Origin of the sequence: Paenibacillus uliginis N3/975, from assembly GCF_900177425.1 — a bacterium.
GTDB classification, from domain to species: Bacteria; Bacillota; Bacilli; order Paenibacillales; family Paenibacillaceae; genus Paenibacillus_AQ; species Paenibacillus_AQ uliginis.
On the sequence record NZ_LT840184.1, the window covers coordinates 3,654,976 to 3,712,646 of the forward strand.

Below are 57,671 nucleotides of genomic sequence, written 5' to 3' on the forward strand. Positions count from 1 at the left end.
TCGTCTGATCCAAGGCCCTCATGGAGCATCTGGTTACCGGAAACTGACGATTTTGCTGCGCCGAAAGTATAAGCTAGTGATTAACAAAAAGAAGGTATACCGTCTCTGCAAGTCCTTGGGGATTCTCCTTCCACAACGAGAAAGAACGAACCCTGTTCCCAAAAGAGTAGCGAATAACCGGGTGGTAAATGGCGCCAACCAGTTGTGGCAGATGGATATTAAGTATGGCTACGTGGCGGGAAAACGTCGGCATTTCTACCTGGCCAGCATTATTGACGTGTTTGACCGCCGAATTGTAGCGTACCATCGCGGGAAAACCTGCCACACCCAAGATATCTTACGTACACTCCAGAAAGCGCTCCTTACGCGTAAAGTGTACGGAGATGAGCAGAAGTTGGTTATTCGTACTGACAATGGCCCCCAGTTCGTCAGCAAGGCGTTCCATGCTTTCTGTGAACAGGCAGGCCTTGAACATGAACGTACTCCGAACCGGACACCGAACAAGAATGCCTTCATTGAGTCCTACCACAGTATTGTGGAACGCGAGTGCTACCAACGACACTGTTTTGAGGATTATGAGGAAGCCTTTTCGGAAGTAGATCGGTTCATTCGCTATTACAACAACGAGCGCATTCATGGAAGCCTTCATGACTGGCCACCTAAGGAGTATTTGCGTTTGGTGAACGAAGGAACGATTACTCCTGCAAAAATTGCGTTATGATGCGATATCCCGAGAATGAGGTGGCTAGTGTCCAAGATTAGGGGGTTAAACCGCTCTGGCCGCCAGAAACACACTGCGGATGCTTGCGGACAGACGTTCGTTTGTATGTACATTTTCGCTGCCTCTGCCTAATACCAATTTTTGTTCGCGTAGTAATTTGCTCGCACCATGCGCAGCTTCCAGCGCAACGGTGGGGCGCTCTCATGCCAGCACAACGCTGTGACGTTCCATGCCGGCGGTCGACCACATGCGGAGGTTACAATCGAAGTTTATAGGTGCGAGCTCGCTGTTGACCGCTTGCGATGTCCAGTATTTGTAGATTAACCAGTTCATGCAATATGCGCCTAGTCTGCCGATCGCTCACCCTAAGATGATTAGCGAGTTCCAAAGGTGTTATTGGACGCAACAGTCGGCGTGCAAACCGAACGGTTTCGGCTTCTAACCAAGATAAGGAGGAAGGTACGTCGGAGGCGATAAACTTCCCAATAAAAGAGAGGACCAACTGTTGACACTGTTTTGGTTCATCGACAAGTCACGAACCTCCCACTCGGGAAGCAGATGATTCAAATTACCGACTGCTGGAAACCAAACGGACCGAAGGAACTCGACAGTTCCATGACCCAGTCCTTTCGTAAGTAGTTCTCGTCTTCTGGGATTTTTCTCTTTATCAAGGTTCTCCTGTAACCACTCCTCGTAGTGCTGCTTAAATCGTGTCATTGTGCTTGTTCTCCCCTTCCTATTAAATTCAATTGGGTATTGTCTTAGCCCCAACAACAAAATAAAAACCGCTTCCATACAATTCACCCTGATTACCGGATCAGGATGTGTTTGTATAGAAGCGGCGTGTTCTTCACGACCTTTAGTTGTTATTATATCGCTTGTTCTTTAGATCAACAATAACTTCTGCTTTACACTATCGGAACGTATATATGCTCATGGTTAAGGAAATTCAATTACCATATTTCCCCTCTAACAAGGTACCCTAAAATAAGACCAATAACCCAGAACAACAGTACTCTTCTGTTTTTCTCTGTCTTTTCACTGACTACAACATCAATGAAGTAAACTATCAACAGCATAACAATTCGCAGAATCACTTGAACAAATGGAAAGGCAAGTCCACGTAACAAAGCTAAAATCTGAATAAGCCAAACTAATTGTTTACTCATAACAATGCACCTCAGGTTTGATTTTACCTGCTTACATAGATCTATTATGATTGTAATATACCAAAAAATAGTCGGCCGTGCTACTAATTATTAACATATTTACCCATCGGTTAATCCGCACCCATTCCTTGCTTTCCTCCCAGACGTGCCAGGTCATCATTTATTTTCACAACCTTCACTTTTGAGCCGAGTGATCCCGTATTTACGAAAATAATCCCTATAATCGTAGCCACAGCTCCGGCTGCCATGAACCAAGATACGGCTTCGTTATACAGAATGTTTCCTATTATCATCGCAATCATTGGAGAGATATAGAGCCAAGTAGAGGGGAACAGTGGATTCGTTTTGGCTACGAGCCAATAAAAAATAGTATGACCCACCATCGAACCTATCACGATTAAGTACAGGAGGGAAAAGGCAACTTCAGGCGCGAGCATCGACTCTATGTGAACACGCTCCGTAAATAAAGACAGTATAAGCAGCATGACGCCTCCGCATAACATCTGAGCCGCATTTAAAGCAATGGGTGAAGTGTTGGCAAAGCGGCGTATGACTTGTTTGGAATACAAAGCTCCGCCCGAATAAAATAATTGTCCGATCAGAATTGCCATACACCCTAGTAACCAAAACAAACCAGACTTTATGGAGAGCTGCGGCAACACTAATACAATCACACCCGCCAAGCCGATCAAGCAGCCAAGTATCTTTTTGCCCGCTACCCGCTCGTGATAGACGACCGCCTGCAACATAATAATGATGATCGGTGCGGTCGCCGAAAGAATCGCGGCTGTCCCTGAGCTTACGTATTGCTCCGCCCAGTACAACATCGAAAACGTACCGAATGTGAGGCCAAGACCTGTGAGCCACATCTCTTTATGCAGTAGCAAAGAAAAGCTCGCTCTTTTCTTCCAGGTCATCCACATCAAAATCAGCAGACCTGCAAGAACAAATCGAACTCCTGCCGAGAAAAAAGGAGGTGCCCCCGCATCAACCCCTACCTTAATCGCCAAGAAAGTCGTTCCAAACACGATGCACATTATTACATAATTAACTAGAACCATTGTAACGCCTCCTTGTCACCATTATAATGAGACGAGAATAGAACAGTTTATTCGGAACAGAACAGATATGAAAGGTTAAAAAGGAGGCATCCGGCTATGGATCCAACTGGCTTATCCCGATCACATGGCAAGCCGCTGTTCAAGCAAGTGTACGACTACATCTGGAATCGAATTCAGCGCGCAGAGTGGACAGAACATGATAAGCTCCCCTCTGTACGCGTGCTTGCAGAAGAGCTGAATGTCAACCGCTTGACTGTATTCAAAGCCTATCAACAACTTAAGGATGAGAAGAAAATCTACGTAAAAGATAAATCCGGCTACTATGTTCATCCAGGCATATCTATGCCCTTCGATGATTTGGATTATCCAATCGTGTCCTCTTACGTGCAGAAAAGTCATCTGTCGGAAATACATCGAGTGCCTGCTGCCTATCAATTTTCCTATGCGTTGATTGACCCCTATCTCATGCCAAATCGCTACTTCTCCGAATACGTGAAAGAGATCTTTGATCTATATCCTACGGTACTCAGCACGTACTCGACGATTCAGGGAGATGAAGAGCTTCGAGAGTCTCTTGCCCTTTTTTTCACCAATAAGCATAGACTTCACCTATCTCAAGATGACATCTTGATCACTTCAGGTTCCCAACAAGCTATCGATTTATTGGCACGGATGCTAGTGCAACCTATGGATACCGTTCTGCTGGAGCGGCCAACCTATAGCGCCGCGATCGATATTTTCCGTCAACAAGGCGCACAGATTATTCCTGTCGATATCCATCCATATGGCTATGACTTGGAACAGGTCGAATTGTATATGAAGCAGTACAAGCCACGTTTGTTCTATCTCAATCCAACCTTCCACAATCCGACCGGCTACGTCGTACCGACGGAGCAACGGAAGCAGCTAGTGGAGCTTGCCGAGCGGTACCACTGTTTTCTCGTAGAGGATGACCCGTTTCGAGAAATTTATTTTGATCAGAAGCCTCCGCCTCCTCTATTTGCGTATAGTACAGAAGGCTATGTCGTCTATATTCGCAGCTTTAGCAAATACGTTGCGCCCGGACTCCGGATTGCCGCTGTCTGTTGTCGACCTTCATTGATGAAACATCTCTTTACAGTCAAGTCACTGGCGGACAATGGTACCCCTCTGCTCAATCAGAAAATGTTCCTGCACTACTTCAAGTCGAAGCGACTGCAGCAGCATATTATGAAGCTTCAAACCGCATTAAACATTCGCAAATCGATTATGGAGAAAGAACTCTCCCGTACTAACTGGACATGGGACAGCCCAACGGGGGGACTTAACTTGTGGGTTCAATTGCCCGATTCTATTGCTATGGATATGCTCCTTGCCAAGAGCCTCGAACAGTCCATATCATTTGTTCCCGGCACAATCTGTGATCCATCCAAAGAAGCAACATCATGGATTCGCTTAAGCTATTCGTATATCAATGAACAAAAGCTAAGCACCGGGATGAAGATGTTAATTGATTTGGCAGAGCAGTTACTTTGATGAATATAATAGGAAATTTTGTTCAAATAATATCAAAATAAGTCTTGTCACATGCTTTGTGCTATACTGAATATTTTAAATTATCATCATTTAAAGCAAAGGTGGGCAATGATGGACATTACAAAACCCGAGTATGGAGACCTAACCATTACTTGCGTAGAAGATTGCGGAAACGCACCTAAAAAGTTGTTTCTTAAGGAATTCATCATAGCTTTAGCTACTAACAATATAGGCTTTATTATTGAAAATATTGCGGATCATGTGATCTGGAACGTTGTCGGTGATCAAGTTATTCAAGGGAAAGCTCATCTTACTGAGACGCTCCGTCACATGAACAATCGTAAAATAAAAGAACTACACATGAAGAAACTCATTACGCATGGTAGAGACGGCGCTGTTAGCGGAACTTTTATCACGGATATGAACAAAAGATATGCCTTTTGTCAGGTTTATACTTTCAGCAGTGCTGCCAAAAATGCAAAAATTAAAGAAGTAACATCGTATATCATTGAATACTCTTAAAGCTAAACCACAAAAAAACCTTGCAGCGTTAAGCGTTAAGCAGCAAGGTTTTTGAATCTTCCATCATTCCAAAAGTTATTGTATTATTTATCCACAATCCTCAAGCGCTAAATTGAATTGCCAATGGATCCCAAATTTATCTTTCAGACTGCCATAGTATTTACTCCAAAATGTTTCTTGGAGCTCCATCTCTATCGTGCCGCCTTCTTTCAGTATATGAAATGCAGAATCAATCTCTTCCTTGTTATTGGTTACCACGGCAAGTGTTACGTTGTTCCCTTCAACAAATGGCATTCCGGGAAAAACATCTGAAAACATGACGTTGCTTCCACTAATGTTAAGCCGTGTGTGCATAATTAAATCTTTAGCTTCCTCTGGCAGGGGATACTCCGGGTTAGGTGGCGCCTCTCCAAAGGTCATCATGTTAGGTTTCTCCGTATTAAACGCTTGTGCATAAAACTCGACAGCTTCGCGACAGTTACCATTAAAGTTCAAATAAACATCAACCGACATGTCTTCACTCCTCTTAATTCAATATAAACAAATTTGAAGTATACGCCTGAATCATAGTGTAACATTATAATGAACACACAATCAAAAAAACAAACTTTAACTTTATTATCATCCGCTAAATAGTAAGTGATTATTCATTTTAAAATGGCTTCATGCCTAACGTATCTATTTTCTCACTCGTTATATCTACACCCATTCGGCTTGTAATGTCGCGATAGTGCCCCGCACGTCGTTTGACAGGGCTGCCTTCCGTCTCCCCCATATTTGCTTCCAAGCCATTCAGAACCATAATGGTAATGCCGAAACCTGGTTGTCCAAGACCTTTGGCAAAATCTAATTTTGAGGGCTTCCATTTATTTATAATTACGTCGTGGGCCGATGGCTTTGGTGCTTGTGGCGTCATCCAGAATAAAATAGCGGTCATAAAGCCGACCTTCCCGTCTGCTGCCACAATTTCCGGCTTGCTCAGAAGTACGTTTTTGTCCCCATAAATGATAGAACTAAATAATCCATAGTTGAAGTTCCAGCTAAGCATAATGGGTCCGCGCCCATAATAACGCTTATCTTTCACACCTGGATATAGGTCACTGCTTGCCGGATCAACGAAGGGGTCCATATTAACACCTGTCCGGCCTGCAATATTTTCATTCCAGAACAACCCCCACTTCAATTCTCCGCCAGGTGCAGTTGCCCAACCACCACCGGTCTCATGTGCAAGATTCGCCAGAAATGCGGCAAGTTCACTCTTACGATCTTTCTTGAAACCTTCCTTTAAGAAAGTACCAAAATCGATGATAACGGTTTCAATTTCCTTCTTCCTATTTTCTACCGAGTTAAAATCGGACGAACGAGATATTAACGTCTCTATTCTTGCATCCTTGTCAAATCTATGAATTTCCTGAACACTGGTGGTACCTTTTCGAGTACTGATCTTCAATTTAATATTCGAGACTTCAGTTACGGCATCGATCAGATTGTCATATGAAAAGTAATCCAACTGATCTTCTTTAAAATACTCCTTACCTTTGGCTACTTTATGCCACTCTGGAGAGCCTAGCCTATTCGGAAATAAATCCTCGTACTCTTTCTGAGGTAACAACGCTTTGACCGCATCTACGGCTTGGTCTGGCTCATAGTCAGGATCAATACTGTCCCATTCACTCTCAATTTCCTTGAGAGTAAGATAACGGTTTTCACCAACAACGAGTGTACTCCCCTCATAACTCCTTTCGATGGGTGGAATATCCACACTAATTGAAGCTTTCTGATCACTTGCGGCTATACTTTTGCTTTCTGCTGCAGCGACTGTTACTGGCATGGCCAGTAAAACAGCCCCAAGCGATAAACAGACGGTTCGATGTAGCAGCTTGCTAGGTAACGGATAATTCCATTTAGACACAAGCATTCTCCTTTTTCACTTTAAATTGGATGTGATTTATATATTATAAAAAATGTGAATTAATTGTATATAGTTCCAATTCCCTGAATACAAAATCAATTCAAGCCTAGATATGACAAATAGTGAAGCTAAAGAACAACTCTATATATCTGATATCAAATTTTTTGTCTTCATATGGAGAAGGATTTCGTGAAATTATTCACTTTTGTAACATTTCGTTCATATTGCGTTCTTATTAGCATGATACACTTTCATTAAATACGATAATTGTTGAAGGAGCATGATCATGAAGAAGCTATATTACACTTCCTTTTTCTACGCTGTACTTGGTTTGATTGCTGGTGTTTTTTATCGTGAGATTACGAAACATAGTGATTTCTCCGGCTCTACGGTATTAGTCGCACTTCATACCCATATTCTAATATTAGGATTCTTTTTCTTTTTAATCGTATTGATCCTTGGCAAGCTGTTTCAAATTCATGAAGCGAAATCCTTCGGTGCCTGGTACATCGTATATAACATCGGGTTGCTTATAACGATCGGGGCCATGACTTCCCGGGGAATGCTACAAATGAAAGAACAAGACATCAGCTTTTTGCCACACATCGCTGGACTGGGTCATGCCATTCTGGGTGCCGGATTCATCTGGCTGCTTATACTACTTGGTAAACGAATTAAATAGAGTGTTAGGGGACCGCTGGGGAATCGCTTCCGGTGGTCCGTTTTTTTATTAACATCAATCTTCAGTATGAAAAGTCGTTATACGATACCCGTTTCCATATAATGTATCTATGTTCTGGATTGGCACTATCTCTCAGTTAGATGTATAATCTTGCAAGTAGATTATGTTCGGATCTCCATTGCTGGATTTTGGAACTCCACAATGATTTTACATATATTCCTTTTTTTCATTTCATGATATTATTAATTGGTTTGCAGAAATTATAGAGTACTAGGTTCGGATGGTGGAAGCAATATTATGATGTACACTGATTGGTTTTATTGGCTATTTGTTTTTGTGGCTGTTGCCACATATCACGTAATCCCACACCGTTTCAGGCCCTTAGTGCTTGTTACGGCGGGTATCACGTTCTACTATTATTATGCTGGTTCTTATGTTGTATTGCTGCTCTTGGAAGCTATTATTGCCTTCGTGCTTATCCAGGCAGCTATTAAACGAACCAACCGCTGGATTTATCCGGCAGCTATTATCGGAGTCATTCTCGTTCTCGGATACTTTAAGTACAGCAATATGCTTGTGATGACCCTCAATGATCTATTAGGATTTTTACACAAACCCTTCTTACCAAAAGCAGAACAAATTGTTCTGCCGCTTGGTATATCCTATTTTACCTTTGAGTTAATTCACTATCTAGTTGAAAGAAAACGTGGAAACCTTCCTGAGCACAAGCCAGTAAGTTTTTTCTCGTTTCTCTTTTTCTTTCCGACGATGGTAGCAGGTCCGATCAAACAATTTCAAGGCTTTTATCCCCAATTGACAGCACGTTTTCAACTCGATCATCTTCTAATTGGGGTTACACGCATCGGGATCGGCCTCTTTAAGAAGCTGGTACTTGCTGGGACCATTGATCTGTTAGCACAGCCTGTCTACTCTCAGGCAGGTATTGCTGGCGCAGATATAGAGACTCTTTGGATTTCGCTCGTAGCTTACACTTTTGTCATCTATTTTGATTTCTCCGGATATTCGGACATCGCAATAGGTACTGCACGTTTATTCGGCATTGTCGTGCCCGAGAACTTTCGCTTTCCTTATCTGGCACGCAGTATCGCAGAGTTCTGGAACCGTTGGCATATCTCGCTCGGTTCCTGGTTGACCCGGTATATATATTTCCCTTTGGGTGGCAGTCGTGTTCCTGCGCCGCGTGTATATGTAAACCTGATGTGTACGATGGCTGTGTCAGGCTTGTGGCATGGTGCCGCATGGAACTTTGTCGTATGGGGCATGTTTCATGGCCTAATGCTGTGTATTCATCGGTTTTATTTGAAGCAAGTAAAGACCAAGTTGAAACCTGTACCCAATTGGCTGAAGCCCGGTACAACGCTGCTGGCAATAGGAATTACTTTTTTAGGAGTAACTTTGAGTCGGGTATTCTTTGTTCTGCCAGTTGCTGATGGTTGGAATCTAATGTTAAGACTGTTTGGTCTGAGATGAGGCTCAGAGAGTGAGGAATGAAAGATGATGCGCAAGCTTCCAATAAAAAAACTGATTGTATTCATGGTGTTATTAGCTGTAATGGGGTTGATCGGAGTTACGATGTGGGCAGATACGGTCGTCGAAAAAGTACAGCAAGACGTTGCTGCACATGCAGAGAAAAACCTTCGGGTACCTGCTTTTGACTCCATCGTGTATACACCGATATGGATTGAATATTTGAAGAAACAGCCGGACAACGGCAAACCGGACATTGGCATGTTCGGTTCTTCCACCGTCTTTGGAACGACAGTAAAAGATGGCTGGAATACACCCTCCGGTATTTTACAAGTTCACCTCAATGACAAGCGCGTTCTTAATCTTGGATTGTCTGGTGGACGTCTTGTAGAAACGTACGCTATTATCGCATCCATGGTGGACGAAATAGATTATGTAATATATGAAATTAATTACGGTATATTATCCGTCACAGATAACGATCCGGGAGTTACGGTATATCCTGCACTCTTGAGCAAGCTGGATCAAAATATCCCACGGGGTTGGCTGGATGGATTTTCGAGGAAAGACAAACAATCTGTACCAAGCTCTATTCATGACTCGATGACAACTGGCGTATTAAATAATTGGACGCTATATCACGATCGGGATGTTCTCAGCTATCATTTTTTCAAGACGCGTACGTCCACGGAGAAAATACGCCGAGAGATTCAAGAGATACGTGACCAGAAAAAGGGGATTAAACCTACATATACCCCTTTGTTTAGCCCTTATGATAAGCTGAAAGCACATCAACAGGAAGGTATCGTTAAACACTTTACAGCCCTATATAAATGGGATAAGCCTTTCGACAAAAACAATAGCTTCGGACTTTTCATGATGGGAAAAACACTCGATCTGCTTGATAAACATAATAAAAAAGCACTCTTCTTCACGGCTCCGTTAGATACGCAGCTCATAGCGGAACATGAAATGCTGAACTGGTCTGACTACGACACCGTTATGGGAGCTTATCAGGAATTAATTGAATCCCGTGGCTATCCGTTCATAGAATTCAATAAAGAAAAGACCAATCTTATTCCGCACAAATACTATCATGACCCATCGCATCTTATTGATAAAGGTAGCAATATGTTCGGCGAAATCCTATATGAAAGGCTGAAGACCTTTGGAATTACAAACACGCAGTAAGGAACAGGAGCAACCCGAGATTATTTCGCTTGGTAAGCGTATTGCCCACGTAATGCTTCTTGGTGTAATTACTGTTGCGGGTGCATTGGCGATTATGGCGGTTGTATTGGGCATTTTATTTTTCTCAGGTGAAACAAGCCAATTTATTTATATGAATTTTTAACAAAAAGAAGGCATCCCTCCGGTCTATGAATCTAAGGGATGCCTTTTCTATTCGTTTTGTAAGAGCGTATGTAACTAGCGGGTGTATTTTCCGTCAAGACATTTCATCAAGGCGAACGAATTGCAGGTTTCTTGTCTGCAGTTGGTTTAGCACTTCTTCTAAAGCTTTCAGCATAAAATAAGGTGCATGCTGGTCCGCGCCCACAGTATCACCGCTGTCGTGAAGTAATACAACGGAGCCATCGGTGATTCCACCTAACAGTGTGGACTGCAGCCGGGTTTGACAAAACCGGTTTCTCCAGTCCCCCCCCATAACCGACCAAAGAGCAATTCGATACTGCTTGCGCCGAAAAAAATCAAATATATTGATTAATCCCCATGGTGGACGGTAATAGTTGGGTCTTGTTCCGACAATAGACTCTATAATGTCGGCTGAGCGGTCCAGATGTTCACGCCGAATCGTACTGGGCAGCATCAGCCAATTGGATGTATGACAATAATTGTGGATTCCAATCTGATGGCCTTCCCGATCTATTCTTCTAATTAACTCGGGATACTGCTCCGCTTTCGATCCAAGCACGAAAAAGGTAGCCTTCACTTGATGAAGCTTTAATAAATCCAGCAATTTCGGCGTATATTGTGGATGTGGTCCGTCATCAAAAGTGAAGGCCACCTGTTTTTTTACCGTTCCTTTGCGAAAGACACCAATGCCAGTTATTCGCGTAATCAAACTCGGAATAAACATGTAAAACGTGGTGATGCATAGTATCCCTCCTACCAGGTATATAAGCATGATTCCTCCCCAAATAACAAGAATAATGATAGTGAAGTAAATATATGAGTATTGCTTCTATGGAGAATGCCATACATCTTACTTCCATAAACGTGTACCTTATGCAGAGAATCTCTGTCCAGGTGAGAATCGATTCTTCAATGAGGCCCGCGAATGAATTAGTAGCATCGGCACCAGTTGTTCGGTTCGCCGATCGATCCTTTGTCTCCCTTCCGGATGCATGGCCGATAGCAACAATCGAAGATAGATCGTGGTGATACGTTCAAAGACGCCGGGCTTTAAATTCTGTTGTTCAAAACCAAGACCGTGTGTTAATCCCCGGTGGAGCAGTGTAATACCCAGTAAAGCCTTGACCTCTCTGAACTCGGACTGCGATTCGAAGGCTTCATTGATTTGCTGCATTGATTTACGCAGCATGCGAGCCGTTTGGAGTGCAGCACGATCCGATCCTTCGGACTGGATCAACTTCAGGATACTTCCATTGTCGAGGTGGAGTTCCCCCACCCACTCTCCCTTGTTAATGACAGTGGAGTCCTGGCATACAATGGCCTGCCCCCGGTGCTTTTTAAGCATCACGGTGCATATACCAAAACGCGACTTATGCGATACACGAAAATAGGAAAGAAACGCAAAAGTTTTTTCCCACATCATCCAAACGGATTGCACTGTGGTTTTGCGTAATTTGAAACTCAAATCACTCACTCCTCTAAAAACGAATATTGTCTTCTCTGTTCATAATTGTATATATCAGAACTTTCTTTTTTCTTATCCGATTCTTACGAAAATCTTAAGTATTATTCGACTGCAATTCCTGTGCAAAAATAAAATCTGCTTCTGTAACAAGATTCATGTTGTTGTACTCTTCTGTTGACTTCAAAAAAAAACCCCTACCTAGGTAGGGATTAAAGAAGTATTATTTTATTGATTTGTCGTATCTAAAAATTCTCCATACAGATGATTAATCCCGTTGTTGCGATCAACTTTCTTTTGGTATCGCTTTGGTTACCCCAGTCTGCTTGCGGCGTGCTGGGTCCAAAAAATTAACCCCCAGCACCCCTGCTAAAATCATGACCGCTCCGATAATGTGATAGTAACCGAGTTCCTCCTGTAAAAATAGGATACCGGCCAACATCGAGATCAAGGTGGACAGATTGCTGAAAACACTCATTTTGGACGCCTCGATCCGTGATAAGGCGAAATTGGACATCAGTGAGGTAACAAGGGAAGACAGTACCCCAAGATATAAGGTGGACAGTACAAATGCTGAAGATGTAAACGGCTGAAAATACTCATGCATACTACCGTTCCAAACATGCTTGGATACAGACACACCATTAAAAACGATGAAACCGATCATCAGCATAACAAACGTCAATTCCATCGGTTTGAATTTTTTCGTCAGCGGACGTGCCAATACACTGTAAATGGCCATGGATAAGGCGGACAAAACCAGAAGCGCCAAACCTTTAAAATTAGAAAGATCAAGCGAAGTACCTTTCATCACAAAAATGTAAATCACTCCGGTGACGGAAAGTAAAACAGAGTATTTTTGCCAAACGCTAGTATGTTCCTTTAGAAAAAACCCTGCTAACAGTACTGTGAAAATCGGCGACAATGCTAGAATAATACCGGCCTCAGAAGAAGAACTGCTCACAAGACCGAACACTTGAAGGCCGAAAAACAGCGTCGGATAAAATATCGCAAGAGGTAAAATGCTGACGATGTCTTTGAGGCGTATATTAAGCTTCAACAAGCCGAACAGTACAGGAATCAAGATGACTACAAACGATATTGTAAATCGATGTGCCAGAGCATCGATAGGATTTGCCGATTCGAGAGCGATTTTAACAAACAGAAAAGATAATCCAATAATAAGAGCATTTATAAATGCAGCAACATATGCTGGAAGTTTTGATTTCACAGGCACGAAAGACCACTCCTAATAAACAATGATTTGATAGCTTCATTTTATTGTAGAATAACCCCACGGACCAATTTACCGCGGGGCCGTTTACTTAAGAACATTATCCGTTGATGCCTTGTTTCACCCATTTCGCTACTTCAATCGTACGACGCGCTTGAAACTTCACAGCTTCCTTCACATCCTCTACCATATTTCCGTCCTTATTAACGGTTACACTCGTACCATACGGGTTACCACCCGCTGCAAATACGGATGGATCAGAATAACCGGGCGCAGCTACGATTGCTCCCCAATGATACATCGACGTATAAAGAGATAAGATCGTGGCTTCTTGTCCACCGTGAGGATTCTGCGCAGAGGACATAGCACTTACCACTTTGTTCGCAGTTTTGCCTTGGAACCAGAGACCGCCTGTTGTGTCAAGGAACTGTTTCATTTGGGATGGCATATTTCCAAACCTAGCAGGCACGCTAAAGATAATTGCATCTGCCCATTCAACATCATGCAAAGACACTTCAGGGATATGCGCAGTTGCATCCACGTGGGCTTTCCAATCGGGATTTTTTTCAATGATAGATGGCGGAGCAAGCTCCGGAACCTTTAATATTTTTGTATCTGCGCCAGCTTCGCGTGCACCTTCGGACGCCCATTGTGCCAATTGGTAGTTAGTTCCTCCTGAACTGTAATAGATTACTGCAAGTTTTAAATTAGACATGTTTATCTCTCCTCAGGTTCATTTTTATATATTGTTTCTGTTGCCTGTTGCTTACAAGGATTATTATGATTGATTCATTCAATCCTGAGAAGTACGCACAATAATGTGGTATAGTATCCAAAAGGATACCGTTAAGGAGGTAAGCCAGTTTGGATAATAGTAATGGCACTTGTACAGGAGCTTACTCTACGATAGATATCGTAACTGGAAAGTGGAAGCCGAGGATATTGTATCGATTGGCGCAATCCGAATCCGTACGCTTTAATGAGTTAAAACGATTTATCCCTGAAATAACTCAAAAAATGTTGACATCTCACTTAAGAGAGCTTGAAAATCACGATATAATCCTTCGAGAAATATATCCGGAAGTACCACCAAGAGTGGAATATTCTCTTACGGAATATGGACGAAGTTTCATACCGATTCTGGATTCGCTGCAGCAGTGGGGGAAAAATCATTTATCTCACTTGGAGCAGGTCAATGATCAACAAGAGAAGAAAATCAACTGATAGAATCACAAAAGACACTAGCGCGATGCGCGATGCTAGTGTCTTTTGTATTGCTTTGTCTATTTGCTACTACTCCAAATACCTATCCTTCATAATGTTTAGATGATGCAGTTCATGTCCTGCTATGATATAAACCAGAGCGCTTGCAGATGTGACTTTCTCGTTCGCAATTCCTTTTCTGTCCCAAGACTCCTCCGGTAATCCTCTTACCAAAGCAAGGGTGGACTGCCTCACGGTCATATATTCTTCAAGTAAATCTGTCATGCTGCGCTTGTAGAAATCTGCGTTCTCTACAAAAAAATCTTCGTTAAATCCAGCAAGTGGGGTTTGGTCTCCTCGCGCGATACGGAGTAGCCGATAGCTCATAATCCGTTCTGCATCGATCATATGGCCGAATACTTCTTTCAGGCTCCATTTACCTGGAGCGTAGCGATGGTTAGCCTGAATATCAGAGAGCGATGAAATCAGCTCTTCTATGACCTTCTGCTGCTCTTCAATAATACATACAAGATCCCCTTCCGGCACTAGTCCTACGTAACCTCGATAATATTCAGGATAATCTTCAACTGAAGGCCGTTTTAACATCGTATTTTCCCCTCTTTCATATAAATTGTGGTAGCATCATGTTCTGAGAAATTCATTTATTTAAACCATTATATTCCTTAAAATTAGCATTTTCTCATCGTAAAATCTACTTAAATTTTTCTCACCGCGTGCAGCTCCCAGCGCACGGTGTGTGTTGTATGACAGCGATCGATCACATTATGATTAAGTCCCAGGTGGCTCATTACCAAAGTTAGGGTTTAACGATTATAAAATGGAATAGGTTGCAATCAAGTTTCACATCATGAAAAAAGACACGAGCCTATAAAAGGTCGTATCTTTGTCTTAGTGAAAGCACTAGTTAGTAATAGGGAAGCAGTAGTGAAACAATTAAAGCAATTTTGCCCACCTCAATACAAATGATATTCCTGCTTCGACTGCTCAAATTTGTGGCTTTCCTCACGGAATTTCTCCAGCAGAGCCGGGACATCTACGGACTCATCGCGATACATGTTGTCTCCCCCCAGGAGATCAATAAAAGGTCTTGACCCTTCCTTAAGCGGCGGCAAAAATGAGAAGTCTTCGAAGTTATGCTTAATCGTATACATCAGTTGGACGCCTGTCTCCAATGGTTTAAGACTCCGGTTGTCCGTGATGTGAAGTTGTACACCATGACACAGCTCACCCTGAAACTTGGAAAATGTAGGTTTGAAATACACCGGCCGAAACATAACGCCCGGCAGCTGCTTTCCGTTCATCTCATCTGCCAGCTTTTCTGCGTTTATGAACGGAGCTCCGATCATTTCAAATGGAGCCGTGGTTCCTCTTCCTTCCGACAGATTACTCCCTTCGAATAAGCAAGTTCCCGGATAGAGCAGTGCCGAATCGAACCGGGGAATTCCCATGGACGGCATGATCCACGGTCGCCCTGTATCCGGGAGTAGCATGTTTCGATCCCAGCCATCACACTTCACCACATGCAGCTTACCATTCCAGTTCATCTGTTCGTTCGCCATCACTGCGATCTCGCCTGCCGTCAAGCCATAACGGACCGCGAGTGGATAATTGCCTACAAACGATTGATATCCGTCTTTTAAAATATTCCCTTCCACGGTCACTCCGTCCAGCGGGTTGATCCGGTCTAAGACGACAATTTCCTTGCCGACTTTCGCGCAATCCTCCAGCGCATACAACATCGTATAAATAAAGGTATAATACCGTGTACCAACATCCTGGATATCATACACGACCATATCTACTTCATCCAGCATTTCCTGAGTAAGACGCTTAGAGTCTTTTCGATATAAGCTGTGTACCGGAACGCCTGTAAGCGGATCAAGGTATGTATCAACCATGGCCCCTGCGTCCTGATCGCCGCGTACACCATGCTCGGGCGAGAACATGGCTACGAGATTATAATTTTCATGCAGTATTTGTATCGTGGATACAAAGTCTTGGTTCAGCCCAGTAGGTGATGTAATGAGGCCCAGCCTCTTCCCTTTAAACAGATGGGCTTCCTCTTGAATACGATCTATACCGTTTCGGATCATAGCTACTTCCCCCACTCATGTGTTATTTTCAAAAAATGACCATAACAAGTTCCTTGTTACAGTCATTTTGCTATGGCTAAAGTTCGTTTTTAAGGACACGCTTGTTTTCTTCCGGAATCATGAACGTTTCCGCGTATTCTTGTCTCGCTTCAATCCCGCGCACCCGTGCCAAATGTTTGTAGTATTCCAGATAAGGGAACGACTTGCTGCCCGTAACGAACCAGTGCTGGGATACAGCTTTTACCCACAGATCAAAAGCTTCCTTGGGAAAGTCAACATATACATATGGCTTGTAGTCAACCGCGTCCTCCCAATTCTCCGCATAATACAATCTGGATGCAAAAAAAGCAGGAAGCTCACGCTCGAACGAAGGAAGTCCAGCATAAAAGCGGGCGTCATTGACGATTCGATGAGTAGTCATATGATCTTTATGCATGCTGTTCTTCCAGTGGGTAATAATTACGTTCGGACGCACTCTGCGGATGACGTCACACACGGCCCAGCGATTCTCATCATCGTCTTTCAGCTCTCCGTCAGGCGTGTCGAATACGATAGCTTCTCCGCCCAGCATTTCAGCAAAAGCGTTCGCTTCTCGTACTTTCTGCTCACGGTATTCCGCCATATCCTGACCGGCAGGAACGCCGCGCTCCCCTGCCGTCAAAGCTAGCGTTACGATATGATCACCCTTTAAGGAATGGTGCGCCAATACACCACCTGCTGTAAGCTCCGCATCACCAACATGTCCACCGATCGCGAGCACCGTTATCTTCTGATCACTCATCGTTAAAACTCCCTTCGCATGACTGAAAATTGTTTGACGGTTTGAAAGCCTGCTTTCTCGTATATCCGGATAGCCGGATTTGTACTTCCGGTATATAGAGACATATAATCGGTCCCGATATTTTTGAATGCCTCGCACAACTTAAAGAACAAAATACTACCCAGTCCATGTCCTTCATGATCACGATGAACGCCGATACCAGAGAAATAACCGCGCCCGTTATCCTGGCGGATGACTGGTCCCGCAAATCCAACAACCTTGCCGTGATGCGAAGCAATCACAACAGGCACCCCATCCGAGGTAGACTTCTCGATTTCCTTTTGCCATAAAGGATTATCAAATCCTAACAGCATTTCAGCCACCCCGTGATGCTTAAGCGGATCAAACAATTCAACATGATATCCATGGCCAGCCGCCTTATCTTCCTTGGACTTACTTTGTTCAGGAAAGGTGAACTCGGCCAAATTCAAATACATAGCACATTCTCTGGCACGCTCTATGTACCCCTGACGCACGAGAAACGCATACAGCGAACTATCAACCGGTACACCCGGAGCGTTATTGTGCTCGTGCTGCGGTGTATTCGGTATGTACCATGGCAGCATCATCGGGTTGAAGAACAGTACATCCGACTGCTTCTTGCCACATTGTCTAAATCGGTTCTCCACAGCGCCCAACATCTGCTTATAATGATCATCTGTTTTAACATCATCTGACAGCACGATGCATGTGATATAACCTGCGACGTTTCCAAGCGGCAGATCGTCTCCTGTGCATCCGCAGGCAAATCCTTTGACCTGATCGGATTCCAGCCACACAAACGTATTCTCAGGATCAAAATATGGACTAGACAGAAAAATATGATCGAAGCTTTGTTCCGTCAGCTCCTTGTAACCATCTTTCACAGCTTCTACATTCCATAAATCAATAACGGCATGAGTATATTCATGTTTCCAAGACTCCAACATGTTGATGTACACCTCACCATCTGGCAGATTATTTCCGCAAGATTAGAGCCGTCTTGGCTCCTAAGTCAATACGAGCGTTGATTGGCAGATCAGATGTCGAATCATCGGCAAGCATAAAATAATGCAATCTATATAAGATGAGCCAATGGTTGTGCCGCAGATTTCGGCATAGGCAGGACACTGTATGCCTCTTGCTGCAACTACGAAGAAGATTGGCGTCTATTCTGCCCTTTTGAGCAATGGCCCTCCAAGTATTCATCGTTGTTGTTGTAATGACAAATTAGATTCATGTATTCCGATTAGCCTTTTACCGCTCCTACCGTTACACCCTCCAGGAAGTACTTTTGCAAGCTAAAGAAGAGAATAAACATAGGAAGTGCGGAAATGGTGGCACCCGCCATCATCGGCGCGAAATACGTTGTATTCGCGAATCTAAAGTTTTTAAGTCCTACCTGAATCGTCTGCATATCCATGGTGTTCGTTACCAGGAAAGGCCAGAAGAATGTATTCCAGTTGTCCATGAATGTGAGGATGGCCATAACGGCCAACACCGTTTTGGATAATGGCAGAACGATCTTGAAATAGATCTGAAATTGGTTGCATCCTTCAATTTTTGCACACTCCAATACCTCTGAAGGAATACTTCCCATAAATTGCTTAGCCAGAAATATGTTATATACCGTAACAAGTCCGGGAACGATCATTGCGGTATACGTATTCTGAATTTGAAAAGTGTTTACAATCAGGATGTAAAGAGGCACCTGTGTTACTTGATAAGGAATCATCATCGAAACCAGCAGGACGGAGAACAGAACAGCTCTACCCTTAAACCGGATTTTGGAAAATGCATATCCTGCAAGACTCGCAAAAAACACGTTAGAAACCATTACTGTCGTTGCTACAATCAATGAGTTGATCAGCCAACGTACCGAATGTTCACTATAATCGAAAAAGAATTTATAGGAATCAAGCGATATTTTACTTGGGAAGAGGGAATAGTTCATTGCCCCGGCTTCCACCGGATCCCCGAAAGAAGAAATAAACATGAAATAAATTGGAAACAGCGTAGCTAAAGCAAAAAGTACTAGAATTACCATGATCACCGTATTACGGGTCTTCCTACGCACAGGTTTACCTGTGTGACTGTTGTATAACGCCATATCGGTGCCCTCCTCTCCTTAATATTCCACTTCTTTGCCCAGGAATTTAAATTGAACGAATGAAATCGAAGCAATAATGAAGGCCAGAACGAGAGATTGCGCTGCTGCCTTACCGAATTCAAAATATTTGAAAGCGTTATTGAAAATGAGCAAGCCCACCATCGTAGTCGCATTATCCGGACCGCCGCCCGTCATCAGATACGCGTTCTGGAATACCTGGAAGGAACCGATGACACCCGTTACTAGCAAAAATAAAGTCGTTGGTTTCAGACACGGAATGACGATGTACCACAGTTTTTTCAGGAAAGAAGCTCCGTCCAGTTCTGCGGCTTCATAATAACTTTCATCAATGCCGAGTAATGCAGCCAAATAAATAATAATACTCGTTCCATGACTGGACAGCCATGACATTAATACGAGAGAGAACATAGCAGTAGAGCTAGATCCCAGCCAGTTGCTGTTGCTTATCCCGAACACACTGAGCAGCTGGTTGAAAATACCTGACGGCATCGGATCAAAAATCCAAAGCCATACAACGGAAAGAGCTACACCGGACGCTACGGCCGGAAGATAATAAATAGCCTTGAATATGCTCTGCGTTTTTTTTCTTAACGGAAGAATCAAAATAGCCACAGAAAAGGATATGAACAGACCGACCGGCACCGTGAGCACCGTATATAAAACCGTGTTGTAAATTGATTTCCAGAACAGGCTGTCAGAGAATGTGGCTATATAATTCTCGAATCCGATGTATTCTGAACCAAGCGGTTTGTATTTTTGAAAACTGATTATAAACGCACTTACAACGGGATACGCAGTAAACATCGCAAATACAACGAGTGCAACAGCGATAAAGGCATAACCGTAGCCGCTGTCTCCTTTGATCCGACGTCTTTTGATTGGTTTGGCGAGTTGTGTCATCATGCGAAGCTCCTTTCACTGCTCGGTTCAAGCATATACCGGATAGCCGCATGAACTTAGACAAGCGGCTATCCGATTTAACCTATTAGTCTTTTACAATTCCGTCTTCACCAAAGGCTTTAACGGCTCCTTCTTTCACAGCATCGTACATTTGTTCAGGCGTAATTTCTCCAGCAATTAATGCTTGCAGTTTCGGAATAATGACCTCATCTTCCAATTTGATTCCTTTTGCACCCATATCGGTTGGAATATCAGTACGTGCAGGTGTAGCTTGAGTAAGCAATGTTTCAACAGCTGCTACGTTATCCGGGTTTCTATCGATTTTCATATCCTTCGCAGCTTCTCTGCCGCTCTTTGTGATATGTGCTGCAAACAGGTCGTTGTTCGTAGTCGCTGCTACTTCACCAGCAGCGAGGAAGTAAGCCGCTTTTACGACATTGGCTTTATGCTCAGGCGTAGGCTCATTCTTACCGCGGAAAGTTACATAACCGTCAACAGCAACGCTTGATGATTGTTTTTGACCCGCAAAGGTTGGAACCGGCAGAACGATATACTCCACAGGGATACTTCCTGACACAGCACTACCATCATTTGCTTTAATTTTCTCATTGTTTTGGTTGGCGTTATTTTCAAAAGTGGCAAGACCTTTTCCCGTAATCATCGTTTGACCTGTCAAGAACATGTTCCAACGTTTACCAGCATCTACAGAGCTAAGCTCTTTCGGCATGGAACCGTCGTCGATCATTTGACGGATAGCTTTCAGCACTTCCAGGAAGTTCTTGCTCGTGTAAGCATACTTCAGGTCTTTATCAAAGGCGTGCGGCATGCCCGCATTTTTAATCAGAATGGTCAGATAGTCTCTGGAAGCAACACCAGCGGTTGCAAATACGAAGCCGTAACGGGATGTCTTATCCCCTTCTTTTACAACACCCTTTTTGATCTGCTCACGGAATTCTTCGTAAGTCCATCCTTCTTTTTGTACTTTTTTATAGTCGATACCAGCTTCCTCCAGGAACTGTTTGTTACCGCCAATGGCGTGAACTTCCATGTAACCCGGGAATCCATAAAGACTGCTGCCCATTTTCATGTATTCCAATGGAGCAGCATCAAAGTCTTCAATCATTTCCTTGGTTGCTGTATCCGTGATGTCCATCAGCATGCCTTGCTCAACGTATTTGGAAAGACCGCCAGAAGGGATGAATGCGATATCCGGTGGGCTGCCTGCGTTAACCTGAGTATCGAGCTTCTGAGTCATATCTTCCCAACTGGCAGGCTCGATTTTCAAAGTCAGGTTTGGATACATAGCAGTAAAGTCTTTTTCCAATTGTGCGAATCTATCCTGAAAATTACCAGATACTGGTGGAAGGAGGGCTGTGATTGTATCTTTAGCTTCGGTTTTTGTGCCTCCATCCGTCGTTCCTGGATTTTGCGCATCCTTGTTGTCAGTTCCACTTCCACTTCCACCGCCACAAGCGGATAATGCTAAGGTTAAAGCGAGAACAGGTGCTAATATACGCATCTTCTTTTTCATTACTCACAAACCTCCCCTAAGAATATACAATCTTTTTCACATCACTTTTGTAATTGTGCGAATGCTTTTTTCAGACTGCCTTCGCTTTCATCCAGCGCTTGTTCTGCCTTCTCTGCGTCTAAACCGGTTTTGATCATCATAATGGCTAATTTACAGCTCATGGAAGCGCTTTCCAAATAACTAATAGCTGTCTTATCGTCTACCCCCGTAGCTGACTTAATAATACGAACTGAGCGGTCATACAATTTGATATTGCTTGCTTTAAGGTCAACCATAAGGTTGTTGTATGTCTTCCCAAGCTTTACCATCGTACAGGTTGTGAGCATGTTGAGAACCAGCTTTGTTGCAGTGCCTGCCTTCAATCGGGTAGATCCCATGATGACTTCGGGTCCAACAACCGGCGCGATACATACGTCGCATACGGGCTCAACCCTTGAATTCTTGTTATTGACTACACCGATTGTGGCCGCTCCAATCTCTCCTGCCTTCTTCAAGCCGGCAATGACAAATTGTGCACTTCCACTCGCTGTGATCCCAATGACAACATCCCTGTCCGTTACGCCGCATCGTTCAATTAATGCGATCCCCTCCTCTGCATTGTCTTCATAACCTTCAACTGCCAGCCTCAGTGCCACATCGCCTCCGGCAATATGTCCCTGCACCAGCAATGGGTCAGTACCAAAAGTAGGAGGACATTCCGAAGCATCAAGCACACCTAGTCTCCCGGAAGTTCCAGCCCCTATGTAAAACATTCTACCGCCATTTTTAAGCACACGGTGTAAAATATCAACCGCTTTCATAATTTGCGGTATTTCTGCTGCTACGGCGTCCGGAACCTTGGAATCCTGCTCATTCATTAGACGCAGCATTTGTTCCGTTGTACATTCATCGATCATCTGAGTCTTCTCATTGATCTCTTCTGTCGTCAATCCCGCCAGATACTCATCCATGGCCATCCCCCTATCCCAGTTATTTGAATTTCTTAATTGCATCTTAACGAGAAATTTCATTTTGGTCAATAGTTTCTGAAATAAAATTTTATAATAAAATATAACACTGGTTTTTTATTTTGATATTTCATAAAAAAAGACACCGGCTTTTTTGCTGAAATCACCGGTGTCTTTTATGACTATTTTCGATGCTTACTCGATATAATATTGTGCGTCTTAGTCAAATATTTCTTTACATTTCTGTATTCGGCACTTGCTACACCGGCAAATAAAATATCAATAACGGTAAGCATAGCGATCCGTGATCCCATGGCACCACTGCGAATGGTTAGCTCTGGAGTAGAAATGCTCAGTACAATATTGGCCTTCTCAGCCAATTCACTCTTATTGTACTTAGTTATGGCAATAATTGTGGCTCCCGTTTTCTTGGCGATATCGAGCGAATCAAGAATATCCACGGTATCCCCGGAATTAGATATAAAGATAGCAACATCATTTTTTTCAAGCAGTGTTGCTGCTGTAAGTTGACTATGCCCATCCGTATAGGCATGGCACATTTTGTTAATACGGGAAAACTTCTGTTCTGCATCTATTCCGACCAGACCAGAAGCGCCGATACCAAAAAATACAATACGCTTACATTGACGAAGCACTTTTACCGCACGATCTATCGCGTCTTTATTAATAACACTCATCGTATCTTCAATGGATTTGATGTTGTTCCGCGAAATATTCGAAATAATTGTGGTCAGATCATCACCAGGCTGAATATCAGTATACTGATGCCTCTGTTCCTCATCCATTGAACCTAGTGATGCCGAAATGCTCACGATAAAGCTGCGATACCCCGTGTACCCCATAGTTTTACAAAACCGCAGTACCGATGCGTCACTTGTCTTCGTTAGTTGGGCAAGGCTCTTAATCGAAAGATGAGGGATTTCCTCTAAATTCTCCAATATATACTCCGCAAGCATTTTCTCCACAGGTGTCAAGCTGTCTTTCATATCCCGAATCTTTATCAAAATATTATCGTTGATTGACATATGATTTCCCTACTCATCCTATAGTCTATAAAAACAAAAACCTGATTCTACTCTCTTACAAATCAAAAATCAATATCATCATAAGCTCAATTACAACAAAATACAAGATCAATATAACAGCTTCATGATAGAACTATCAATTCCCAACCCCGAAATTTTATTTCATGAAAAATATATCATTTTGAAAATTTAATTCTATTTTATATTGCAGCGCTTTCAAAAGCAATGCTATAATAGCAGCAAAAATGAGTACATATTTACAAAATCACAATGTATCGAAGGGTGGAATAAGAAAATGAGTAAAAAATTGAAAATTGCAATAATCGGATCAGGCAGCACGTACACCCCGGAACTGATTGAAGGTATGATTAAGCGTAAAGATATATTACCGATAGATGAACTCGTACTTATGGATATTGATGCTAGGAAACTGGAAACAGTAGGCAAGCTTTGTGAACGAATGATTCAGGCAGAGCAGATTCCTTGCCGGGTCATCATGACACAGGACTTGGATGAAGCGCTGCTGGATGCAGACTTTGTGCTTGGACAGATCCGTGTTGGCAAACTGCCGGCCAGAGTGCTGGATGAGACCATTCCTCTGAAATATGGATTGATCGGACAGGAAACATGCGGTATTGGCGGATTCTTCAAAGCGATGCGCACGATCCCAGTCATGCTTCATATTACAGAACGAATGAAAGAGCTGTGCCCTGATGCGTGGCTAATCAATTTCTCTAACCCAGCCGGAATAATAACAGAAGCTCTGCTCAATCACTCTGATGTAAAAATGCTGGGACTCTGCAATGTGCCATTCAACATGTTTAAGAGCATACACGAGACATTAAAGCTGGATCAGCCAAATTTTACTTATGTAGGACTTAATCATCTAAGCTGGATTACAGCCATAGAACAAGACGGAACAGACTATTTGAAATCCGCGCTTGATATGGGTCTGAACAGTGAAGCGATGAAAAACATACCTTCTAGCGGATTCAGCAAAGAGCTTGTCCAGATGGTTGGGGCCATCCCTTCTTCCTATCTGGAGTATTACTACTTCAAGGAGAAGAAATATAAACTTCTTAAAGAGAGCGAAATTACACGAGGCGAGAAATGTATGCAGATTGAGGAAGAACTGCTGGGAATCTATTCCGATTCCGAATTGCACAGTAAACCAGAACTTTTATCATCACGTGGAGGTGCGAACTATTCCGAAGTAGCGATCAGCTTAGTGGATGCCATCTATAACGATAAGCAAGAGGTTCATGTCGTGAACCTGCTAAATAACGGTGCTTTGGATTTCATGAAAGACTCCGACGCTGTTGAAATGTGTGCGGTTATTGGCAAAGATGGCGCGAAACCGATCCCTGTGCCTGATTTCAACAATGAACACATTATCGATTATATGAGAATGGTAAAAGCTTATGAGCGTGAGACTGTTACTGCAGCGGTGAGCGGCAGCGAAGATGCCGCTATGCGCGCACTGCTGATGAATCCACTCGTTGGTGATTATGACGCTGCATATAACTGTTTTCAAGAACTGAAAGAAGCGCATAAGGAATATCTCCCGCAATTTTATACGAAAGAAAAGATGTCGTGATGAACAAAAAATACATTATTGGCGTTGATGGCGGGAACAGCAAGACGGACTACTTTTTGTTTGATCTTCAAGGAAACTTTGTAGATCATATCAACACTGGAACATGCAGTCATGAACAGTTCCCTGACGCTTATATGAGTTCATTCCGGATCATGAATGAGAATATTCAGCAGTTACTGAATCGAAATCATTTATCCATGGATCACATTGCAGCAGGCGCATTTGGTTTGGCCGGGGCAGACGTCCCCACACAGAAGGACAATTTAAATAAAGTAATAGAACAAATCGGATTCACTCATTATGCCATGGACAATGACTCTTTTCTAGGCGTAAAAGCCGGCAGTGAAAAAGGCTTCGGCATATGCTCCATCAATGGCTCAGGCACGGTTACCGGTGGAATTTCTCCAAGCGGCAGCCGCCTGCAGGTCGGAGGCGTTGGCAGTGAGTTATCGGGTGATGAAGCTGGAGGATATTTCTTAGCAAGAAAGGTGCTTCGAACAGTATACGATTCCTTTTACCGTATGGGACCGAAGACCTCAATGACGGAACCTGTCATGAGCCTGCTCCAAATACCGGGTAAAGAATACTTTATTGAGTACGCCATGGATGGAGTCTTAAAGCGGACCTTGCCAAATACCAAGCTGATGCAAATCATGTTCTCTGCGGCAGATCATGGTGATCAGGCTGCGCTTGATATCATTGATCATACCGCCAGACAGCTGGCTCATTCGACAGTAGGTTGTATGCATAATCTGGATTTCGGTATAGAAGTTGATATCGTGCTGGCGGGCTCCGTTTGGGTTAAAGCGGAAAGCCCTCTGTTGCTCGAGAAGTACAAAAGTTATGTGGCCACATTAACAGAGCATCAATGCAAATATATTCTTTTGCAAGTCCCGCCTGCTACCGGTGCTGTATTATGGGCTATGGAACTTGCTTATGGACACCCTGTGGATACAGATACCCGAGCGCGAATCATTGAATCGGTAGAAAATATTCATAAGAAGGACCCTTCACCAGCGTAAAATAAAATTATCAACAATATGGAAATGTCACCTTTGGCATAAATTCATTCAATCTAAAACAAAAGACGGTTTCTTTGGGTGATCTCCCATTGAAACTGTCTTTTTCTTTCATAAGAGAACGAATCATAACGAACAAAAAAATCTCCTCGCATACTGAACTTTTCTCATTGAAGAACAGTCCATTACTGTAATCAGTATGATATTGCCTGTCCCCGAAAATCTTCACACTCTATCTTATATTCCTTCTCCTCCATTGCAGAACCCAACTGTGGGTAATCATACAGCATCCCTTCATAGACGGTTTCAAATGCCGGATGTATGAGGAAATCATTAGGTGTGATCAAGGCAGAAGGCCTGTTCCATAAGTCAAGTTCTACCCCTTTTAATGCTTCCGCCACAAACTGTGAACAAAAGTAGGCGTTTTTAGGCGCGAAGTTGATTTTCATAGTGAGGAAGAGTAATCCTATAAGATTGTATTTATACGCTTCTTTATTTCGTTTAAAGTATTGAATTAACCGTTTCAATTCTATACGTTGCTGAGCAGATACATTTAACCGCAGCACTACGCATCGAGTCTCTGGGAAATAGCGGTATACCCCTTCATAGATATCTTCTTCCACAAACCCTGCAGACCAAGGATTAGTAGCACACTTTCGCCCAAAGCTGTAAACCTCTCGAAGACCCTTGTCCAGAGCCAGCGAAGCATGATTATAAGGCGCTGAAGTATATCTCTTGATCATTCTCGTGAACATCGTACCGGTATCGGTCAATAGAACATATATATTATCTTGTTGAATCATTTTCAATCCCCCAACTCATTTAAATACCATATCATTATTTTATTCGGGACACATCATTTCCAAAACCGACCGTAGGACAGTATTGAAACTGGACTTAAGTCTTGTTCTATGAATATTTCTGTGGGTCTGATCTCGAAAAATGTAGATACAGAATGACAATTGTCGTATACAATAGTTGATAGGATTTAAAATACATTTATTAGGAGTATATATATGATTCATCCAAATGCTGTGCTTCACGAAAGTGTAGTCTTGGGAATTGGTGTTGAGATCGGCCCCTTCTCTGTCATTGACGAAAATGTGGTCATTGGCGACTTCTGCAAGATTGAGTCACATGTTCGAATACACAGTCATACAACCCTGGGTAAGCATAATCATATCTATCATAGCGCAGCTATTGGCACAGACCCGCAGCATATAACACCCGATAAGGTACCGACATATTTAACGATCGGTGACCATAACATCATTCGTGAGTATGTCACTCTATCACGCGGTTCATTAAAAGGTGGATCATATACCACGATCGGTGATCATAACTTGATTATGTCATATGCGCATATCGGTCACGATTGCTTGGTTGGCAATCACACCATCATTTCCAGCGGAGTATTGGTCGCAGGTCATGTTGAAATCGAAGATTATGTCGTGATTGGTGGTGCTGCTGTCATTCAACAGTTTAGCAAGATCGGACGTAATGCTATGGTAGGTGGAAGCAGTGGTGTAAACCAGGATGTGGTACCTTTCTCTCTCGTTAGCGGTACCCCCATCAGATACGGTGGTCTAAATGTTGTTGGTCTTAGAAGGGCAGGTCTATCCTCTGAAAAATTGAAGGAAATCAAGACGATCCACTCCATTCTTCTTCGTAAAGGTCTAAGTCTGGAGACAGCAACCAAGTCCATTGAGGAAATGCCTCCTTCTGAATATGTTATGAATACGCTTAACTTTCTGAACAAATCAACCAGACCATTGTGCAGACGAGCGAAGTGATTCCATTACATGTTGTAAAGGAGAACTGGAATGAACGAGGTATCAGCAAAGATTGAGAACCTGCTTAAGAGAATCGTACATAAAGATCGGCGCATTCACAATGCCTATTTTCTGGTCCATTCAGAAAAACTTGGGATTCACCTGAACCTGGCTGAAGGATTTACCGGCAGCATGTCTGCAAATGGTCAGCAGCGTTATTTAATCGCCAGCATTAGCAAACTTTTTACCTCTGTCTTATTCGCTCTATTCGTAGAGCAGCAGAAGCTAACTTATGACGACCCCATCCATTTATATATCGAACAAGACCTATTGAACAAACTGCATGTACCTCTCCCGATTATGGACTCCTCAGGAGGTCATTGTCTGGTCTAAAGACAATTTGAAACCATACTTCCCGCCGGGACAGGGCTTACATTATTCGGACACCGGGTATCATCTATTAGGACTCATCAGATGAAAGTATGGTCCAAGTTTGCAATGGGGATAGACTACGGATATGGACTGGTCAGATTCCGAACGATCCCCCTCCTCATGCCACCTAAACATAACATCTGGGGAAACTTCGGATCTACGGGTTCGTTTCTATTCTATCAGCCGGATATGGATCTGTATCTCATAGGCACCTTCAATCAGTTTAGAACAACTCAAAAGGCCATTCGATTCATGCTCAAAACCATTGATATTGTATCGAAAATGAAATAAATACTGCACTTGCCAAAATCTACGGTAATTAAATATGAAACTGTGAAGTATTGATTCCTTTTGTAAAACAGAAGTAGTACGGCCAACCACTCTAACTATCCACCCGCTCCGGACTATAGATCCGCTATTTATGTCAATAAGTAGCTTTTGATTCAGCCTGAGGACTCAGATTCCGCTATCGGGTTAAATCATACACAAATGAATACGATTATAAGCAAATAACGGATCCCCTGTCCTCATTCTTTCTTGAACGAGGAAAAATCCGTAAATAGCGGAACGTCAGTCCGAAATAGTTAAGTAAGTGGTCAACCACCGGTATGCAACGCCGCACTGCGCTTCTGGAAGCTGCCCGCGCTCAAAATAGATTATTGGCAAGTGCACTTATTTAGAGCAATTTCCTAACACTTTTATTAACACTATTTTAATGTTATGAGTTCTGGCCCAATCGGTTAACGCTTTAATGGCTGCATCCTCCTGTTCTATAAATCGAAAACAAAGATCAACAGGATTGCTTCTCTTACCCACAGATACAATGGCGATAATCGGTTTAAAGTACCCATGCACTCTAATCTCCTTGATATCCGAAGCCTTGAGTTCCTTGCCTCTAACAGTTAGTAATTCAGGACTTATATGCGTGGTAAAAGACTCCATTAACATTCTTCGAATAATAAGGATTATAAGAAAAATACAGAAGCTGATTATAACTACTTTAGTCCAGAAAAAAATATATCTAACGGGTCACCTCGATCAAATTTAATCATAATCGACGAATAAGATTGAGATGCTGTTATTAAACACATACCTATGATCATTCCAATTCCTGATGGGTTCTTAGCTTTAAAAATGCGTTCTATGTTTATCAGCTCCTTAGCTTCGATAATCTGACCTTTCAAGTGATCATCATGATAAAAGCATCTTCTATCGAAAAAGAAATAATCAGAGCCATCTCACTACACGTTTATGTGTCACGACTTTAATGTTATGTATCCTGGCCCACTCGGTCAACGCTATGATGGCAGCGTCCTCCTGCTCTATAAATCGAAAACAGAAACTCACAGGGGTAATTCTCTTACCTACAGGTATAATGCCGATAAGCGGACTGAAGTACCCCTGTACTCTGATCTCCTTGATTTCCGAAGGCTTAAGCTCTTTGCTTCTTACAGTCAGTAATTCAGAACTTATCTGCGTGGTAAACGGCTTCATTAACATTCTAGTAATTGTAATAATCACAAGAACAAAACAGAAGCCCGCCAAAACCACTTGTGTCCAGAAAAGAACTATTGCTAAAGGATCATCTGGATCGGTTCTTGTCATAAACAACGATAATAATTGGGAAGTAATAATAATGCTCATACCTATGATCAAATTCCACCCTCTTGGATTCTTTGCCTTAAAAATGCTGCTTTCTATATATCTCAACTCCTCAACTTTAGCTAAAGCCATTTTTTTACCTGCTTATGTGACAGTTTCACCTGATGTTTGCTCGCCCATTCCGTTAATTCCTGAATGGCTGCGTCCTCCTGCTCTATAAATCGAAAACAGAAATCCATAGGGGTAATTCTCTTACCTACAGGTATAATGCCGATAAGTGGTCTGAAGTACCCATGCACTCGGATCTCCTTGATGTCCGAAGGCTTAAGCTCCCTATTTTTTACTTTTAACGATTCCCGACTAATTTGCATGATAAACGGCTTCATAAACATTCTTATAATGGTGAATATCAAAATAGCGAAGAAACAAACTAATAAGAATATTCCAAAATAACTCATAAAAACATCGAAATTATCCCGGTTGGTTCTTTCAACAAGGTATAGACGGGAATTTGTTCCAATGAGTATTAGCATAAATACCATAGTAAAAATTCCTGAAGGATACTTCGCCTTAAAAATACGTTCTATCTTCATCAACTTCTCTCTTTTAACAAAATCCGCTAGCTCTTGCGGTCTTAATATAAAGAATCTCTACTATTAGAACACCTCATCCATTACTATTGTTGCCTAGCCAAACAAAACATCCATGACTGTTCCGTATTTTCCCATTATTCCCAACCGGCCATTTGGCATTATTGTCTGCTGCTATTCAGCATTCACGTTTATCATGATTTCGATTGTTTATTTTTCACCCATTCTTTATACCCCGGGAGTGTATATTCATCGGTTTTAACAACGGTCCATGGGTCTGATTCATGGTTTCGTTGAACGTGTAGACTAATGAGAAGCTCTCCTCCGGAAATATCATAATTATCCAATAAGTACGTAATCTCCGTGTGAACAAGTACAACGGCTTTATTACTGCCAAGCTTTTTAACTTGAATTCGGTCATTACTCTCTTCGTTATAATTAGCATCCAGTAGTTTAAATGATTTTAAGTGATCCAGCTCGTCTTGTTCGACATTAATGCCCGTTTTACGATCCATATGATGTGCTAACTGGGGGAACTGCTTCCATAGAACGTTTATATCTTTTTCAAGGACTGCTTTCGTTCTGAGATGCAAATACTCTCTAACCACCTTGATGTATTCACCCCATTCTGAAGATGAGATGTCTACAAAATCATCTGTAGCTGCACTTGATCCCCCTGCTTCTGAAGGAATAAATGCTGCATCAACCTTATTTTCGATGCTCTGAGTTTGTGTACCATCGGTTTCATTGCCGCACCCTATCATAAATGACAGGATCATGCACATTACAAGAAGTTTTTTCATAGCTTAAACTACACTCCTTATTGAGATAAATAGCTATATTTCTCTTCATTACTTTTACCTCTCATCAGGTTTTACTTCATCGCACCCATAATCAAATGTAAACTGTTCTCTTGTTCGTGGGGTTTGAATATGATCATTTTTTGATTAAGGCTGTAATAAATGGCCGTATACTCTGTTCTTATCGTCTTTAAAGCATCTATTGCATATTTCACATTGTAGTTAAACTCGAAGTCGTTCCCATTTAAGCTCTCAAGCGTGATGTTTTCATCCAAGTTACCATTTTCACTCTGGCAATAGATGTTGATGTAACCGTTTCTTATTTGCATGGTCGTAATAAAACCATTGCCATTGTCGGAGATAATCATCGATCTTTCAAGTGCTCGCAATAGATCTTTAGTAGACACTATGGCTTTAGTGTTAGGTTCCATCGAGATCATTCTTTCGATATCCGGGTATCTTCCCTCTAGTGGTGTTACCGCATACGTAAAGGTTCCTTGATTGAAAACAACACGGTGTTCCAGAAAGTCTATACGTACAGGTAGCTCATCTTTTACCATATTTCTAATCTCTACTAATGTTTTCCCCGAAATGATTCTATTCTCAGAAATATCTGTAGGCAATTGTTCAGTAATTCTGGCTACTCGATGTCTGTCACATGCCGTAAAACAAATAAAATCATCGTTCATTCTCATATGAACCCCAGTTAACAACGGAGTCTCTTCCCTGGTGGAAACTGCATAAATCGTTTGTTGAATCAGGTCTTTCAAGATTGCCCCTTTCATGGTGAACCCTTTTCCGCTGTGCTCCATTCTGACCTCAGGATATTCGCTTGCATCCATCCCAATCAAACGAAACTTAGAATTTCCGGATATAATGTTTACAATAGTGTGATCTATTAAATCTACCTCTATGGTCTCTCCATCCATCTTTTTGATGATCTCATGTAATTTAGCAATGGGCAGCACAATCGACCCAGATTTAATATAATTAAACTTGTCATTACTCAATTCATATCTCAAAATATTATGGGAATCGCCGCCTACTAATAAAATCCGCTCCGGTTCTACTGTGATTAGGACTCCGCTAAGTATGGGAATAACTTTGGAGGTGGCTATCCTTGAGATATGCTGTAGGGGAAGAACCAATGCATCTTTTGGAACTATAAACTTCATCTGGCATCCTCCTGTTATTGGACTTTCATCTCTAAAGAAAAATTGGAGGACCTGTTCTGCAAAACCCTTTGCTTCACGAAGTCCTCCAATTAATCAGCCTCTATATTTCTAATATCTCAATTCTATTTCCTTCTGGATCAATGACCACACCAATCATTCCCCAATCAAAACGGATGACTTCGATGTCTACATTTCTATCTTTCAGTTCAGTAGCGTTAACCTAATTTTTTTCCATTAACAGAGTTTCTATGTTTCCATGCATAAAAACTGTACATCTGTTCCATGAACTTTGCTAAGTAAAGTGTCCCGCTCTACGAATCCATTCTTTTTGTATACATTTATAGCTCTTGTATTAAAAGTGGCAACAGCCAACCTAAATTGGTCTTGTTTATAACGTTCTTTCATGAATTGCAGCCCATCCGCAACAAATAAACTTCCCTGACCATTTCCGGTCAACGATGGTTTCATACCAAGTCCAATATCTAGTCGGTTCTCTTCCACATATATTCCAGCATCATATCCCCCAGGTAGTCTTGCACTATTACCGCAGCAAAAAAATCCAGCTAACTGGTTCTGATGATTAAAAGCGCCATAATACTCACCATTCATTAATTCTTCTATGGACTCATCACTTGAATCAAAGTTATAAAAGTCATAGGGTTCTGGATACTCCCATGTCATTATCATCTCAGCCATGTGCTTGGTCATCGGTTTAAAAGTATACATCATTACTGTTCCTTCTCCTTATGTTTGCTTACTCAATATGTTCCTCAACTAACTGTACGATTTCGATATCTGGATGATGTTCAGCTATCTTTTCCGCTAACGATTTTACTCCAAATATTTCGGTGAAGGTGTGGCTGCCCACAATTAAGTTCATCATCACATATTGCGCATATTGTACCGTGTATAAGTTTTTCTCTCCGGTAATATACACATCGCATTCCCCATTGACCGCATCTCGAATTTGGTCTGTGCCATTCCCTGCACCCGTCACTATTCCTACCCGCTTAATGAGCCGATCTGAATTTTTCCACGACTTCACATCTTCATCAAGCACAGATCTTACCTTATCAATAAACGTCTCAAATGAGATAGGTGTCGTTAGTTCACCAGTACCAGGAATACTTCTTCCTTCTTGATGTGATGAGACTTGCACCAGACTCTCCATTCCGAGCTCTTTAAACAACGAGTTACATGTACCAAACGGAGCATAATCCAATGGTAAATGTACAAAAAAATGATTCATTTGGTGTTCCATCAATAGACTGTGACATTCTTCTTTCATTCCGTAAATAAAATCCCATGCATCATGATGTGTAAGCAGTAGCTGAACTTTTTGCTCAGCTGCTTGCTTGATAACATCCACTGTAATGTTAGTCGCATAACCAATACGCTTAATCTCTTCTGGACCGTAGGGATAAAAAGCGTATTCATCTCCTTCTTCAAAAGCCTGAAGCAAATCGCCGAATAGCAATTCCAAAGTTTCCTTCAATTGAACTCTGTTCATTGATCGCCCTCCATCTACCTTCCTGCGCCGAACTCTTCTGTCGCCTTATTAATAACTTCTTGAATAAAGGTTTCCTTACCCGCTGTATATTGAACACGGTCATGTTTATGTCTAGCTTCTAATTCTTTCTTTAGCTGATAATATTGCGCCAGCGTATCTGCATGGTTTCTCAGATAATTCCGAAATAACATGTTATTTCTCCACTGTGCACCACTCATTTCATATATATGAAGATGGTGTGTACCTGCTCGCCATTTCCCCTTACGAAAAAATTTTCGCTCTGGAAAATCTGGTTTATGTACATATTCATAACCAATCTTCATTAAGCGATCGATTTGTTCTTGACCCACTTGATCGAGATCCATGACACCGACCATCATATCAATGATTGGCTTCGCGCCTAGACCCGGTACGGACGTACTGCCAATATGCTCAATTGTCATGAGTATATCTTGTAAAGCCTCTGATATTTTGACTCTTTCATCTTCATATTGCTTTTTCCACTCTGGATTGTATTCCGATACAATGACTTGTTCCATTGATTAACTCCCCAATTCAAATGACGGTATAGTGCTCTACTGTTGGAAAAGGATCGTAAAAATGATGAAGCAGCTTCTTCCACTCCTGATATTCCGGGGAACCTCTGAAACCGATAGTATGATCCTCTAAATGCTCCCACCTTACAAGCAATATATATTTATGATCATCTTCTATACATACTTGTAACTCGTGATTGATATATCCCTTCATGCTGGAAATGATGGCTGACGCCTCTTTAAAAGCGGTTTCAAATGATGGAGTTAACCCTTTCTTAATATGTAATATGGCAACTTCTAAAATCATGGTAAGCCACTCCCTTCTCCATTCACTCTAAAATGACAAACCCAGCCTAGAATTATCTTGAGCTGGGTTTATTTTTTAAAAACGCTATCTTTGGCATTATTTTTTCTTCTTGTGATAGTGATAACCGGTGCATAGTCCTTTTTGTTTTGATTTTGCTGAACATTTATGTCCTCCATTTTTGTCGGTTCTTCCTGAATGTGCGTAAGCAGCAGATGAAGTTCCGACAAGTACGGCTAGTGCTATAAATAGCATTATGATCTTTTTCATGGCTTCTCCCTGTATTTACCCTATGCTTTAGGGTTTATTACAATCCCCACTATTCTACAATATATTCCATATCCAGGATATAGTTTTTTTAAAACTCTTACTCCATTTCATGATTTCGTAATACCATATGTATATGATCTTCCCATGTCCCGTTTATCTTTAAATATTTTTGGGCAAGACCTTCATGATAAAATCCTAGCTTTTGCACAACTTTCAAGGAAGCTTCGTTCCTTGGCATGATATTGGCTTCAATCCGATGAAGTTTTAATACGTCAAACGTATAATTGATCATGCATTTGATCCCCTCTGTCATGTAACCTTGGTTGTTCTCTTCCTGATCCAAGCGATAGCCTAGGTGACAAGATAAAAATGCTTCCTTAACAATATTGCTCAGTGCAATGGATCCAATAATTTTGTCCGGTTCATCTATTTTATACATCCATACTTTAACCAGTTGTCCCTTTTCCATATCAAGTTTATCGCTTAAAATTAATTCTTTTTGTGTTTGAGCGGTGTAATAATCGGCGTTTCTAACAACTTCCCACCTTTCTAAAAACTCCTTATTCCTCACGACATAATCCAAGACTTGCATCGCTTTAGATTCGTCAATAGATTTTAGTATTAATCTTTGAGAGTGTAGTTCAATATCCATAATCATCCTCTTTTCCTTAAGCTCTGAAGTTGAGCAGATTTATTTTCAATGAATGAATCCCATGCTGCAATCTCATCGTTATAACTCGACCAGTTAAATTGTTTTCGTGACTATATGACAACAAAAAAAGAGCTGATAATAGCTCTTTTTTTGCTTTATTCAACGACGACCTTTAAAAAATACTTTTTCTTCATAATGAAAGGGTATTTACCATTGAATGATTTATCCCATTAGTGGTTACCTAGTTACAGTTCCTTCTTCATGGAGCAGTGTAAGGATATCCAGCGGTTTCTCAAACTTATATTTTGCAGGTATCGCTTCATGATTTTTGCAACCCCATAATGCCAATCCAAAGTCGATTCCAGCATCTCTGGCACACTCGTAATCATAAATCGTATCTCCAATATATATAGAAGACATCGCATCAGCACCCGAAATCTCTAGAAACTTGAATAATGGTTCTGGATGCGGTTTATGCAGTTCGGTGTCGTCAGCACACACAACATGCGGAAAGTGTCCAGTTAAACCAAACGGTACAAAATCATGTGAAAATTCTTGATCTGTCTTAGACGTTACTACGCCCTTCATAACAGACTGTTTCTTCAACTCGTCGAGCAATTCCTTGATCCCACTAAAAACATCTATCGTAGAATAATATTCTTTCATAAAGCTGTCCCAGCGGTCTAAAGCTTGATTCATATCGTCAATCCCTAACTGTTGCAATGCATACATCCCAGGAATCCCAAGTGCGAAATTCAGGTCTTTCAGATCGATATCCCTGTCATAATCCACCTTCAACAATTTTTGCAATGAACTCAACACGGCTTGCTCTGTGTCAATCAAGGTTCCGTCAATATCAAATATAAATGTGTTGTACATGAATCGATTCCTCCTTAACATCGTATAAGCGGTTTGAAAGCCTATCTGCATGCTAAAGTATGATATCCATTTCAGGTCAACAGCTAAATTGATAAACGGTGAATAATTCGATATGGTATTTTTTGCTTCTCTCTAGATTTACTTATAATGAGGTTGAAAGCTTGCTCACCCACTTTGACTAATTGATGATCTACAGTAGAAAGACCTAAACCGATTCCAATGGGCTGATTCTCTTGTCCAATAATCGCTAGATCATCAGGTACTTTTAGCTGAATTGAAAGAGCGTACTGATAGAAGCCTCCTGCCACCTCGTCTCCATTAGCATAAACGGCCGTTGGTCTAGGGTTCATGCTTAGCAACTTCTTTGCTGCGTTACTCCCATCCTCCATACTATAACAATCCGAAATGTGAAGCTCCGGTCGTAATTCACCAAACACGTTTTTGTAAGCTGCAATCGTTTGTTGTGTGCTTTTGCTCTCAAGCCCTCTTGCAGTTGTAAAGGCTACCGTTGTATGCCCCTTTTCTTTGAGCAGTTGAAATACATCCAGATAAGATGAATATCGGTCAAGATATGAACATCCTATTTCAGGATGATCGGTATACTCGCATGCGACGATCATTCCATATTTCGTAAAAGGAATAATCGATTCCCAATCGTTACTTCGTGAGGTGATGATAATACCGTCCAACTGTTTGTTTTTAAGCATGTTCAAATAGCTGATTTCTTTATCTTTATTGTATTTTGTTGGCAGAACCGTAACCGAATAATCCTGTTCGATAGACATATTGAGAATTCCATGTAACAGCTGATCGAACGCCTGATTATTGTTGTAGGGCATGATGACACCAATCGTTCTCGTTTCCCTGCGGATTAAATCGATGGCAGCCCGATTTGGCGTATAATCCAATTCATCAATCACTTTCTGAACAGCTGCCCGTTTATCCTCAGATACATACGGATGATTATTAAGCACTCTTGATACAGTCGATACAGACACACCTGCTTGCTTAGCAATTTCGTTAATGTTAGCCATAGAAACCTTCTCCCAATGTAAAATGATCAGCTTCTACCCTCATATCACTGAATATTTGATACCACTTCTATCAATGTAACATAGATGAATCACCTTTGCAGTTTCGCACACCGAATTATTCTTTTTACCATATGTCGGCTCAACATAAAAAACAGGATAAAGCAGTTGCTATTTCTGCTTCATCCCGTTCAACATGATTAAAATTTCCTCTATCACAATTTCCGGTTCATCGTGATGAATATAATGCCCGCTGCGACCAGCAATCCGGTGCTTATTTGACGTTGACAGCCGCTGGAAATCGGCTTGCAGCCTTAGCTCAACTTCCAATATTTCTTGTGAGGGCCATTCCCCGTCCCCTATATCTGGTAAGCCTCTTGTAATAATAGAGAGCGGAATATCACTTTGCCGAAAATGATCAACGATTTGTTTATAGCTCTGTGGCTTATCGATTTTCTCACTATTCAGCATAGGATTCTCGAAATATTCCCTATTTTCAGCAGCCAGCTTTTCTGGCAAAACCTTCTCATACGCGAGTTCTTTATATTCAGGCGCCGCATCAACTAGAACAATGCCGGAAATGAGCTGCGGATAAAGGCTTGCATACAGCCTGGCGACTAAACCGCCAAAAGAATGTCCCACCAAAACATAGGGTGGTTCCACGTCAAGTGCCAACAACAGTTCGGAGAGCTCCTCGACCAGATCATGGCAAGTTCGCGGTACGGACGCCGCTTGGCTCCTACCAACACCAGCTCTGTCATATGAAAAAGTTGACGTTTCCTGCGATATGCGGTCTTCAACCACATTCCATGTCTCATGGCTATCACCTAATCCGGCGATGAAGATTACGCTCGGTGTACTTTTCCGAAAATATTTACTGTACAGCCTGCGGTTATCATAGGTATAGAGACTTTCCTTATAACTACCGCGGATTTCTGAAGCGTTCATACCAATCGTTTCTTGCACCTTCTTATTACACATACAGCCTCCCGTAATCTTTTTTGTTTAGGCAAAAGCAGCGGTCAGCGACCTTACTTACATATGTATCTGTTTATGTTCACTTTTTAACAGACCATATACATACTCATCGTAATGAATTCCGTTAGTAAAAATCATATTTCTCAGCCTGCCCTCTTGTTTGAAGCCAAGGTGTTCTTGTAATCCAATGGAGCTTTCGTTAAAAGCATATACTTGTGCTGTTACTTTCTCGTAACGCAACTCTTGAAAGAAATATCGAAGCAAAATTTTCACTGCTTCGGAAGCATACCCATTGCGCCAATGTGCGCGAAAAATCGCCACACCATATTTAAAGGTCCCATTACGTTGATTACAATTATGTGAATTAATACTACCGACTAATTCTCCTTCGAGAGTTTCAATCGCAAGCATCATATTGTCTCCATCCGAACCTTTTGTTGCCTGCTGTTCAGCCCACAACTTGGTTCCATCCTCTGATCTCGGAAAGTACAGGGCATCTGACAATCTGGCTCCCTCACTATCTTGATCGTTCTCGTGAAACTTCGCCCAATCGCCCGGTACGATCGACCGTAATCTGACTTTTTCACCTACCCAAATGTTCAACACTTTCCATCCCCTTCTATAAAATCAAGTGATGTAATATATTGTATATTATACAACTCAACACGTCATCAATGGACAGAAAAAATGACTTCTGAATTCAGAAGTCATCTTTTGGACGCTAGAAGATAAGCCCTATTCTATAATGGTCCATAAAATGGATCATTGTTTATTATTTTACAACCTATTAAATGCTAGCCCTTCCCCAAATACGATTAATCCAATTTTCAAAAAGCCCTACGACTTTATCAAGGAGCAGCCCAGCTACTCCAATAAACAAAATACCAGCCATCACCAAATCAAGTCTCAAGGAGTTTCTGGCATCAACGATTAAATAACCTAGACCTGACTGCGTGCCAATCATCTCACCTGCGACAAGAAAAACCCACGCTGTTCCTACAGCAATATGCAGCCCATTCGCAATGTAGGGGAACGCAGCTGGAAAGATGATTTTTCGTAAAAGCTCAAACTTCTTAATCTCGAAATTTTGAGCAACTTTCAAATACGTCTTATCAACTTTTCTTACAGCCGCCACCGTTGATAGTAATACTGGAAAAAAGGCGGCGATAAAAATAATGACGATGGCCGGCATATTGCCGATACCAAACCATAGAACTATAAAAGGTGACCAAGCAATCGGAGAAACCGGCCTTAGCACCTGAACAATTGGGTCGATCACTCCCCATAATGCTGGGATTCTCCCAAAAATAAGACCTAAAACAATGGCGAACACAACCGCCGACAGATACCCTGTCAAAAACCGCATTATACTTACTTGAAAATGAACAAACAGGGTGCCATCTTTAACAAGCGATAGGATTCCCTCCCAAACTTGTAGAGGTGTCGGAAAAAGTGCCGAATTGTATTTTCCAATCATAATAATCGCCTGCCATACGGCTATCATAATAAAGAAGCCAATGATTACATTCATCACATTTTTTGTTTTTAGCATCCTTTTCACATCGCTTTATCGCAGATTAACGGGTAGTAAATCCCCCTAAGGTTGATTCACTTTATCAAACAAGGAATTGTCTACAAAATCTGCATAGGATGGCGGATTGTCCTGCAAACCCATCTCAACAAGATTCTTTGTTAACTCCTCGTAGTCTTTTTCATGGATTTTCAAATCATCATAAGCGATCCATTGAAAGGATAAATCCATAACGTTTTTGTTCACTTTCATATAATGTGATGACATTTCATGTGTTTGTGCATCCTTTAGCTCAGCTGTTTCACCAGCTTTCACATAATAATCAACCAACTCTTGAGCAATTTTATTTTCTTTGTCAATAAATTCGCCGCGCAGCACTAGTGCACAATCAATGGAGTTCTGCCATATCTCATTATCCTGAAAAAGCACCTTCCCTTTATCAATCGCTACTGAAGCTGCTCCAAAAGGTTCTGCGACTACATACCCTGCAATTCTGCCCTCAGCTAGGGCCGCCGGCATTTCAGCTGGCGGAATCTCAACTGGATTTACGTCACTGTATTTTAGTCCATTTTGCTTAAGCATTTGGTATAACAAAATATTATGAGTTGAGAATTTATGAGGAATCGCGAAATTTTTGCCCTTTAAATCTGCGACACTGTTAATATCTTTTGCGGCTACAAGTACGTTCCCATCCCGATGGCCTAAGGCGACTGCTTTTAGATCAATTCCTTGCTCTTTCGCCTTCATGGCCAAGGTAACAAGCATGGAAGCCCCGTCAATATTACCCGTGTTCAAGGCGTCTACAAGTTCGGGCCACGAACCAAATTTCACGAGCTCAAGATTGAAATCGTTATACTTTTCCTGTTCCTTTTCAATGTACAACGGTACCGCATGGGTAATCGGCAAATATCCAATTTTAATCGTTCGTTGTTCACCTTGGGCATTTCCAGAGGATTTGTCGTTTCCTCCCGCCCCACAAGCAGCCAGCGTAAATAGCAAAATTGCAGATAGAAAGAGAAATGCTCCTGATTTAATAATCCTTTTCATGAAGTTCTCCTTTTCGATTAAAACTCGATTGGTTTGTCAGGTCGACTGAAATGGAATTCCTCAAAAATAACATTCCGATAATGCTGAAAATCACTGTCGCTGCGGTCTCGAGGTTTCGAGAGAGAGATGTTTATCTCTTTATGAATGTGCCCCGGATTGGGATGCATAATAAAAATCCGGTCTGACAAATAAATGGCTTCATCAATATCATGGGTGACCAGAATGGTTGTTGTTTTTTCCTGACGCTGGATACGCAGAAGCTCATTTTGTAAATAGTAGCGATTGAACGTATCCAAAGCTGCAAAAGGTTCATCCATCAATATCAATTCTGGTTGTAGTGCAAGTGCTCTGGCAATGCCCACCCTCTGTTTCATTCCTCCAGACAGCTCATGGGGAAACAGGTTTTCTTTCCCTTGTAATCCCACCAACTCTAAGTAATGAAGTGCCTTTTCCTTTCGTTCTGCAGAATGAAGTTTCAAACCTTCCAGACCTAATTCAACATTTTTAAGAACAGATCGCCAGGGTAGCAGGCCATAATCTTGAAACAACATGATACATTTACGATTTGCCTGATCCACCAACTCTCCGTCGAGTAACACTTGGCCTTTATCGGCTTTTTCAAACCCTCCAATGATATTGAGAAGAGTACTCTTGCCACAGCCGCTTTCCCCTAAAATGGATATGATTTCACCATGTTTTACTTCAAGCGAGATGTCCGCTAGGACGGGAATTTCTTGATTCTTATTTCTGAAGCTCTTACTCAAATTTTCAATTTTAATGATCTGCGGTTTTTGTAACTCCACTCTTTCCACCTCCCCTGATAATCGAGCTATGTATTCATCTATAAAATCTAGATCCGATAAACAAGCTTTACGAAACATTTAAATCCCCATAAGAATAGTATGGTTTAATCGATGTAAGTCATTTTATTATACTTTGTTCATTTTTTCAATCATATCGAGAAACTATTTTTTATTGCTGCAAACGTATATCGACGTACCTCAAAGAAGACAGACCGTACTTAGCGGTGGTTTTTCTTGCGAGATACGGATGCCTAAAAAAAGCCGGGAGCTAATGCTCTCCGGCTTTTTGAAGATTACCTTCAATGGGAACCACTTTGATATGTTCAACGCGCTCCCCTGTTCTTTTATTGTAATAAGCGATGCCTACCTCTTCTTCCGTAGTGGAATCAACCAGCTTTTTATAACATTTTTTCAAATTACCGCTACCCCAAATAATAAGAGAATTGAAGACGTCCTCTAACTCTTCGCCGCTTTTTGTCAACGTATAACGGTACCGAGGTGGATGCTGAGAATATAGTTCCGCTTTAATAAGTCCTTCTTCTTCTAGATATTTCAGTCTTTCAGATAAAAGATTTGAAGATATTCCATCCAGTTCTTTTTTTATTTCATTAAACATAGTATGTCCGTTCAAAATTTCATGGACAACCAATAAGGTCCAACGATCTCCGATAATATTGAGTGACTGAGCAATGTTGCACGGAATATTATATCTCGTTTTCATTAGGTAACCCCTCCATTATTTCGTTCATTTTATCACAAAATTAATTATTGAAACAAAGTTGTTTTTTTGAACCGAGTATAATAATATAACTTTAAGTAATCTAAATCTTATAAAAGCGAGGGGTTTACTATGGGAATTTTCTTAATTGAATCATCATTACAAGAAATTGTGTCAACTAAAGAAGAATTGAATCAAAAGGCTTCTGCACTTCAAGCGAAACTAAATGAGCAAAATTCATCTTTAATCGAACTACAAGTATCGAAAGATTTCTCTCGTTCTTTCTTCATTGTTGAAGCGGAAGATCAAAATACGGCGACTGACATATTGAATGCAGCTGGTATTTCAGTACAACTTGTAAAAGAAGTTCGTCTTGTTGGGAAAGAACTTGAAGATGTGAAGCAGAACAACGATGTGGTGAACTACTTGGTTGAGTGGAATATACCGGAAAACATAACGATGGATCAATATTTGGCCAGAAAGAAAAAGAACTCTGTACATTATCAAGAAGTTCCAGAAGTAGCGTTTGCAAGAACCTACGTGTGTGAAGATATGACAAAATGCCTCTGCTTCTACGATGCACCTGATGAGGCAGCTGTTAAGCGAGCACGCGAAGCTGTCCAAACACCCATTGATTCGATTACAGAAATTCTTACTGATGAGCGTTGAGCGCAGAAACAGTCCGAATAGAGGCAGTAAATCAGATATCTGATTTACTGCCTCTATTTTCAACAATGTTGCTATTCCTTCGAAAAATACAATGTCAAAACATGGATTGATGGTTGTTTTTTTCAATACAGTATAATAAAATAACTTAAAACCAACTAAATTGATGGGAAATAATTATTTTAACCACAACAGGAGTGGTAATTATGTTTAGAAACGTTGTCGAAAAGAGGCACACGCTCGAAAGGGTAATTGAAGAAGAGTTAAAACCTTATGTGAAAAAAATAGATGTTGAGGCTTATTATGCAGATCGCTTTCTAAGAAAACTTGGGGAAGCTGGATTGCTGTCATCCACGAATAAGTCTCAACAGGAAATTTTATTGAGTGAGATGCGTGTGGTAGAAGAAACCGCAAAAATATGCATGACCACTGCTTTTTGCCTCTGGTGCCACCTTGCTGCTCTAACTTATGTACGCCATACAAGTAATGAAACATTGAAAAATAAGTTTCTGTCATCACTCGAGAGTGGGGATATTTTAGGCGGAACAGGCCTGTCCAACCCGATGAAATATTATGCTGGACTTGAAAAACTGTACTTAAATGCGAAACCGACAGAGGGTGGTTATATTCTTTCCGGTGTTCTCCCCTCTGTTTCCAATCTTGGTGAGAAGCAGCATTGGTTTGGTGTTATTGCGGGTGTTGATGAGAACAAGCTCATTATGTGTTTCATCCCTTGTGATGCAGAAGGATTAAAACTGAAAGAAAAAGTCGAGTATCTTGGCGTCAATGGTAGTGCAACATATGCTTGCTCCTTTAATGAAGTATTTGTGCCTAATGAATTGGTTTTGTCTGAAAATGCATCTGCGTTTGTGGAACAGATTCGGCCCGCCTTCATTTCATATCAAATTCCACTTGGCCTCGGTGTGACACAAGCTTCAATCTCTTCGATTGAAAAAGTGGGGCAAAAGCAAAACGGCTGTAATCGTTTCCTAAAAAAACAATCATGTGACTTGCAAGAGGCCGAACGTCAATTACAGGAAAAGGTTAAAGACTTGTTCAGTAATGAAACGCTGAATTGGAAAGAGGTTGCTCGAATTCGCCTTGAAACCGTATATCTTACACTTGAAGCTGTTCAAGCCAGTATGCTTCACAATGGTAGTGCAGGATATTTAAGAGACAGCGCACCCTCACGCAGACTTCGCGAAGCATATTTCTTTGCCAACTTAACACCAACCGTGAAACACTTGGAAAAAGTTCTTCATTCATAAAAGAAAGTCATTCGTAGCATCATCTTTATGGACTTTAAACTAGCACTTTCATGAAATAATTAAATCCTAATTTCTCAGTATCGTAAGCGAGAAATTAGGATTTTTTATAACCTTCGGTTATGAGATTTTCAAGAGAAGTTCTTCCCTCGCCTGTATTAACCATGGATGTACTAACTTTAGCTTGTTTCTTTGGTCCCAAATGTGATTAAGATAAATCATAATAGCTTGGTCTATCTCATTTTCGTACACTTTTGTTCTCATTTCTTGTAGGTATGTATGTTCCCCCGGTAATTCCCAAGAGATCTTATCCGAGACAAACAAAATCTTATCTGTCGTTGTGGCATTGGACTTATGGGTTGTATGGCTTTCGATAGCACTCAGCACCTCATCATCTGTTATGTTAAAAATCTCTTGGGCCATACATTTAGAAAGTTTCTGATGAACGCTTCTACTATACTTACGTTCCTCATCAAGTATTTCAATAGATAGTTCTTCAGCTGCATTTAACATTTTAGAGACAGGAATGACATTACTAATATCATGCAAGAGGGACGCTTGAATAACCTTATCTGGATCTATCTCAAATCGTTCTGCAATACGTTTTGCCTCATCGGCGACATTTAATGTATGTTCCAGAGTTCTCTGGTCATTATTCAGAGTAAAAAACAAAGTTATATCCTGATACAGATCACCAGTTAAATTAAATCCTTCGATATATACATTGAAAATATTGTTCATATGTTCGCTCCCTTTGCATTACTAGATTTCCCCCTTTATTTCGTTTGAAACTGGAACGTAAGTACTTATTAAATACAAAATTGGTTTATTGTTGTTAATTTTTAAGGATTTGGTTTAAAATTCATGCGTTTTCGCTCCTAATATATATACCCCGTTTTTCTGTATGATCTGTTAAAATGAAAGGGCGAGTGAACCCGGCAAAAGTTTCTCGCCCAAAGTCGATTGTTTATACAATCGGCTTTTTTAATTGTTCTCCTACCAACCTATTATACTGGATTAATTAATTCATCTAATAGGATAGATTGCTTGATTACAGCAGGATGCCCAAATTCAGCACTATGCTTCTTTGCCAACTCATGAAGCCGAGTCCTTGCATATTCAATCCGTAATTTCAAGAGCATTTTTGTTGTCATAAAACCCAAACCTCCTTTGTAATATTTTAGGATATACTTTCAAATAATAGCATTATATTTTAACGGCAGAGAAGAATGATTAATTAATACAGTTTGACACGGCACAAATCAGTCATATTTATTATGGTATACATGAAAATTGACTTGTAAGGGTCGAGAAATAATCCCCCTTACCCAACCTATAGCAGAGGTTTAAACAATTTAGATTGACGATTTTAGGGGCTATAACCGTTGAGAGCGGTTATAGTCTTTTTTATGGTTTGTCCAGCTTACATGCAATCGCATTCCAGGCAAGGAGATCCTAGCTTCGTGGTTTTCCCCTGCCTATTCAATTTCACAGCCGTTTCGAGAAAAAGATCCTTTCCATCAAAAAGAACCGGCGGTATGCCGGTTCTCTCCTTCTTTCCATGGATCAGCTCCACAAGCACGATGATGCAGCGAAGCGGCATCATCGTGCTGCCCTTCTGTATGGCTGCTTGATGATGAGTGTAGCAGTGCGGAGCAATTCATGATGCCGCCATGCCTTTCCGATCCTACCCGCAGCGTCGTTGATCTTGGCTCCGTGCGGGGTGTGAAGCGAGGGGCAGGAACGTAGAGCGCCTAGGTAACCCCGCACAAAAGGGAGTTTTAATTCACAATTAAGATAAAATGATCCTTTTCATGAAAATAAGTGACCATGGCTATTTACTAAGAAATTAAAACAGCCAAACGATTGAAACAATACGCTTGGCCGTTTTAATTTCTATCCATTTTACTAATAGACTTGATTCAAACTAATAGGTCCTAGACTACCATAAGATCCTTGGAATTCTCCTTTAAGGACATAAGTTCCTGGACTAAGATAACCTACTGAATACTCGACAGGACTTGAAGAGGTTGGCCCAATATTTGCGGTAATCGAGAAGACTTTATTAAGTTGACCGGAGGGCCCTTTGGAATAAAGCGATAACTCAACGGTTTCATTCGTAGAGCTCCAAAGTCCAACACTTAATTTATATTGAGCAGATTGGCTAACTGTCAAATCATGTGATGTTGCAGTATAGGCAGCAAATGCGCTAGTAGAGAAAGAGAAGCACGCTAGTAATAAGATCATCACTATTTTTTTCATTAAATTCACCTCCCTTCTTGTTATGGAGTATCAGTAGAGAAAAGGTATGTGGTCAGATTAAAAAGTAATATTTTAACTATTATATCAAAATCATGATTTAATGCATATATATTAAATTTCTGAATTATAAATTCCCATTCCTCCATGAAATTAGCAATCCATTTTGGTTTCTTTCCGGGGAAACTGTATACCCCAATCATGAAATAATGTTATTAATTCTTTGGTTGTGTTGGCAATAAACTTATCTACTACTTCTTCCGAAAAATAAATCGGCTTAATCTTAGGCTCATTCCCAACGTCCTGAAGCCATCCTATCTTTAAATCTCTATATTGATTTACTTCGTTCTCCGTAACTAATGGTTGTTCTGTAAATGCTTCTGACTGCTGCAATCTATGAATCGCGTTGTGAGCTCCCTTCTCGGATCTCAACAAATTAAACTCTAATTGACTCATTTCACGATTATATGTTTGCCGAATCTCTTTTTTATCTCCGCGGTATTCTCTTTCAAATTCAACATAAACACTCTCAGTCCACCTTAAATCTGCGTAAATATGAGCAAAGTAACCCAGGATAAAATCCTTCCAATTTTGTTCCGTGTTAACACTCAAATAACGCAAACAGTTCTTTTTTATAATCTCGACATCTGGAAGTATGTCTTCACTCACAAAATGAGTAACTCCTTTTTCTTTTCTGGTCACATGTTCTCTCATATGTATCGCGTCTGGTGCAATACTGCCCAATAAAAAATGAGGAGAAGGATTGGATAGAGACAGTCGTATAGCAATTGCAAAATGAACCATTGGCCAAGGCAATTGTACTTACCTCCTTTATATTACTTCAATCGAAAAAAATTCTTATAACGCATTGCGTTAATCTTGCGCACCTATTGTATCTCGTTATTTCAGTCACAGAGACTTCGTCAGTAACCAGCTGTATGTTCCGGATTTGAATAAGTCTCATTCATTACAAAGTGTGCCATGAAGAAACAGTATCAATGGCCATTGCTCATGATGATGATCATCCTATTCTCGTTCTGCTCAAAATACTGATTGTGAACTGGGATAGCTATTTTCACTCCTATCATATTTTCGATGTTAATAGTTTGTTATCCGAAGTTAGGCGAAGTACAGTCCGCAGTGATATTCTCGTTAATCTATTATTTTGTCTCTAAATCTCGTTATTACACAAAATACATCCATGACACGACAAGTATACTAGATGCTTCTCACATTTAGGATATCCATAAGGTATGGTTGGATTTTCATCGTCCTCATCAATTTTTGACCACTCAAAATAATGATTCATATTAATAAGCTGTCTATTAAACGCGTCTATCATTGTCTTAAAATGATCAAGTTTATCGATTACCCAGTCTTTTCGTGGCTCATAACTTAATCGATCCCAACCCATACCACGAGTAGCAGTAGTAATGGTTCGAATCAGAAACTCCTTTTCGGATATGAATTGATCCAAAGTCCACGGCATCTCATCAATATCAAAACCAACCGTACCTATTCCTACAACCGATTGATCTCGTTGAGCTAACCAAATGATCAGCTCTCTTTCACGATTATTCTCAGCAATGGTTGATCCGCTTATTACTAGGACTTCAATGAATACTGACGTTAATCCGTTAGACATCGATATCGAATCCATGATACCCCGTTGGTTTTTAGGCATCGATATTGTGTTTCCCATATATCATTTTGGCTCCTTTCACCTCTTAAATACTATAATGGGCCAAAATTAACAAACCAAGCATCTTTAGAGTAATCATCCCACATAAATACATGTCCTCTGCCTTTATTTCGCTGTATCTGACTGAATTAAATTATGTATCGCTCCTAAGAATCCATGTCACCGCATCTTGAATATGATCTGCAATGTAATCGGGTTCAACATCTATCCATCTGTCTCTAAACGTATTCAGGGATCCTTCCCCCCAGCCGGTCTTTACAAGTATTTTCTTAGCTCCAACAGCATGTGCAGCCATCATATCGGTATCTCCCACATCACCTATAACAACACATCTGGACAAATCCAATCCATACTTTTCAGCTGCTGTTCGTAACATCCCTGGTTCCGGCTTTTTACAATCACATTTTTCGCTACTTCCATGTGGGCATATAAAAGCATCATCAAAACCGTATTCATCAAACTGTCTTCTAAATTCCTCTATGGTAGCTTGTCCTCGTGAGATCCTGTGCTGATTCGTAAAAGCAAATACCTTTAACCCTGCTTCTTTCAGTTCATGAATCGCTTCTTGAGCACCTTGGTACAATATAAAATCTCTTGGATGAATAAAATGCCCCGTTCCACCAATAGTACCATCTCGATCCATAAAAACAGCTTGATAACAATTCATCACATATGCCTCCCACGGAATATCTTATTAAGATGCAATTACCGAGCTTTGTTGTCCTCTCGCCTTTGATTATACATTGTTTCAAAACTTATCGGTACGCGCAAAAAACCGGCCATTTAGGCCGGAAATAAGAAATATCTTCGTCACTTTTACTTAATATTGGAATATTATGCAAAGTAGCTCATATAATCATCACTGGTAAGCCAGTCTCCGCCGATTCATTGGCTGCCAGGGTTACTTCAAGTGTACGCATGACTTCTTCGTATGGGGCAAGGATCAGACTGTTATCTCCAGTCTCAATAGCGCGAATAAACGCATCATCCTGCTGCTTATAAAAATTTCCTGTTCCCTGCCACGTTGTCGATCTTCCCGGTTCCGTAATCGTAAGCTTCATGCCGTCAATTGTAAGACGGAAATCCCTGCCCATAATTTCGAACGACGAACGGTCATCTGGCTGCGGGAGAAAGCCGGTATCGATATGTCCCAGTGCTCCGGATGTGAAGACGAGATTAACGGAAGCGGCATCCGGCGTGGTAATACCCGGAACATCACTATTCAGCAGCAATGCCATATCTGCATACACTTTTCGAACGCCACCAGCCAAGTACACCATCAGATCCACATTATGCGTTGTCTGCTCGACAAGCTGACCTCCCGATTTGGCATGGTTGATCCACCAAGCTGAAGGAGGCAAGCCGCCGAAACGATGTGCACGAACCATACCGATTTCTTTTCCAGCTAGATACTGTTTCGCACGCTGAACTGGTTCCATGTATCTCAGACAATATCCTGTGCTTGTAAGGATTCCGGCCTCCGATATGATGGCTGCTTTCCTTCGGACCTCTGCCATGTCCAGACCAAGCGGCTTTTCCACAAGGAGATGGATGCCCTTTCGTGCAGCTTGCTCCTCGATATCATCGTGCGCAAATGGAGGTACACATACGAACAACGCATCCAAGTTCTCCCTCTCCAGCATGCTGCTCACCTGTGTGTACGCCGTTGCTCCATATTGATTGGCAGCCGTTTCAGCCAGATTCGGTACGATGTCGCATATGGCGACCAACTCTGCTCTCTCATTTGCATGAATATGCTTAAAATGTTCTGCAGCGATAACCCCTGCACCGACAACGCCTATGCGAATCATTGACAGTCCCCCTTGGTTATTTCAGATTGGCCGACCATTTTTCTGCACGTGCTTGCAAGTCATCCAGAAACTTCTGGATATCCGGTGCATTACCTGATGCTGCCTGGCTGATAAACCCGTTCACCGCTGGCGCAATATCGCTCATATAGAATGGATTGGCCTCATCCATCAATTCAGAATGACCGACCTCTGCAATCTCGAGTGCCTTTTTCACAAATTTATCTTCCGCTGTCACAAAATCAGCATTTTTAAGTGTAGGCGTATAAGAGAAAGTCTCATACATATATTTTTGAGTCATATGACCAGAAAGGAATTTCAATACTTCCCATGAAGCATCCACGTCCTTTGCATTTTTCGCCATGATAAACGGATCCACAGCAACCCAGCCTTCACCCTTTGGTCCCATATTCAATACCGGTTCAAAACGGTCTAACAGCTCCTCATTCTGTTTGGTACGGTATTCACTCATTGTAGAACCACCCGTAGAATCCAGGGCGATGGCGATATTATTCTTTTCTAAACCAAAGTTTTCAGCACCTTGAGCATTCACAAAGCCTGCTGGCGGAAGTGCTGCCGCTTCTTTGAGCCATTCCATCACTTTTACCATCTCTGGTGTATTCAAATGCCACTTAATATTCTTGGTGTCCTTCAGAGAACCTTCTGCACCCTTTGCGCCAAAAGCCAAGGTAAGAGCTACGAATGTCGATCCATTGAGCGAGTTACCACTCCAGTACAATCCAAAGTTGTCTTCTCCCGTTTTTGGATTTTTACCGGTCATTTTTTTAGCCTTATCCAATATTTCTTCTGGAGTCGCCTTCGCAGATAACACTTCGACTCCCCAATCTTCAAACAATTTTTTGTCGTAGATCGTCATTCTCCGCCCAAGAACTGCAGGAATGCCGAATTGTTTAGCTCCATCAGGAGACTTTGTACTATAAGAGTTGTTCATGATGCCTTCCAAATAAATCTTCGGGTCAAATGATTTATCTTTTTCGATCAAGTCATCCAGGTCACGCAGCAGTCCTTCCTGATACCATTGGGAGGCAAAAGCTCCGCCTGTGTAGAGTATATCCGCATCTCCAGAGAGCAGCATCGCCGATTGTTTCGCCTTCACGTTCTCCCACGGAATCTGGTAAATCTCGAGCTTAATGTTCGGGTACATGATTTTGAACGTTTTATCCAGATACTCATTCAGGCCAATCGTCGGATTTCCTGTCAATGCATCAATCCCATTTTCGAGCTGCCAGCCGGCCAATGCAACGCGAACCGTGCCCGACATGTCTGACACTTTTTCAATTTTGACGCCGCCGGTTACATCCTTTCCTGAGCTACCCGAGCATGCGGCCATTGTAAACACGAGCATGAAGGACATGATGAGTAACAAAGCCTTCTTCATAACCTTTACACCTCCAAAAATAATAGACTTTCTATTTGCTCTTTACTGCTTGATGCCGGATAAAGCAATGCTCTCGATGATATAACGCTGAAGGAATAAATACACGACAACGACCGGAATAAGACTTATCGTCGTCGCGGCCATAATGATAGCCGGTTGTTGATTAATACCGTTGTTATACGTGAACATGGCCAAACCAATCTGTATGGTGTATTTAGCAGCAGTCTTCAAAATAAGTAGCGGCCACAGCATATCATTCCAGACACCAAGAAACAGTAAAATGACCATGGTTGCAATAATCGGTGTGCACAGCGGTAGGTAGACCCGGCTGAATACGGTGATTTCCTTGGCTCCATCCAGCACGGCTGCTTCCCTTAAACTGCTCGGCAGCTGGTCAAAGAACGCTTTGGCCAAAAAAGTTCCAAACGCATAGTTCATCGCAGGAAGATAAAATGCCAAATAGTTATCAACAAGACCTAACTTGCTGAAGAGCAAATACTGTGGGATCATCGTCATCTCGAATGGAATCATCATCGTGCTGAGCGCGAGCAACAGCACCAGGTTCGCCCCTTTGAAGCGGAGCTTGGATAAGGCATAGCCCGACAACAAGGCCGAAAGAGAACTAATGATAATGACCCCACCGCTGACAATGACCGAGTTGCCGATATATTTGAACATTTTAATATTGGTAAAAGCCGCTTCGAATGTCCTAATCGACGGTTCCTCGGGCCAAATCTTGGGCGGAAACGATATATTAAGCCGCGCCCCCCAATCGAAGCTCGTTACAAGCATCCAGAGAAACGGCACAATCATAAGAAACGAACCTAAAAACAGAACAATGGTCAGTATAATCTGACTTAAAGATATCCTTTTGCGGCGAACGGTTACTTTGGGTATTGCTGTATCGGCCATGATTTCCCTCCTAACCTTTTTACTGACGGTCTCACTTATTCAAATAGTGTCCTTGTGTTAATCCAGACTGTCTTTACGCCGGTTAAGTAGCATGAGAAATACCGTCAGCACGAGGATAATCAGGAACAGCAGATAAGACACTGCCGTGGCAAGCCCCATCTGTGAAGCCAGAAATGCATTGCGGTAAATATACAGCACGACCGTCATCAGACTGCCCCCAGGATTACCGGCTGTACCTCCGATCAGCCAAACGTCTGTAAATCTTTTCATACCGCCGATCGTTCCCATAATGAGCATAAAGACAAATATTGGCCGCAAGTAAGGAATGGTAATGTAGAGCCACTTACGGTACGTACCCGCTCCATCCACTTCTGCAGCTTCATATAGATCACGGGGAACACTTTGCAATCCAGCCAAAAAAATGATCGTGTTATAACCAAGCGCACCCCATAGGCTCATCAACACAATGCTGTACCGGGAAACTTCCGGATTCGTAAACCAGCCAACCGGCTCGAGACCGATAAAACTGATCACGAAGTTGATCAACCCTTCCTTTGAAGGAAAAAACAAGAATGAGAATAACAGGCTTGTTGCGACTCCAGATACTACGTTAGGCAGAAAGTAGACCGCTTTGAAAAAATTTTTCCCCAGATGCCATTTCAAGTTGTTAATCAGACTTGCAAGAATGAACGACAAGGCAATACCAAGCAGTACAGACCAGATGCCCATCACAAACGTATTTGTAAGCGCTTGCCAAAATAAAGAATCTTCTAAGGCATAACTGTAATTACTCATACCTACCCATTTTCCATTCAAAGCAAGACCTGATGTCTGGTGAAAACTCATAAACAGAGCAGCAAACATCGGATAAATGGCAAAAGCAAGCACACCGATAATCAAAGGAGCACTAAACAAATAACCCATCCAATCATTACGTGTAAATCTGAACTTCCTCTTGGACATAGTCCTTTGATTGGAAAGGTATTTCCCTTCTGGGGTGGATGACAAACAGCCCCTCCTCCTCTCTAGATTGAGATCCGGATTGAATAACGAATGGATGCACACTCGCTCTAATCCATTCTGTAAATGGTTATGTGGACGAATCCGGAATATGTTGTTTTTTTATACGTCAATTTATTACAGCTAGAAGAAACGTATTTGGCATCCTACATAAGGATGAAGAGCGTTTCTTCGAAAAGAGACCAAAAACCTGCGGGAATTCCGCAGGTTTTTGTTGCAATTCCTTCCATCCTGCGGATTTATTTATAACAGCAGGCTTATTGTCAGCAAATTAAACAAGGCCAACGGCAGAATAGGATTGAAAGGCGCATAAGCTCCCGGAGGGTTGAAACCGGGGTAAAATCCCGGATAGAAACCACGCATGTTTTCAGGTGGATCCATGCTCAAATACACAAAATCCACATCCACCCCTACTACGACACCCACGATAACCTCATTGTGCACCGTGTGGACTTGCACTTTTCGATTGACCATGTTTTTCATCGCATGATGTACTTTTTCCTTGTGTTGTTTCATTGAATGCGCGGTATGTTGGTCGCATTGGTAAACGACATTGTGACTCGGGTATGTTGTTGTCATATGTTCACTCCTTTTTCGTCCTTACCCTCATTGTATGCATATGCCCGATACAGGGTGTATGCCTATTTGTTTTTCGTTTAAGGGCGGGCAGATTAGGGTAAAGTAGTCCCAATAAAGGAGGAGATTATATGTCCGAAATGAGATCAGAGAATGGGCGTTTTTATTTCGAGGAGAAAGGAACTACAACAGCCGAGGTTACATTTTCACCGATGGGAGTCAAGGTCATCAGTATCGACCACACATTTGTATCCCCATCACTTCGTGGAAAAGGAATTGCAGAGCAGCTAATCCGTGGAGTCATCAGCCACGCCCGCAGTGAGAATCTAAAGATTATTCCTTCTTGTTCTTATGCAGAGCATCATTTCGACAAGTTTCCGGAAGATCGTGATGTATTACAATAAATGTTCTGTTTTCGTAATAAAAACAATTTAGTCTTTTTAACGTCTCCTAATTTGGGGTAAGATTTGTCGAATGGACGTAAAGAAGGGGTTGTCCCGAAAGTCATCACAGATGACCAGAAGACAACCCCATTTTTGTTATGAGAAATCATTTAAAAATCCGATTTGCGCCGTTATATTTAGGTCCCCAATAGGAGCTGTTTATGCTGGCAATCGTTACTCCGCTGCTAGTGGCAGAAATAAATTTATTGTCACCGATATAAATGCCTACATGAGATGTTGAAACTTTGTTGGTAATGAAAAATACGAGATCCCCTGGTTTAAGATTGCTCTTTGACACTGGAGTTCCGTAATTGTTATGCATCGATACGGAGCTATGAGGTAGACTGACACCCATCTTGCCATACACATATTTCACATAACCGGAACAATCAAATCCGGTGGATGGCGAGGCGCCTCCCCATGCATATTTGGTCCCAAGATACTTCTTAGCAGTGGATACAACCTGATTTCCTTTGGAAGTGTTATGTACAGGTGCTGTCCAGGCAGGAGCATGATTTTTGCCATCGGTACTGATTATCGCAATTTTATTTCTAGAATCCCACTTCAAAGAATAGCCGAACGCTTCCGATACGAACCGAACAGGAACAAAAGCTCGGCCATCGACGACCCGCATGCTTGTGTCCATAACAACTTGCTTAGAACCAACTAAAGCTATATTGGAGCCGGATTTGAGTACGATAGTCTTGCTTCCCTTTTTAATCGTTACTTTGGATCTCGAAGAACTAAGCTTTTCATACGTAACGGTAGAGCCCATCTTCTCTGTAATCATTCGAATAGGTACCTGAGTAAATCCTTTACTGTCAACAAAAGGTTGCTCGTCCGGAAAAGAAACTAAGGAATCGTTAATTTGTACCTTAATGGAAGAAGTAGCAGCGCTCGCGTAGTCAGGACTAAGAACTAATGTTGAGGCGACGATCGCCCCTGAAAGTAATACCGATTTCAGTAAGTTATTCATGATGTTATGTTATCCTCCCTGTTGCTTCCGAGGTTAGTTGACGGATTCGGAAAGAGGTATTTCCTAGTTTACAAGAAGAAACATTCACCCCATATAAAGCTCCCCCGTACCAAACGTTATGCTCGTCTGGATTCAGCACTTAATAAACCAAGCTAACTATTTTAAAGTAACATACCCCGCTCTTTGATATAGGTCGAAATTGTGTCTATTTTATGAAATTATGAACAGATTGTAACTTTTGGAGCGAAATTGATACTTTTTCGATACTTATAACCATTCTGATTTCACCATAATACACAGCCTGGGAAAATCCCGGCTTGACTTTTTCCAAAAGTAAACCGTATATTAATGTCATACCCTCTTAATAAGGAGAGATTTTGATGTCGGTGGTCGTTCTTAACTAACCAAATTTCATATGATTGGAAAAATCCTTTTTTTCATGGCCTGAAATGGCTATGTTTATTTTCTTATGGTTTTTTCCATCTGTGTAATTAGTTAAGAACAACGGATATCAATTGAAGCCCGGGAGGTCTATCCTGTTTTGGCGTCTTTTCATCCGTGCTGAGTTCAGCACGGATTTTTTGGTAAATAGGACTGCGTACAATAAGTACTGGCAGCTTTATTTCCTGTGAAGATGATCAAACCAGGCGGACTGACTAAAGGCAGAGAGTGAACCTACGTTCATTCTCTGCCTTTTTTTGTTTTTTACGGGCTCTTTCAGGCAAATATACACCAATATAAAGGAGTTTGATCCCAAATGAATTTAGCTACAATGAAATTGCTGCAATACGACAAGGTCCAAACCGAACTGGAACGCTTTGCCGTCTCTTATCTCGGGAAAAATCACATTCGTGAGATAACCCCTCTCACCCAGATTAAAGCAATCCGGCTTAGGCTGGATGAAACCTCTGAAGCAAGTACACTGCTCCGTGCAGGGGCAAGTATACCCATCCCTTCCTTGGAGGGAATAGAACCTGTCCAGCAACTGCTCGGAACTGGTTATGTGCTTACTGAACGCGACTTCGGCCATATTCAGCAATTTTTGCGCAGCTGCAAGCAGCTCATACGTTATATGGCCACCAAGAGCGAAATCGCTCCAAAGGTAGCCTCATACGCCTCTTCGATGTATGAACTCCCTTCATTGCTCTCAGAAATCGAACACTGTATTTATAGCGGCCGTGTTGTTGATGGTGCAAGCAAGGAGCTCGCGAGAGTCCGCAAAAAAATCGCTGTATCTGAAGAGCGAGTCAAGCGAAAGCTTGACAGCTTACTCAGCAAGCACCGGTCGATCATGCAGGAAAGCCTAGTCAGTAAACGTAACGGCAGGTATGTTCTGCCCATCAAGAAAGAACACCGCAAGCAAATTAACGGAGTCGTGCTGGATGAATCGGCAAGCGGACAGACGGTTTACATCGAACCGAGCGATGTTGCAAGCCTCCAGCATGAGCTGAGCTTTCTGCAGACCGAAGAAGCTCGGGAAGAGACCAAAGTACTCAGTGCATTGACCGAAATGGCTGAGAAATACAGTCACGAATTGAAGCTGAATGCAGATACTGTCGGAATGTACGATTTCATTATCGCTAGAGGT

General features: G+C 41.7%; 66 protein-coding genes, 1 pseudogene and 1 riboswitch (2 of these 68 only partly in view). Of the genes and pseudogenes, 17 read left to right on the plus strand and 50 right to left on the minus strand.

The genetic code is table 11. The features are described from left to right. Positions 1-721, plus strand: partial view of an IS3 family transposase gene (locus B9N86_RS17210; protein ID WP_280174990.1) — the 3' portion only. It extends 185 nt beyond the left edge of the window; 721 of the gene's 906 nt are visible here — the last part of the coding sequence; the start codon falls outside the window, past its left edge; it ends in the stop codon at positions 719-721. A 256-nt stretch (positions 722-977) separates the two neighbouring features. On the opposite strand, the pseudogene B9N86_RS17215 reads toward B9N86_RS17210, so the two are convergent. From B9N86_RS17215 to B9N86_RS17225, 3 genes and pseudogenes are all read right to left on the minus strand, one after another. Beyond that, positions 978-1,438: pseudogene (locus B9N86_RS17215) on the minus strand (hypothetical protein). Positions 1,439-1,674: 236 nt separating this feature from the next. Then, positions 1,675-1,890 carry a hypothetical protein gene (locus tag B9N86_RS17220; protein ID WP_208914384.1) on the minus strand — a complete coding sequence of 72 codons (216 nt, stop codon included), beginning with the start codon at positions 1,888-1,890 and terminating at the stop codon, positions 1,675-1,677. Positions 1,891-2,000: 110 nt separating this feature from the next. Next, positions 2,001-2,951, minus strand: coding sequence for a DMT family transporter (locus B9N86_RS17225; protein WP_208914385.1), 951 nt, complete (start codon positions 2,949-2,951; stop codon positions 2,001-2,003). A 96-nt stretch (positions 2,952-3,047) separates the two neighbouring features. Here B9N86_RS17225 and B9N86_RS17230 point away from each other — a divergent pair, with 96 nt between their 5' ends. Both B9N86_RS17230 and B9N86_RS17235 read left to right on the plus strand, forming a co-directional pair. After that, positions 3,048-4,466, plus strand: coding sequence for an aminotransferase-like domain-containing protein (locus B9N86_RS17230; protein WP_208914386.1), 1,419 nt, complete (start codon positions 3,048-3,050; stop codon positions 4,464-4,466). 108 nt (positions 4,467-4,574) lie between these two features. Then, positions 4,575-4,988 (plus strand): nuclear transport factor 2 family protein, encoded by a 414-nt coding sequence (locus B9N86_RS17235; RefSeq protein ID WP_208914387.1) that lies wholly within the window; start codon positions 4,575-4,577, stop codon positions 4,986-4,988. 87 nt (positions 4,989-5,075) lie between these two features. On the opposite strand, the gene B9N86_RS17240 is transcribed toward B9N86_RS17235, so the two are convergent. Together B9N86_RS17240 and B9N86_RS17245 are read right to left on the minus strand one after the other, a co-directional pair. Next, the gene (locus B9N86_RS17240) at positions 5,076-5,501 is read right to left on the minus strand and encodes a VOC family protein (protein ID WP_208914388.1); all 426 of its coding nucleotides are present in this window, start codon (positions 5,499-5,501) and stop codon (positions 5,076-5,078) included. A 139-nt stretch (positions 5,502-5,640) separates the two neighbouring features. Further along, complete coding sequence (locus B9N86_RS17245) at positions 5,641-6,900, minus strand: chitinase (RefSeq protein ID WP_208914389.1); 1,260 nt, start codon at positions 6,898-6,900, stop codon at positions 5,641-5,643. Positions 6,901-7,186: 286 nt separating this feature from the next. Here B9N86_RS17245 and B9N86_RS17250 point away from each other — a divergent pair, with 286 nt between their 5' ends. From B9N86_RS17250 to B9N86_RS17265, 4 genes are all read left to right on the plus strand, one after another. Further along, a complete protein-coding gene (locus tag B9N86_RS17250; RefSeq protein ID WP_208914390.1) occupies positions 7,187-7,582 on the plus strand; it encodes a DUF2871 domain-containing protein in 396 nt (131 codons plus the stop codon). A gap of 297 nt (positions 7,583-7,879) precedes the next feature. Continuing rightward, on the plus strand, positions 7,880-9,073 hold the full coding sequence (locus tag B9N86_RS17255; protein ID WP_208914391.1) for an MBOAT family O-acyltransferase: 1,194 nt from the start codon (positions 7,880-7,882) through the stop codon (positions 9,071-9,073). A 24-nt stretch (positions 9,074-9,097) separates the two neighbouring features. Continuing rightward, positions 9,098-10,261 carry a hypothetical protein gene (locus B9N86_RS17260; RefSeq protein ID WP_244562739.1) on the plus strand — a complete coding sequence of 388 codons (1,164 nt, stop codon included), beginning with the start codon at positions 9,098-9,100 and terminating at the stop codon, positions 10,259-10,261. Then, a complete protein-coding gene (locus B9N86_RS17265; RefSeq protein ID WP_208914392.1) occupies positions 10,239-10,424 on the plus strand; it encodes a hypothetical protein in 186 nt (61 codons plus the stop codon). Before B9N86_RS17260 ends, B9N86_RS17265 begins: the two co-directional genes overlap by 23 nt. A 93-nt stretch (positions 10,425-10,517) precedes the next feature. On the opposite strand, the gene B9N86_RS17270 is transcribed toward B9N86_RS17265, so the two are convergent. The 4 genes from B9N86_RS17270 to wrbA form a co-directional block, all read right to left on the minus strand. After that, positions 10,518-11,216 carry a polysaccharide deacetylase family protein gene (locus B9N86_RS17270; RefSeq protein ID WP_208914393.1) on the minus strand — a complete coding sequence of 233 codons (699 nt, stop codon included), beginning with the start codon at positions 11,214-11,216 and terminating at the stop codon, positions 10,518-10,520. Between the two features lie 99 nt (positions 11,217-11,315). After that, positions 11,316-11,918: a YkoP family protein gene (locus tag B9N86_RS17275; RefSeq protein ID WP_425298551.1), complete on the minus strand. Its 603-nt coding sequence runs from the start codon at positions 11,916-11,918 to the stop codon at positions 11,316-11,318. Positions 11,919-12,192: 274 nt separating this feature from the next. Then, positions 12,193-13,137, minus strand: coding sequence for a DMT family transporter (locus B9N86_RS17280; RefSeq protein WP_208920467.1), 945 nt, complete (start codon positions 13,135-13,137; stop codon positions 12,193-12,195). Positions 13,138-13,240: 103 nt separating this feature from the next. Then, entirely contained in the window at positions 13,241-13,855 is a 615-nt protein-coding gene (gene wrbA, locus B9N86_RS17285) for an NAD(P)H:quinone oxidoreductase (RefSeq protein WP_208914394.1), read from the minus strand. A gap of 149 nt (positions 13,856-14,004) precedes the next feature. Between wrbA and B9N86_RS17290 the strand changes: the two genes are divergently transcribed. Beyond that, positions 14,005-14,364 (plus strand): winged helix-turn-helix transcriptional regulator, encoded by a 360-nt coding sequence (locus B9N86_RS17290; RefSeq protein WP_208914395.1) that lies wholly within the window; start codon positions 14,005-14,007, stop codon positions 14,362-14,364. Between the two features lie 69 nt (positions 14,365-14,433). Here the strand turns inward: B9N86_RS17290 and B9N86_RS17295 are convergent, their stop codons facing one another. The 9 genes from B9N86_RS17295 to B9N86_RS17335 form a co-directional block, all read right to left on the minus strand. After that, on the minus strand, positions 14,434-14,949 hold the full coding sequence (locus B9N86_RS17295; RefSeq protein ID WP_208914396.1) for a DinB family protein: 516 nt from the start codon (positions 14,947-14,949) through the stop codon (positions 14,434-14,436). 368 nt (positions 14,950-15,317) lie between these two features. Then, entirely contained in the window at positions 15,318-16,457 is a 1,140-nt protein-coding gene (locus B9N86_RS17300) for an exo-beta-N-acetylmuramidase NamZ family protein (protein WP_208914397.1), read from the minus strand. 76 nt (positions 16,458-16,533) lie between these two features. Continuing rightward, the gene (locus tag B9N86_RS17305) at positions 16,534-17,238 is read right to left on the minus strand and encodes a PIG-L deacetylase family protein (RefSeq protein WP_208914398.1); all 705 of its coding nucleotides are present in this window, start codon (positions 17,236-17,238) and stop codon (positions 16,534-16,536) included. A 2-nt stretch (positions 17,239-17,240) separates the two neighbouring features. Then, complete coding sequence (locus tag B9N86_RS17310; protein WP_208914399.1) at positions 17,241-18,206, minus strand: GNAT family N-acetyltransferase; 966 nt, start codon at positions 18,204-18,206, stop codon at positions 17,241-17,243. A 299-nt stretch (positions 18,207-18,505) separates the two neighbouring features. After that, positions 18,506-19,366: a carbohydrate ABC transporter permease gene (locus B9N86_RS17315; RefSeq protein WP_208914400.1), complete on the minus strand. Its 861-nt coding sequence runs from the start codon at positions 19,364-19,366 to the stop codon at positions 18,506-18,508. 18 nt (positions 19,367-19,384) lie between these two features. Continuing rightward, on the minus strand, positions 19,385-20,287 hold the full coding sequence (locus B9N86_RS17320; RefSeq protein WP_208920469.1) for a carbohydrate ABC transporter permease: 903 nt from the start codon (positions 20,285-20,287) through the stop codon (positions 19,385-19,387). An 85-nt stretch (positions 20,288-20,372) separates the two neighbouring features. Next, positions 20,373-21,818, minus strand: a complete 1,446-nt coding sequence (locus tag B9N86_RS17325) for an ABC transporter substrate-binding protein (protein WP_208914401.1) — start codon at positions 21,816-21,818, stop codon at positions 20,373-20,375. Positions 21,819-21,859: 41 nt separating this feature from the next. Next, positions 21,860-22,768, minus strand: coding sequence for an N-acetylmuramic acid 6-phosphate etherase (gene murQ / locus B9N86_RS17330; protein WP_208914402.1), 909 nt, complete (start codon positions 22,766-22,768; stop codon positions 21,860-21,862). A gap of 179 nt (positions 22,769-22,947) precedes the next feature. Next, positions 22,948-23,811 (minus strand): MurR/RpiR family transcriptional regulator, encoded by an 864-nt coding sequence (locus B9N86_RS17335; RefSeq protein WP_208914403.1) that lies wholly within the window; start codon positions 23,809-23,811, stop codon positions 22,948-22,950. Between the two features lie 295 nt (positions 23,812-24,106). On the opposite strand from B9N86_RS17335, the gene B9N86_RS17340 reads away from it, so the two are divergent. Continuing rightward, on the plus strand, positions 24,107-25,408 hold the full coding sequence (locus tag B9N86_RS17340) for a 6-phospho-beta-glucosidase (RefSeq protein WP_208914404.1): 1,302 nt from the start codon (positions 24,107-24,109) through the stop codon (positions 25,406-25,408). After that, the gene (locus B9N86_RS17345) at positions 25,408-26,430 is read left to right on the plus strand and encodes an N-acetylglucosamine kinase (RefSeq protein ID WP_208920471.1); all 1,023 of its coding nucleotides are present in this window, start codon (positions 25,408-25,410) and stop codon (positions 26,428-26,430) included. The genes B9N86_RS17340 and B9N86_RS17345 overlap by 1 nt, the downstream gene beginning before the upstream one ends. 191 nt (positions 26,431-26,621) lie before the next feature. On the opposite strand, the gene B9N86_RS17350 is transcribed toward B9N86_RS17345, so the two are convergent. Beyond that, on the minus strand, positions 26,622-27,230 hold the full coding sequence (locus tag B9N86_RS17350) for a C40 family peptidase (protein WP_244562740.1): 609 nt from the start codon (positions 27,228-27,230) through the stop codon (positions 26,622-26,624). A gap of 213 nt (positions 27,231-27,443) precedes the next feature. Between B9N86_RS17350 and lpxA the strand changes: the two genes are divergently transcribed. From lpxA to B9N86_RS30420, 3 genes are all read left to right on the plus strand, one after another. Beyond that, entirely contained in the window at positions 27,444-28,220 is a 777-nt protein-coding gene (gene lpxA / locus B9N86_RS17355; protein WP_208914405.1) for an acyl-ACP--UDP-N-acetylglucosamine O-acyltransferase, read from the plus strand. 30 nt (positions 28,221-28,250) lie between these two features. Next, positions 28,251-28,592 (plus strand): beta-lactamase family protein, encoded by a 342-nt coding sequence (locus B9N86_RS30415; RefSeq protein WP_244562741.1) that lies wholly within the window; start codon positions 28,251-28,253, stop codon positions 28,590-28,592. Between the two features lie 81 nt (positions 28,593-28,673). Continuing rightward, entirely contained in the window at positions 28,674-28,922 is a 249-nt protein-coding gene (locus tag B9N86_RS30420; RefSeq protein WP_244562742.1) for a hypothetical protein, read from the plus strand. Between the two features lie 936 nt (positions 28,923-29,858). Here the strand turns inward: B9N86_RS30420 and B9N86_RS17365 are convergent. The 18 genes from B9N86_RS17365 to B9N86_RS17450 form a co-directional block, all read right to left on the minus strand. Beyond that, positions 29,859-30,365: a hypothetical protein gene (locus B9N86_RS17365; protein ID WP_208914406.1), complete on the minus strand. Its 507-nt coding sequence runs from the start codon at positions 30,363-30,365 to the stop codon at positions 29,859-29,861. Then, positions 30,356-30,604 carry a hypothetical protein gene (locus B9N86_RS17370; protein ID WP_208914407.1) on the minus strand — a complete coding sequence of 83 codons (249 nt, stop codon included), beginning with the start codon at positions 30,602-30,604 and terminating at the stop codon, positions 30,356-30,358. Before B9N86_RS17370 ends, B9N86_RS17365 begins: the two co-directional genes overlap by 10 nt. 413 nt (positions 30,605-31,017) lie before the next feature. Then, positions 31,018-31,626 (minus strand): hypothetical protein, encoded by a 609-nt coding sequence (locus B9N86_RS17375; RefSeq protein ID WP_208914408.1) that lies wholly within the window; start codon positions 31,624-31,626, stop codon positions 31,018-31,020. A 71-nt stretch (positions 31,627-31,697) separates the two neighbouring features. Continuing rightward, entirely contained in the window at positions 31,698-32,798 is a 1,101-nt protein-coding gene (gene dnaN, locus B9N86_RS17380; protein WP_208914409.1) for a DNA polymerase III subunit beta, read from the minus strand. A 246-nt stretch (positions 32,799-33,044) separates the two neighbouring features. Beyond that, on the minus strand, positions 33,045-33,527 hold the full coding sequence (locus B9N86_RS17385; RefSeq protein WP_208914410.1) for a GNAT family N-acetyltransferase: 483 nt from the start codon (positions 33,525-33,527) through the stop codon (positions 33,045-33,047). A gap of 25 nt (positions 33,528-33,552) precedes the next feature. Then, entirely contained in the window at positions 33,553-34,308 is a 756-nt protein-coding gene (locus B9N86_RS17390; RefSeq protein ID WP_208914411.1) for a Nif3-like dinuclear metal center hexameric protein, read from the minus strand. A gap of 14 nt (positions 34,309-34,322) precedes the next feature. Continuing rightward, positions 34,323-34,847: a GrpB family protein gene (locus tag B9N86_RS17395; protein ID WP_208914412.1), complete on the minus strand. Its 525-nt coding sequence runs from the start codon at positions 34,845-34,847 to the stop codon at positions 34,323-34,325. A gap of 16 nt (positions 34,848-34,863) precedes the next feature. Continuing rightward, on the minus strand, positions 34,864-35,151 hold the full coding sequence (locus tag B9N86_RS17400) for an antibiotic biosynthesis monooxygenase family protein (RefSeq protein WP_208914413.1): 288 nt from the start codon (positions 35,149-35,151) through the stop codon (positions 34,864-34,866). Between the two features lie 96 nt (positions 35,152-35,247). Beyond that, entirely contained in the window at positions 35,248-35,418 is a 171-nt protein-coding gene (locus tag B9N86_RS17405; protein WP_208914414.1) for a YHYH domain-containing protein, read from the minus strand. 97 nt (positions 35,419-35,515) lie between these two features. Then, entirely contained in the window at positions 35,516-36,070 is a 555-nt protein-coding gene (locus tag B9N86_RS17410; RefSeq protein ID WP_208914415.1) for a GNAT family N-acetyltransferase, read from the minus strand. 237 nt (positions 36,071-36,307) lie between these two features. Further along, positions 36,308-36,949, minus strand: a complete 642-nt coding sequence (locus tag B9N86_RS17415) for an HAD family hydrolase (protein ID WP_208914416.1) — start codon at positions 36,947-36,949, stop codon at positions 36,308-36,310. Between the two features lie 83 nt (positions 36,950-37,032). Next, positions 37,033-37,983 (minus strand): LacI family DNA-binding transcriptional regulator, encoded by a 951-nt coding sequence (locus tag B9N86_RS17420; protein WP_208914417.1) that lies wholly within the window; start codon positions 37,981-37,983, stop codon positions 37,033-37,035. A 168-nt stretch (positions 37,984-38,151) separates the two neighbouring features. After that, positions 38,152-38,928: an alpha/beta fold hydrolase gene (locus tag B9N86_RS17425; protein ID WP_208920473.1), complete on the minus strand. Its 777-nt coding sequence runs from the start codon at positions 38,926-38,928 to the stop codon at positions 38,152-38,154. A gap of 87 nt (positions 38,929-39,015) precedes the next feature. Beyond that, positions 39,016-39,564: a GNAT family N-acetyltransferase gene (locus tag B9N86_RS17430; protein WP_208914418.1), complete on the minus strand. Its 549-nt coding sequence runs from the start codon at positions 39,562-39,564 to the stop codon at positions 39,016-39,018. A 181-nt stretch (positions 39,565-39,745) separates the two neighbouring features. Further along, entirely contained in the window at positions 39,746-40,510 is a 765-nt protein-coding gene (locus B9N86_RS17435; RefSeq protein WP_208914419.1) for an ABC transporter permease, read from the minus strand. Between the two features lie 45 nt (positions 40,511-40,555). Then, a complete protein-coding gene (locus tag B9N86_RS17440; protein ID WP_208914420.1) occupies positions 40,556-41,536 on the minus strand; it encodes an ABC transporter substrate-binding protein in 981 nt (326 codons plus the stop codon). A 17-nt stretch (positions 41,537-41,553) separates the two neighbouring features. Next, positions 41,554-42,339 (minus strand): ABC transporter ATP-binding protein, encoded by a 786-nt coding sequence (locus tag B9N86_RS17445; RefSeq protein ID WP_244562743.1) that lies wholly within the window; start codon positions 42,337-42,339, stop codon positions 41,554-41,556. 268 nt (positions 42,340-42,607) lie between these two features. Then, positions 42,608-43,060 carry a winged helix-turn-helix transcriptional regulator gene (locus B9N86_RS17450; protein ID WP_208914422.1) on the minus strand — a complete coding sequence of 151 codons (453 nt, stop codon included), beginning with the start codon at positions 43,058-43,060 and terminating at the stop codon, positions 42,608-42,610. 129 nt (positions 43,061-43,189) lie between these two features. Here B9N86_RS17450 and B9N86_RS17455 point away from each other — a divergent pair, with 129 nt between their 5' ends. After that, positions 43,190-43,726, plus strand: a complete 537-nt coding sequence (locus tag B9N86_RS17455) for a DUF4242 domain-containing protein (RefSeq protein ID WP_208914423.1) — start codon at positions 43,190-43,192, stop codon at positions 43,724-43,726. A 203-nt stretch (positions 43,727-43,929) separates the two neighbouring features. Further along, positions 43,930-44,991, plus strand: coding sequence for an acyl-CoA dehydrogenase family protein (locus tag B9N86_RS17460; RefSeq protein ID WP_208914424.1), 1,062 nt, complete (start codon positions 43,930-43,932; stop codon positions 44,989-44,991). A gap of 117 nt (positions 44,992-45,108) precedes the next feature. Here B9N86_RS17460 and yqeK read toward each other — a convergent pair whose 3' ends face one another. The 12 genes from yqeK to B9N86_RS17520 form a co-directional block, all read right to left on the minus strand. Continuing rightward, positions 45,109-45,729 (minus strand): bis(5'-nucleosyl)-tetraphosphatase (symmetrical) YqeK, encoded by a 621-nt coding sequence (gene yqeK, locus B9N86_RS17465; RefSeq protein ID WP_208914425.1) that lies wholly within the window; start codon positions 45,727-45,729, stop codon positions 45,109-45,111. A 266-nt stretch (positions 45,730-45,995) separates the two neighbouring features. Then, positions 45,996-46,142, minus strand: a complete 147-nt coding sequence (locus B9N86_RS17470) for an aspartyl-phosphate phosphatase Spo0E family protein (protein ID WP_244562744.1) — start codon at positions 46,140-46,142, stop codon at positions 45,996-45,998. Between the two features lie 269 nt (positions 46,143-46,411). After that, positions 46,412-46,594 carry a hypothetical protein gene (locus tag B9N86_RS17475; protein WP_208914426.1) on the minus strand — a complete coding sequence of 61 codons (183 nt, stop codon included), beginning with the start codon at positions 46,592-46,594 and terminating at the stop codon, positions 46,412-46,414. Positions 46,595-46,896: 302 nt separating this feature from the next. Next, positions 46,897-47,250, minus strand: a complete 354-nt coding sequence (locus B9N86_RS17480; protein WP_208914427.1) for a hypothetical protein — start codon at positions 47,248-47,250, stop codon at positions 46,897-46,899. A 150-nt stretch (positions 47,251-47,400) separates the two neighbouring features. Beyond that, a complete protein-coding gene (locus tag B9N86_RS17485; protein ID WP_208914428.1) occupies positions 47,401-48,063 on the minus strand; it encodes a hypothetical protein in 663 nt (220 codons plus the stop codon). Between the two features lie 355 nt (positions 48,064-48,418). Further along, entirely contained in the window at positions 48,419-48,949 is a 531-nt protein-coding gene (locus B9N86_RS17490; RefSeq protein ID WP_208914429.1) for a hypothetical protein, read from the minus strand. 133 nt (positions 48,950-49,082) lie between these two features. Next, positions 49,083-49,616, minus strand: coding sequence for an HAD-IIIA family hydrolase (locus B9N86_RS17495; protein WP_208914430.1), 534 nt, complete (start codon positions 49,614-49,616; stop codon positions 49,083-49,085). 181 nt (positions 49,617-49,797) lie between these two features. After that, complete coding sequence (locus tag B9N86_RS17500) at positions 49,798-50,760, minus strand: Gfo/Idh/MocA family protein (protein ID WP_208914431.1); 963 nt, start codon at positions 50,758-50,760, stop codon at positions 49,798-49,800. 16 nt (positions 50,761-50,776) lie between these two features. Further along, positions 50,777-52,156, minus strand: coding sequence for an extracellular solute-binding protein (locus tag B9N86_RS17505; RefSeq protein WP_208914432.1), 1,380 nt, complete (start codon positions 52,154-52,156; stop codon positions 50,777-50,779). Between the two features lie 42 nt (positions 52,157-52,198). Further along, the gene (locus B9N86_RS17510; protein ID WP_208914433.1) at positions 52,199-53,068 is read right to left on the minus strand and encodes a carbohydrate ABC transporter permease; all 870 of its coding nucleotides are present in this window, start codon (positions 53,066-53,068) and stop codon (positions 52,199-52,201) included. A 57-nt stretch (positions 53,069-53,125) separates the two neighbouring features. Continuing rightward, positions 53,126-54,076, minus strand: coding sequence for a carbohydrate ABC transporter permease (locus tag B9N86_RS17515; protein WP_208914434.1), 951 nt, complete (start codon positions 54,074-54,076; stop codon positions 53,126-53,128). A gap of 255 nt (positions 54,077-54,331) precedes the next feature. Further along, positions 54,332-54,667, minus strand: a complete 336-nt coding sequence (locus B9N86_RS17520; protein ID WP_208914435.1) for a hypothetical protein — start codon at positions 54,665-54,667, stop codon at positions 54,332-54,334. A gap of 128 nt (positions 54,668-54,795) precedes the next feature. On the opposite strand from B9N86_RS17520, the gene B9N86_RS17525 reads away from it, so the two are divergent. Beyond that, positions 54,796-55,068 (plus strand): GNAT family N-acetyltransferase, encoded by a 273-nt coding sequence (locus tag B9N86_RS17525; protein ID WP_208914436.1) that lies wholly within the window; start codon positions 54,796-54,798, stop codon positions 55,066-55,068. A 145-nt stretch (positions 55,069-55,213) separates the two neighbouring features. Here B9N86_RS17525 and B9N86_RS17530 read toward each other — a convergent pair whose 3' ends face one another. Then, a complete protein-coding gene (locus B9N86_RS17530) occupies positions 55,214-56,083 on the minus strand; it encodes a C40 family peptidase (protein ID WP_208914437.1) in 870 nt (289 codons plus the stop codon). 7 nt (positions 56,084-56,090) lie between these two features. Continuing rightward, a riboswitch (cyclic di-AMP (ydaO/yuaA leader) is annotated at positions 56,091-56,231 on the minus strand. Between the two features lie 609 nt (positions 56,232-56,840). On the opposite strand from B9N86_RS17530, the gene B9N86_RS17535 reads away from it, so the two are divergent. Further along, positions 56,841-57,671, plus strand: the beginning of a protein-coding gene (locus B9N86_RS17535) for an endonuclease MutS2 (protein ID WP_208914438.1). The gene runs 1,209 nt beyond the window's last position; the window shows 831 of its 2,040 coding nt (coding positions 1-831); its start codon is at positions 56,841-56,843; its stop codon lies beyond the right edge, outside the window.

Coding starts and splice junctions, on each gene's coding strand:
- lpxA (WP_208914405.1), top strand. CDS start 27,444: ATGATTCATCCAAATGCTGTGCTTCACGAAAGTGTAGTCTTGGGAATT.
- B9N86_RS17260 (WP_244562739.1), top strand. CDS start 9,098: ATGATGCGCAAGCTTCCAATAAAAAAACTGATTGTATTCATGGTGTTA.
- B9N86_RS17450 (WP_208914422.1), bottom strand. CDS start 43,060: ATGAAAACGAGATATAATATTCCGTGCAACATTGCTCAGTCACTCAAT.
- B9N86_RS30420 (WP_244562742.1), top strand. CDS start 28,674: ATGAAAGTATGGTCCAAGTTTGCAATGGGGATAGACTACGGATATGGA.
- B9N86_RS17240 (WP_208914388.1), bottom strand. CDS start 5,501: ATGTCGGTTGATGTTTATTTGAACTTTAATGGTAACTGTCGCGAAGCT.
- B9N86_RS17520 (WP_208914435.1), bottom strand. CDS start 54,667: ATGACAACAACATACCCGAGTCACAATGTCGTTTACCAATGCGACCAA.
- yqeK (WP_208914425.1), bottom strand. CDS start 45,729: ATGAACAATATTTTCAATGTATATATCGAAGGATTTAATTTAACTGGT.
- B9N86_RS17300 (WP_208914397.1), bottom strand. CDS start 16,457: ATGATCCGAAACGGTATAGATCGTATTCAAGAGGAAGCCCATCTGTTT.
- B9N86_RS17455 (WP_208914423.1), top strand. CDS start 43,190: ATGGGAATTTTCTTAATTGAATCATCATTACAAGAAATTGTGTCAACT.
- B9N86_RS17415 (WP_208914416.1), bottom strand. CDS start 36,949: ATGTACAACACATTTATATTTGATATTGACGGAACCTTGATTGACACA.
- B9N86_RS17480 (WP_208914427.1), bottom strand. CDS start 47,250: ATGAAAAAAATAGTGATGATCTTATTACTAGCGTGCTTCTCTTTCTCT.
- B9N86_RS17325 (WP_208914401.1), bottom strand. CDS start 21,818: ATGAAAAAGAAGATGCGTATATTAGCACCTGTTCTCGCTTTAACCTTA.
- B9N86_RS17310 (WP_208914399.1), bottom strand. CDS start 18,206: ATGTTGGAGTCTTGGAAACATGAATATACTCATGCCGTTATTGATTTA.
- B9N86_RS17390 (WP_208914411.1), bottom strand. CDS start 34,308: ATGAACAGAGTTCAATTGAAGGAAACTTTGGAATTGCTATTCGGCGAT.
- B9N86_RS17250 (WP_208914390.1), top strand. CDS start 7,187: ATGAAGAAGCTATATTACACTTCCTTTTTCTACGCTGTACTTGGTTTG.
- wrbA (WP_208914394.1), bottom strand. CDS start 13,855: ATGTCTAATTTAAAACTTGCAGTAATCTATTACAGTTCAGGAGGAACT.
- murQ (WP_208914402.1), bottom strand. CDS start 22,768: ATGGATGAGTATCTGGCGGGATTGACGACAGAAGAGATCAATGAGAAG.
- B9N86_RS17530 (WP_208914437.1), bottom strand. CDS start 56,083: ATGAATAACTTACTGAAATCGGTATTACTTTCAGGGGCGATCGTCGCC.
- B9N86_RS17230 (WP_208914386.1), top strand. CDS start 3,048: ATGGATCCAACTGGCTTATCCCGATCACATGGCAAGCCGCTGTTCAAG.
- B9N86_RS17225 (WP_208914385.1), bottom strand. CDS start 2,951: ATGGTTCTAGTTAATTATGTAATAATGTGCATCGTGTTTGGAACGACT.
- B9N86_RS17475 (WP_208914426.1), bottom strand. CDS start 46,594: ATGATGCCGCTTCGCTGCATCATCGTGCTTGTGGAGCTGATCCATGGA.
- B9N86_RS17255 (WP_208914391.1), top strand. CDS start 7,880: ATGATGTACACTGATTGGTTTTATTGGCTATTTGTTTTTGTGGCTGTT.
- B9N86_RS17440 (WP_208914420.1), bottom strand. CDS start 41,536: ATGAAAAGGATTATTAAATCAGGAGCATTTCTCTTTCTATCTGCAATT.
- B9N86_RS17525 (WP_208914436.1), top strand. CDS start 54,796: ATGTCCGAAATGAGATCAGAGAATGGGCGTTTTTATTTCGAGGAGAAA.
- B9N86_RS17295 (WP_208914396.1), bottom strand. CDS start 14,949: ATGTTAAAACGGCCTTCAGTTGAAGATTATCCTGAATATTATCGAGGT.
- B9N86_RS17345 (WP_208920471.1), top strand. CDS start 25,408: ATGAACAAAAAATACATTATTGGCGTTGATGGCGGGAACAGCAAGACG.
- B9N86_RS17425 (WP_208920473.1), bottom strand. CDS start 38,928: ATGAACGCTTCAGAAATCCGCGGTAGTTATAAGGAAAGTCTCTATACC.
- B9N86_RS17320 (WP_208920469.1), bottom strand. CDS start 20,287: ATGACACAACTCGCCAAACCAATCAAAAGACGTCGGATCAAAGGAGAC.
- B9N86_RS17270 (WP_208914393.1), bottom strand. CDS start 11,216: ATGCTTATATACCTGGTAGGAGGGATACTATGCATCACCACGTTTTAC.
- B9N86_RS17495 (WP_208914430.1), bottom strand. CDS start 49,616: ATGAATTGTTATCAAGCTGTTTTTATGGATCGAGATGGTACTATTGGT.
- B9N86_RS17410 (WP_208914415.1), bottom strand. CDS start 36,070: ATGGATATTGAACTACACTCTCAAAGATTAATACTAAAATCTATTGAC.
- B9N86_RS17220 (WP_208914384.1), bottom strand. CDS start 1,890: ATGAGTAAACAATTAGTTTGGCTTATTCAGATTTTAGCTTTGTTACGT.
- B9N86_RS17435 (WP_208914419.1), bottom strand. CDS start 40,510: ATGCTAAAAACAAAAAATGTGATGAATGTAATCATTGGCTTCTTTATT.
- B9N86_RS17420 (WP_208914417.1), bottom strand. CDS start 37,983: ATGGCTAACATTAACGAAATTGCTAAGCAAGCAGGTGTGTCTGTATCG.
- B9N86_RS17400 (WP_208914413.1), bottom strand. CDS start 35,151: ATGATTTTAGAAGTTGCCATATTACATATTAAGAAAGGGTTAACTCCA.
- B9N86_RS17505 (WP_208914432.1), bottom strand. CDS start 52,156: ATGAAGAAGGCTTTGTTACTCATCATGTCCTTCATGCTCGTGTTTACA.
- B9N86_RS17370 (WP_208914407.1), bottom strand. CDS start 30,604: ATGCAAATTAGTCGGGAATCGTTAAAAGTAAAAAATAGGGAGCTTAAG.
- B9N86_RS17375 (WP_208914408.1), bottom strand. CDS start 31,626: ATGAAAAAACTTCTTGTAATGTGCATGATCCTGTCATTTATGATAGGG.
- B9N86_RS17405 (WP_208914414.1), bottom strand. CDS start 35,418: ATGAAAAAGATCATAATGCTATTTATAGCACTAGCCGTACTTGTCGGA.
- B9N86_RS17365 (WP_208914406.1), bottom strand. CDS start 30,365: ATGGCTTTAGCTAAAGTTGAGGAGTTGAGATATATAGAAAGCAGCATT.
- B9N86_RS17385 (WP_208914410.1), bottom strand. CDS start 33,527: ATGATGTATACTTTTAAACCGATGACCAAGCACATGGCTGAGATGATA.
- B9N86_RS17510 (WP_208914433.1), bottom strand. CDS start 53,068: ATGGCCGATACAGCAATACCCAAAGTAACCGTTCGCCGCAAAAGGATA.
- B9N86_RS17315 (WP_208914400.1), bottom strand. CDS start 19,366: ATGGCGTTATACAACAGTCACACAGGTAAACCTGTGCGTAGGAAGACC.
- B9N86_RS17350 (WP_244562740.1), bottom strand. CDS start 27,230: ATGATTCAACAAGATAATATATATGTTCTATTGACCGATACCGGTACG.
- B9N86_RS17470 (WP_244562744.1), bottom strand. CDS start 46,142: ATGACAACAAAAATGCTCTTGAAATTACGGATTGAATATGCAAGGACT.
- B9N86_RS17490 (WP_208914429.1), bottom strand. CDS start 48,949: ATGGGAAACACAATATCGATGCCTAAAAACCAACGGGGTATCATGGAT.
- B9N86_RS17460 (WP_208914424.1), top strand. CDS start 43,930: ATGTTTAGAAACGTTGTCGAAAAGAGGCACACGCTCGAAAGGGTAATT.
- dnaN (WP_208914409.1), bottom strand. CDS start 32,798: ATGAAGTTTATAGTTCCAAAAGATGCATTGGTTCTTCCCCTACAGCAT.
- B9N86_RS17340 (WP_208914404.1), top strand. CDS start 24,107: ATGAGTAAAAAATTGAAAATTGCAATAATCGGATCAGGCAGCACGTAC.
- B9N86_RS17500 (WP_208914431.1), bottom strand. CDS start 50,760: ATGATTCGCATAGGCGTTGTCGGTGCAGGGGTTATCGCTGCAGAACAT.
- B9N86_RS17335 (WP_208914403.1), bottom strand. CDS start 23,811: ATGTCAATCAACGATAATATTTTGATAAAGATTCGGGATATGAAAGAC.
- B9N86_RS30415 (WP_244562741.1), top strand. CDS start 28,251: ATGAACGAGGTATCAGCAAAGATTGAGAACCTGCTTAAGAGAATCGTA.
- B9N86_RS17305 (WP_208914398.1), bottom strand. CDS start 17,238: ATGAGTGATCAGAAGATAACGGTGCTCGCGATCGGTGGACATGTTGGT.
- B9N86_RS17395 (WP_208914412.1), bottom strand. CDS start 34,847: ATGGAACAAGTCATTGTATCGGAATACAATCCAGAGTGGAAAAAGCAA.
- B9N86_RS17235 (WP_208914387.1), top strand. CDS start 4,575: ATGATGGACATTACAAAACCCGAGTATGGAGACCTAACCATTACTTGC.